Raw genomic sequence first — 57,671 nt, 5'->3', positions numbered from 1 at the left:
CAATAAGAGATTTAAAATTATCCCGCGAGGCAGAAATTGAATATTTAGCCCAGCATGGTGTAGAATACAGTGCTGAAAAAGCAAGATATTCGATTAACAAAGGTTTATGGGGAACATCGGTAGGAGGTAAAGAAACTTTAACCTCAAACGAAACTTTACCAGAAAGTGCATGGCCAACCCAGGTGTCGGAAACAGAATCGCGCAAAGTTGAATTAACATTCGAAAAAGGTGAATTGGTTGCCATTGATGGCGAAACACTAGCACCTGTTCGTGCAATCCAAAAGTTACAGGCCATTGCCCAGCCATTCGGTATTGGTAGAGATATCCACGTTGGTGATACCATTATCGGTATTAAAGGCCGTGTAGGTTTTGAGGCTGCGGGTCCGATTATCATTATCAAAGCACACCATACTTTAGAAAAACATACCTTAACCAAATGGCAGCTGAGCTGGAAAGAGCAACTGTCATCTTTTTATGGTAACTGGCTGCATGAAGGTCAGTTTCACGATCCGATTATGCGGAATATCGAGGCATTTCTGGCAGATACACAAAAATTTGTAAGCGGTAAAGTGTTTGTAGAATTGTTGCCGTACCGTTTTCAGATTATCGGAATTGAATCTAACCATGATTTAATGAGCAATAAATTTGGTAGCTACGGTGAAATGAACAATGCCTGGAGCGGAGAAGATGTGAAAGGTTTCTCTAAAATATTTGGTAACCAGGTGATGATCTGGCACAAGGTAAATAGTGAAGAAGCATAGGCTTTATATAAAAAGGATGATGGAAAAGGCAACATAGAAACTTGCCTTTTTCTGATACTTGATCAATAGAAATGAGTGAAATTCTTTCAAAATATAATTGTTTAAGCCATTATAAATGGGGAGATAACTGTGATGGATGGAATTTTATAAGCAAGCCAGAGGTAGCAATTAAACAAGAGTTAATGCCAGCTAAAACCGCTGAAAAATTACATTTTCATACTTATGCGGAGCAATTTTTCTTCATATTGAAAGGAGAAGCCACATTTTTAATTGAAAGCGAGATTTTTACCGTTGAAGCCAATACAGGTTTACAGATTAAAGCTGGAGATAAGCATAAAATCATGAACAATGGCGTTGATGATTTGGAATTCTTACTTTTTTCATATCCATCAACCCAAAATGACAGAACCGATTGTGAATAGTATAATGATTAACCAGATTGGACCGGAAGAAGCACATTTAGTGGCTGGCCTGTTTAACCAATATCGTATTTTCTATAATCAGTTTTCGGATATCGGAATGGCTAAGGCTTTCTTAGATGAAAGATTGCAAAATAATGAGTCCATCATTTTTGCTGCCATTGATCGTAATACTCAAAAAACAGTAGGTTTTACGCAGTTGTATGCTAAATATTCGTCGGTCAAATTGAGTAAAAACTGGATTTTGAACGATTTGTATGTTGATACAGCTTACCGAAAGCAAGGAATATGTGAAAAGTTGATTAAAAAAGCCATGGATTTTGCTAAAACCAATGGATCTACATTTGTACAATTGAAAACCGCTATTGATAACCACATTGCCCAGCATTTATACGAAAGTATAGGTTTTGTAAAACAGGGAAATGACGAAGAATTTTTTCTTTATAAAATAGCATTAAACTCATAGAGATGAATAAAATTAAAGCAGGAATAATCGGTGGTGCAGGTTATACAGGAGGCGAAATGTTACGCATTCTGGTTAATCACCCAAATGTTGAAATTGCTTTTGTAAACAGTACAAGCAACGCCGGAAACCTGATTTCTGATGTACACACCGATTTGATAGGCGATACAGATTTAAAATTTGTAAGCGATATTCCACAAGATATTGATGTGCTTTTTCTTTGTGTTGGTCATGGCGACGCAAAAAAGTTTTTAGCCGCTAACCCAATCAATGAGAATATTAAAATTATCGATTTATCACAGGATTTCAGGTTACATGAAAAATCGACATTCGAAAACCGCGAATTTGTTTACGGATTGCCAGAATTGAACCGTGATAAAATTAAAACGGCCAAAAATATTGCCAATCCAGGCTGTTTTGCTACTTGTATCCAATTGGGTCTGTTGCCATTGGCCGCAAAGGGTTTGATCCAGAAAGAAGTTCACATTAACGCCACAACAGGTTCAACCGGTGCCGGACAAGGTTTGTCCACCACCTCACACTTCAGCTGGCGAAACAATAATCTTTCCATCTATAAAGCATTTGAACATCAGCACCTGAATGAAATTAGTGAAAGTTTATTGCAATTGCAGCCCTCACTTTCTGAAGCACTAAATTTTATCCCTCAACGTGGTGCATTTACCAGGGGAATTTTAGCTGTCATGTATTTAGAAAGCGATTTAAGTTTGGAAGAAGCGCAAAAGATCTTCGAAGAATATTATAGCAATCATCCTTTCACACATGCAAGCAGGAACAATATCGATTTAAAACAGGTTGTAAATACCAATAAAGCACTTGTTCATGTAGAAAAACATGGCGGTAAATTATTTATCATCAGCATTATCGATAACCTACTTAAAGGTGCCAGCGGACAAGCTGTTCAGAACATGAATTTAATGTTTGGCCTGGATGAAACAGCCGGACTTAGGTTAAAAGCAGCGAATTTTTAATTACGGTAGAGGGTGTAAGGTTTAAGGCGTAAGGTAAAAGCATGAGAGATTATAAAAAACTTGACGTTTGGAAAAAAGCACATGAGCTAAATATGTTCATCAAAAAGAATATTGCAACTCAATTTCCAAAAGAAGAGCGATTTGAATTAACCTCACAACTTACCAGAGCTTCTTTATCAATTCCCTTGAACATAGTTGAAGGATGTGGAAGATTTACTGATAAGGATTTTGCACATTTTCTTGATAATGCTTTAGGTTCTGCAAACGAGATAGATTATTGCTGTTTATGTGCTTCTGAATTAAAGTATATAAGCGAAGATGATTATTTAAAAGTAAACAATTCAATTAACGAAGTTAGGGCAATGCTAATTTCATTTTTAAAATTTTTGAGAAGTGGAGTGAAAAAACCTTAAACCCTACACCTCAAACCTTATACCTTATAAAATGCAACTATTCGACGTTTACCCACTTAACGATATAGAAATAACCAAAGCAGCAGGCAGTAATGTTTGGGATGCTAACGGACAACAATATTTAGATTTATATGGCGGACATGCCGTAATTTCAATCGGCCACACCAACCCTCACTACGTTAGCCGTTTGACTGATCAGTTAAATAAAGTTGGTTTTTATTCAAATTCAGTAAAAATTCCTTTGCAGGTTCAACTTGCAGAAAAGCTTGGTGAAGTGTCTGGCAAAAAGGATTTCCAATTATTTTTGTGTAATTCAGGTGCCGAAGCTAACGAGAATGCTTTAAAATTGGCTTCATTTTACAATGGAAGAAAAAAAGTAATTGCTTTTACCGGTGCTTTCCACGGACGTACATCGTTGGCTGTTGCCGTAACTGATAATCCTAAAATTGTAGCACCAGTTAACCAGACAGAAAATGTTATCTTCTTGCCATTTAACAATGAGGTGGCTTTAGAAGATACTTTTAAAGCACAAGGCGATGAAATTTCGGCAGTAATTATCGAAGGTATCCAGGGCGTTGGGGGCATAAAGGAAGCACCAAAAAGTTTCTTACAAAAAATCCGTTCACTTTGTGATCAATATAATGCTGTATACATTGCCGATTCAGTTCAATGCGGTTATGGCAGAACAGGCCTTTTTTACTCGCATGATTACTCCGGTGTTGAAGCCGATGTATATACCATGGCAAAGGGGATGGGTAACGGCTTTCCGGTAGCGGGAATCTCTATCGCCCCAAAATTTAAACCTTGGCACGGCGAGTTGGGTACAACCTTTGGAGGTAACCATTTAGCCTGTGCGGCCGCTTTGGCAGTGCTCGAAGTAATGGAACAAGATAACTTAATGAAAAACGCTGAAGAAATTGGCGATTATTTGGTTACCGAATTGAAAAAATTTGAGCAGGTTGTAGAGGTTCGTGGCCGTGGCTTAATGATCGGTATCGAATTACCTGCAGAACTCGCACATGTAAAAAAAGAATTATTGTTTACCCATCATATTTTTACAGGTGAGGCAAAACCTAACGTAATCCGTTTACTGCCAGCTTTAAATTTAACAAAAGCACATGCTGATGAATTTTTAGCTGCTTTTAGAAAATTAGTAAAATAGATATTGTGTATTTGGTCGATCGTCATGCTGATCCGATAGTTATCGGATTTATTTCAGCATCTACAGTAGAAAAAGACCCTGAAATAAATTCAGAGTGACGGATCAGGGATAAATTAATTTATATTAAAAATGAAACTTTTCACTTCCGTACATGATGTTCCAAGCATCAAACAATTTGTAAATGATGCTCTTGCATTAAAAGCAAATCCTTACGCGCACCAAGGTTTAGGTAAAAATAAAACCTTGGGCTTAGTATTCATGAATCCAAGTTTACGTACCCGTTTAAGTACGCAAAAAGCTGCTCTAAACCTGGGTATGAATGTTATGGTGATGAACATGGATAAAGAAGGTTGGGCTTTGGAAACGCAGGATGGTGTGGTAATGAACGGCTCAACAGTTGAACATATCCGCGAAGCAGCTGCCGTTATGGGCCAGTATTGTGATATTTTAGGCCTTCGTTCTTTCCCGAAATTAAATAACCGTGAGGAAGATTACAGCGAAGATTTCTTTAATAAATTTGTGAAATATTGTGCTGTACCAGTAGTAAGTTTAGAGAGTGCAACGCGTCACCCTTTACAGAGCTTTGCTGATATTATCACCATCCACGAAACCTGGACAAAGCAACCTGATGGCCGCAAACCTAAGGTAGTTTTAGCTTGGGCACCTCATGTTAAAGCATTACCTCAGGCGGTGCCAAACTCTTTTGCAGAGTGGATGTGTAAAGCCCAGGCCGAGGGGATGATAGATTTTACCATCGCCCAGCCCGAGGGTTATGAACTTTCAGAAGATTTTACACCAAATGCCGATATTCAATACAATTTAGAAGAAGCTTTGGCTGGCGCAGATTATGTTTATGTAAAAAACTGGAGCAGTTACAAAGAATACGGAAAGGTATTAACTTATCCGGATGGCTGGATGATGAATAACGAGAAGTTGAAGTTTACCAACAATGCTAAAGTGATGCATTGCCTGCCAGTGCGCCGTGATCTGGAATTGTCCTCAGAGATATTGGACGGACCAAATTCTTTGGTGATCCACGAAGCCGGGAACCGTTTATGGGCTGCACAGGCGGTGATTAAAGCGATATTGGAGGAATTGAAATAATAACTATTGCCATGTGCCTAGGCTTGTGTTCTCAAGAGCCGAAATTGTTAATATGGTAAAACAAAAGTATTAATGTGTTTGGTGGAGACACGAACCACGATAAGAATAAATTATGAAACAACTCACAATCATAAAAATCGGTGGAAATGTTATCGATAATTCCGAAAACCTGCATCAGTTTTTATTGGATTTTACAGCATTGCCAGGAGATAAAATTCTGGTGCACGGCGGGGGTAAAATTGCAACTGAATTAGGAGAATCGTTAGGCATTGAAGCTAAAATGGTTGAGGGTAGAAGAATTACTGATATCGAAACCCTGCGGATTGTAACCATGGTATATGCCGGATTGATTAATAAAAATATGGTTGCGCAGTTGCAAGCCAAAGGAAGCAATGCCATTGGCTTAACAGGTGCTGATGGAAATATCATCAAAGCAAAAAAACGTCCGGTTAAAGAAATTGATTACGGCTTAGTGGGTGATCTGGATGAAAATTCTGTTTCTGCAACAACTTTAGATTCTTTACTAACTGCCGGTTTGGTGCCTGTATTATGCGCCATAACACACGATGGGGATACTCAGCTTTTAAACACCAATGCCGATACCATTGCATCTTCCGTTGCAGTGGCAATGTCATCATTATACGAAACACGTTTGGTATATTGCTTTGAGAAAAAGGGTGTACTCAAAGATGTAAATGATGACGGTTCTGTTGTAAAAGAAATCAAGGCTGATGAATTTGAAGGTTTAAAAGCCGATGGAACCGTACAAGGTGGTATGATCCCAAAATTACACAATGCCTTTGAAGCAATTAAAAAAGGGGTTTCGGCAGTATATATAGGAAAAGCCGATGAGCTTGCTGAACTTGCAGCAGAAACTTTTGGAACTAAGATGCTGAAATAAGGTTGAAGGCAAAAAGGTTGAAGGAAAAGGTATTAGCGATGTGCCTAGAAATATTTTTTAAGCATTTTGACCACTAAAGCACGAAGCATGCAAAGAATTTTTAGTCTGATGTTCTTAATCGTGTAAAAATAATGGGCTAGCTAGGAAAAGAAACCGATTACTGCTGCTTTTGCAAAATAAACCTGATAGTATTGAAAAGCCCCGATTTTTCATCGGGCTTGTAACGGATAGCAGGACTAAATATCAATAGCATTACTGCAATTACTTTTCCAAAGAAAATTAATCAGTAATCAACTGAAACAATATAAAAACGAACCACATGAAAAAAATAGCCATAATTGGTAGTGGAAACATCGGTTTATCTTTAGCAAAAGGCTTAGTAAAGGCCAACTTTGCTCAAGCTGCCGATATTACGCTTACCCGTAGAAATACCGATCATTTAAAATCTTTCGCAGAAGCTGGTTTTAACGTTAGCAATAACAATAAACAGGCTGTGGTTGATGCTGATGTTGTAATTTTGGCTGTTCTGCCCCAACAATTAAATACCGTTTTAGATGAAATTAACACTTCGATAGATGCCGCAAAACATTTGGTTATTTCGGTTATCTCAGGGGTGAGTTGTGCAGCGGTTAGAGAAAAATTAGGTGAGGAGGTAGAGGTAATCCGTGTAATGCCAAATACGGCAATTGCCATCGGGCAATCCATGACATGTATGGCAAGCGATAATGCTTCATCGGAAAATATTGAAGATGTGACCAGAATGTTCGAAACTGTAGGCTCGGTTGTGAAAATAAATGAGGATTTAATGACTTCTGCTACAGCGCTTTGTGCCTGTGGAATTGCGTTTTTTTTAAGGGCCATCAGGGCTGCATCGCAAGGTGGGGTAGAAATTGGTTTCCATGCCGATGAAGCTTTAAAAATGGCAGTTCAAACGGCAAAAGGAGCAGCAGATTTGCTTTTATTGCACGGAACACACCCAGAATCAGAGATAGATAAAGTAACTTCGCCGAAAGGTTGTACCATTGCCGGATTAAACGAAATGGAACACAATGGTTTTAGTTCTTCATTAATTAAAGGTATTAAGCTTTCGGCTTTAAAAGCAGGGAATTTATACACAAAAGAAGGTTAGGTAATGTAGGGTTTGGTTTTTATTACCAATCTTAAAATTGAAACTGAAAGATAATAAAGGTAAAAGGTTTAAAGACCCAGTCTTGATACCGGATGCCAACTACTTGATAATATGTCATTAGAAAATATACAAAAAGAAAGTCTGGATTTATTGCGACAGTTAATCCGCATCCAATCTTTCAGTAAAGAAGAAGACCGGACAGCGAATTTAATCGCTCAATTTTTGGAAGAGCGAGGGGTTAAAACTCAGCGTAAAATGAATAACATTTGGGCTTACAACAAGCATTTTGATGCAAAAAAGCCCACATTACTTTTAAATTCACATCACGATACGGTTAAGCCAAATTCAGGTTATACCCGCGATCCTTATGATGCTGCAATTGAAGGCGATAAGTTATTTGGTTTGGGCAGTAACGATGCTGGAGGTTGTTTAGTTTCTTTAATAGGTGCCTTTTTATATTATTACGAGCAAGAAAATTTAAAATACAACATCTGTCTGGCCGCAACTGCTGAGGAAGAAATTTCTGGTAATAATGGTTTAGAATTGGTTTTGCCAGATTTAGGCGAATTGAAATTTGGTATAGTTGGCGAACCAACAGAAATGAATTTAGCAATTGCCGAACGGGGTTTATTGGTGCTGGATTGTGTAGCGCAAGGAAAAGCAGGTCATGCTGCCCGCGAAGAAGGAGAGAATGCCATTTACAAAGCCCTAAAAGATATCGAATGGTTTAGAAATTATCAGTTTCCCAAGGTATCAGAAGTTTTTGGTTCTTTAAAAATGACGGTTACCATTATTAATGCAGGTTCTCAACATAACGTTGTTCCTGCTAATTGTACTTTCACCGTAGATGTTCGGGTTACTGATGCTTATACCAATGAAGAGGTTTTAGAAATTATCCGTTCGAACGTGGATTGTGACGTAACTCCGCGTTCTATCCGTTTAAAGCCATCTTCAATTGATAAAAACCATCCCGTTGTGCAGGCTGGTGTTTCGCTTGGAAGAACTACTTATGGTTCACCAACCACGTCGGATCAGGCCTTGCTGGATATTCCATCCGTAAAATGCGGCCCAGGTTTTTCAGGTCGTTCACACATGGCCGATGAGTTTTTGTATGTTAACGAGGTGGCAGAGGGTGTTGAGGGATATGTAAATATGCTAAAACCGGTTGTACAATAAAACGGTCATTGGGAGGTATGTATAGCAAACACTTTATTCGATAAAAAAGAATTAATAGATGGTTTTACAGCACAGGATGGGTTTTCTTGCCTGGAACTGTAATAAATCCTGAACAATGTTCAAAATATTTGCAAAATCCGTAAAACTTTATAATTCCATAGTTAAATAAAATTATAATGAATCTGCTTAGCGGAGTTCATTATCTTTTAAAATGAGATAGAATGAAAATCTGGCAAAAAAATATAGATGTTAATCAATTTGTAGAAAGTTTTACCGTTGGGAAAGACCGTGAACTGGATTTGCAAATGGCAAAGTTTGATGTATTGGGCTCTTTGGCGCATACTCAAATGTTGGAAACCATTAATTTGCTAACCGCCGAAGAATTGCAAACAGTTCAGCAAGAGCTGAAAAATATTTATGCACAAATTGAAGCCGGAAACTTCACCATCGAAGACAGTGTAGAAGATGTACACTCTCAGGTAGAATGGCTGCTAACCCAACGCATTGGAGAAGCCGGTAAGAAAATTCATAGTGGCAGATCACGTAATGATCAGGTTTTGGTAGATTTAAAGTTGTTTTTCAGGGCTTGTATAGAAGATATGGTTGGGCAAACATCAACCTTATTTAATCAGTTAATTGAGTTAAGCAATACGCACAAAGATAAATTGATGCCGGGTTATACGCATTTGCAGATTGCCATGCCATCTTCATTTGGTTTGTGGTTTGGTGCATATGCAGAGAGCCTTGCTGATGATATGGAACTGATGTTGGCTGCGTGGAAAATATGCAATAAAAACCCTCTCGGTTCTGCCGCCGGTTACGGTTCTTCATTCCCTTTAAACAGAACTTTAACAACAAATTTGCTGGGCTTTGAAAGCTTAAACTATAATGTGGTTTATGCTCAGATGGGTCGTGGTAAAACAGAAAGAATTCTAGGTCAGGCCATGTCTGCTGTTGCGGCAACATTGGCTAAAATGGCTATGGATGTGTGTTTATTTATCAATCAAAATTTTGGGTTCATCAGTTTTCCGGCAGAGCTTACCACAGGTTCAAGCATTATGCCACACAAAAAAAATCCTGATGTTTTTGAGTTGATCCGCTCGCGCTGCAATAAAATCCAGGCTTTGCCGAATGAAATAGCCATGATGATTACCAACTTGCCTTCTGGTTATCACCGCGATTTACAATTGTTAAAAGAAAACCTATTTCCAGCCATTACCTCGTTAAACGAATGTTTGGAGATCGCCACTTTTATGTTTCAGAACATCACTATAAAAGATGATATTCTAAAAGATAAAAAATACGACTACCTATTTAGTGTTGAAGTGGTGAATGATCTTGCTTTGCAAGGCGTTCCATTTAGAGAAGCTTACAAAATTGTTGGCGAGCAGATAGAAAATGGTAGTTTTGCACCATCCGGCCAAATACATCACACACATGAAGGCAGCATCGGCAACCTGTGCAACGAGCAAATCGTTACAGCCATGCAGAATGTATTGGATCAATTTGGTTTCGGGAAAGTGAATAAAGCAATAGAAGATTTGGTTAAATAATTTGCTAAATTTGTAGCTATGACGACTTTAACAATAGAAATTAAGGATAAAGATGCAGGTTTTGTGAAAGAATTCCTTAGCAAAATTGGTGCAAAAGTTAAATCAGAACCAACTAACCAGATAACTTCTGAAATTGCCCAGGCTTTAAAAGAAATTAAAGAGATACAGCAAGGTAAACGGAAGTCTTTAAGTTTAAAAGACATTTAATGGTTAATGAGGTTATTTATTCAGCTGTATTTATCAAGAAAGCTAAAATCTATAAAAAGAAATACCTTTCCCTGGTAGAAGATCTTTATCGGCTTGAAGAACAACTTCTTGAAAATCCACACCAAGGCAATGATCTGGGCGCAGGTTTATATAAAATTAGGCTTGCTGTAAAAAGCAAAGGAAAAGGTAAAAGCGGCGGATTTAGAATAATAACTTATTTAGTTTCTAACCGTGCTGATGGTACAATTATTAATATGTTAACACTCTACGATAAATCGGAAGAAAGTAGTATTGATAAAAAGGAACTTCAAATAATAATAAAAGCATTATAAAGCTGCTAACATCAGCATTCAACATACAGGATCACTTCTTTATGATGTTCCATAATGGAATTACTATCAAATCATGATGGCGGATCAACATAACGAAAATATAAACAGATGAAAGTTTCAGTATTAGCCAGTTCATTAATTGGTTCAGAAATTATAAAAATTGGTAACGAGGTTAACGAAATGAAACGCAAGGGTGCTTCAATCGCTAACTTAACCATAGGTGATTTTGATTCAAATATTTACCCGATACCAACTGAGTTAAAGGCTGGAATTGTGGAGGCTTATAACGCCAATCAAACCAATTATCCACCTGCTGATGGTGTTTTACCCCTAAGAGAAACAGTTTCAGAATTGTTAAAGGATAGGTTTGGATTGGAATACAATACCAATAGTATTTTAGTATCTGGAGGTTCCCGTCCGTTAATTTATGCCACATACCTGGCTTTGATCGATCCTGGAGATACCGTGGTTTTCCCTGCACCATCATGGAATAACAACCATTACTCGCACTTAACTTCGGCAAAAACCATTGCAGTAGAAACCGATGCAGCGCATAATTTTATGCCAACAGCTGCTCAGTTAAAACCTCATTTAAAAGGTGCAACTTTATTGGCGTTATGTTCGCCTTTAAACCCTACCGGAACGATGTTCGATGCCGATTCGTTGGCTGAAATATGTGATGCAGTTTTGGAAGAAAATGCTTCACGTGGAGCTGATGAGAAACCATTATATATGATGTATGATCAGATTTATTCACTTTTAACTTTTGGAAAAGAGCATGTAAATCCAGTTTCTTTACGTCCGGAAATGAGGCCGTTCACAGTATTTGTAGATGGTAGTTCTAAATGTTTAGCTGCAACAGGTGTGCGTGTGGGTTGGGGTTTTGGTCCGGAAGATATTATCAATAGGATGAAAGCCCTTGTTGGTCATATGGGTGCCTGGGCACCAAAAGCGGAACAGGTGGCTATGTCTAACTATTTTAATGATGAAGTACATGTTGATGCATTTTTGGACAGCTTTAAGGATAAAATTCAAGACAGTTTAAACGCACTTTATAACGGCTTTAACGATTTAAAAGCTGATGGTTTTAATGTTGACGCAGTAGAGCCAATGGGTGCTATTTATTTAACAATAAAAATCGATTACATTGGAAAGACTACCGAAGATGGACAGATTTTAAAAGATAGTGCTGATGTAAATTTCTATCTTATTAAAGAAGCAGGAGCAGCATTGGTTCCATTTTCTGCTTTCGGAAATGAAGATAGTATGCCTTGGTTCAGAGCATCAGTTGGAGCCTGTACCTTGCAGGATATAAAAGAAATGTTACCGAGGATTAAAGCAGCTTTAAGCAAGCTAAAATAAGCTTGTGATATTGATAAAACCTCTTCAATTAGTATTGAAGAGGTTTTATCAAATGTTAGAACTATGCTAATTTGCAAAGGTTATTATTTAATAATAGTAAATTTGTATATTAGATTTAAATCAAACAATATGGAAACTTATCTTGTTCATCCTGATAAAATACAAGAAAAGGCCTTGAAGGCATTTCTTAAAGCATTGGAAGTGCCGTATGAAATAAGGAAAGAAAATTCTTTGCCAGCCCATGTTTTATCTGGCATAAAAAAAGGACAAGAGGATATCAAAGCCGGTAAAAGTTTTTCTTTAGAGGAATTCAAAAAGAAAATTTCGAATCTCTAATGAGCCTGCCTGTAGTTATATCTGAAACAGCATATTTAACTTTTGAATCTATTTGTGCTCAGATAAACGACACATTAGGAGCGAAAGCCGTAAGTGATTTCAAAAAGAACACAATTAAAACCCTATCATTAATCGGCAATTCGCCATTCCTTTATAAGGAAACTGATTTTGACCCAAATATCCGACAGGGATTGATCAAAAAGATTTCTTCTTTCTTTTATGAAGTTAAGCCCGATCGGATAGAAATACTTTTCTTTTGGGATAACAGACAAGAGCCTATGTTTTTTTAACTTTTTATTTCAAAAAGAATAAAACCCCCTAAGTCTAATATAAAACTTTTGGGGGCATTATTTTAGTGCTAATACAAGATAATTTGATGATATTAATATCATATCAATTTACTCGCTGAACATTGCTTTTGAATATTAAAAAGCTAAAGCTGCTTCGTCTAAACCTTTATACAGTCAGGTTGTAGCCTCGAATAAAGCTCTTTAATCCGAAGCTAGTCAATAAAATCTGCTGGTTTGTAATAATTATCTTTGGTAATAGGAAATTCATTGGCATTGGCTATTTTCTCGTAGTTTCTTGAGCAGGCAACCGTAAATCCATGGCCATTTCTAGGATAGGTCATCGATGAAGAATGTGCATAACCTACTACACGTCCAAGCTCGTGTACTGCAACGGCAGAAATATCTTCTTTTAGGTAAGTTCTCAGAACCCATTCGGCCATTCCAAAGGTACTTCCACCTCCTAAGCCATTAACGCCAACCACTACTCCTGCATTAATTCTGTTGATATTCAGTATATCCTGATAAGTGGATTGTTTTTCATCCAAGGTTAAAAACTCAGCATCATCATTAATGCTTATCGGCTCGGCCAGAAATTCCTTCTTTGTGCCTTCATCTTGCATAAGGTATGCGTAATTGATTAAAAGGCCTGTGAAAAGTCTAACATCTGCGGGGGTAAGATCTTCTTTCCAGCTATCATTTGGATTATTATCCGTGTCGAAGTCTGCAAATCTTACATCCCATTTTAGAACGGATAGCTTTTTCAGTTTTTTTATAAGCGTATTTTCCCCTGAAAAATCAAATTGAACATCTGCTACAGGTATTCCGGTTGTTTTATATTCTGAAAGATCAACTACGTTGCCGTTTATGTCGATAAAATTGCTTTCTCCATCCACAAAAGGGTAATTGATGATTTGGGTACCATGCGCCCTTATTTTTTTAATTTTTAGTAACTGAATAGGTTTTTCCCGTCCTTTTATGGTAATTAATACAATAGCATCTTCAAGATCTACAGGTGCAAAATTTGATATTTCGATTGATTTTTCTGTAGCGGCTTTAATGCTCAATACGCTTGAAATTTTTAAACGGCGCGCCTCTGATGTATATACAGCCAAGCTTTCGCCATCCTGGAACATTAAAGACGAATTTTGGCCGGTGTCAAAACTATAAACTTTTGGTTGAACCAGAACTGTAGGAGGAGTTGTTTTTTTACAACTGAAAAGCAGGGCTAACACTGCTATAAATAGAATTTTTTTCATGATGGTAGATAATTTACAGCAAACTAAATTTGATTAGGTAAGTAAACTGCTTTTAGGTTTTAATTTAAAGAATCTGTTATTTGGTAATACGATTAACTGCCCGAACAATAAGGTATAGAACATACTTTAAAACTGTATTGGCTTTTAAACGCTTTCTGCCAGGCTAAAGGCTTCATTATTTTATTGAAAGGCGTAATTGCAATTGATCCCATTGCAACGATGGAAATCTTTTTGATGTTTCTTTTCATAGGTTTTAGGTTAGGTAGACGATTGCCTGCTGAGCGGGCTGGGTTAACAAATGTAAACGAACACTTGCTATCAATATGCCCCAAAGGAATTATTTTACACGAAAAACTAGTCCTGATAGGATGTATCTTTACTAACTATGTATTGTAAGTTAAATTTTACACAAAAAAGGATCTTAATTAATTTGCTTCAGTTGTGTTGTTTCACTTTGGATCAGTTATAGTCTATGAAAAAAGTATTATCTGCAAGCAAATAAAACCAATATTTGGGTTAGTGCTAAATCGTTGTCTAAATAGTAGGTGCACTAATATCTTGCTCTGATATGCAATAGACTCATATTTGGTGGAAGCATGAATTGATAATTATTCTGTCTAGATCACTATTATAAATGTATTTTTTATTCTAATATTTTGAATGATTTAGTATATATACCTACAATGGCATTTTACTTAATATAGCCTAAACAATTATATATAAAATAGGCCATGCTTATTAATGTGATTTTGACCCCTTATTTGAATGATTTACACCCTATCCAAATTATGTTTGTCGGTAGCTTTAACTCAATGACGTTTAACGCCCTGGTTTCTTAAGCTTAAACCTATGAAAAGAATTATTTTATTAAATGTTTATACATAAAAAAACCTCACAGATTTTAAAGTCTATAAGGTTAATCTTATTTAAAAGTTTTATTCAGAATTCGGCTTAGCTTTTAAATTCGCTTGTTTTATGGAATTCAATATCAGGATAATCTTGTTTTGTTAAGTTAATCATGTACTCACTATCGGCAAGATAAACCGGGTTGGCTTCTTTATCAAAGCCAATATGTTGTTGTTTTCGCTTAACAAATTCATCCAATTTTTTCCGATCAGTAGAAGTTACCCAGCTAGAGCGGGTATAACTCAAAGTACGGAATCGACATTTAGCACCATACTCATGCTCCAACCTGAAGTTGATTACCTCAAACTGAAGTTCGCCAACTGCGCCAATCACTTTCCTGTTTCCTGGCTGCATTACAAATAACTGCGCTACACCTTCATCGGTTAACTGCTCAATTCCTTTTTCCAATTGTTTGGTACGCATTGGATCCATATTTTCTACTTCTTTAAAAATCGAAGGAGAGAAACTCGGAATGCCTTTAAATTGCAGTTTTTCGCCTTCGGTAAGCGTATCGCCAATTTTAAAGTTGCCACTGTCATATAAACCTACTACATCACCTGGCCATGCCTCTTCAACAATACTTTTCTCATTCGCCATAAAATCCATTGGGTTAGAGAATTTTAATTTCTTATCCTGACGGGTATGATAATAAAATTTGTTACGCTCAAATTTGCCAGAGCAAATCCTTAAAAAGGCAATCCTATCACGGTGTTTTGGATCTAAATTGGCATGAATTTTAAAAACAAAACCACTAAAATTCTTTTCTTCTACCAATACATCACGTTCTTCCGCTTCACGATGCCGAGGACTCGGAGCGATATCAATAAACGTATCTAAAAGCTCTTTTATTCCAAAATTATTTATCGCACTCCCAAAAAACACAGGAGCAACCAAACCATCAGTATATAAATCCTTATCAATTTTGCCGTAAATTCCATCAACCAGCTCAACGTCATCTTTTAATGCATTGATCTCGTTTTCTTTAAGATAATTTAGTAGCGATGGATCGTTTAAATCGCTGGCCGCAACCACAGAATCGGTTACTTTGGTTTTATCTGAATTAAATAAATTTAAATGTTTGTTATAAATGCTGTAAACACCCTTAAATGTATGCCCCTGGCCAATTGGCCAAGAAAGTGGGCAAAGGCTGATGTTCAGTTTTTCTTCAATTTCATCGAGTAAATCGTAAGCTTCTTTACCTTCACGGTCCATTTTGTTAATAAAGATAATTACAGGCGTATTCCGCATGCGGCAAACCGACATTAGTTTTTCCGTTTGTTCCTCCACACCTTTTACACAATCTACAACCAAAATAACACTATCTACGGCCGATAAAGTTCTGTAAGTATCTTCGGCAAAATCTTTGTGACCAGGTGTATCTAAAATATTAATGCGTTTACCACTGTACTCGAAACCCATAACCGAAGTTGCCACCGAGATACCACGTTGTTTCTCAATCTCCATAAAATCGGAGGTGTTACTTTGGTTCGCTTTGTTCCTTTTTACCGCTCCTGCAGTATTAATTGCACCACCAAAAAGCAGAAATTTTTCTGTCAGTGTGGTTTTGCCCGCATCGGGGTGACTAATAATGGCAAAGGTTTTACGTTTTTCTATTTCGGGGTTAAGCATAATAAAATTTTGGGTATAAAAAGAGATGAAACCTTGTTAAAGGAATTTAACAGCTATAAGATTTGAATATTGTTGTTTCATCTGGCCGCAAAGATAAGAAAAAGCTTTATCATTAATTGTTAGGTTGTTGTATTGTTTTAGTTTGTGTGTAATAGATTCAATATTAGCAATAATCTGAAATTAATACCCTAGTACTTTCGAAATTATAGTTATGCCATATACTATAGCTCCGATTTAATTCTGATGTGAAATTGCGGAGGAAGCTGCCCTTTGCTTATGCTTCGAAAGATCTTTATTGCAAGAAGGGGATTTGTAGAAAGAAGAATGTGTGATTGCTAAAAATTATCTATTGAAAAATAAATTTTCTCATCAATCATTGTTTAGTTTTGTGCTAAAATGTTTAGCTTTATTCATCCCTCCGTTTATTGTAAACTATAATTTTACTGCCGATGCCCACTTTAGAAGAAACTTCTATGCCCGCAGAAATTGCGGCTAAATTTGTTAATTATACCTCAAAACATGTTTTCTTAACAGGGAAAGCAGGAACAGGTAAAACAACATTTTTAAGGAAACTGATTAAACTAACACATAAAAAAGCACTGATTGTAGCCCCGACAGGCATTGCTGCCATAAATGCATCCGGGGTTACTATCCATTCGCTGTTTCAGATGCCTTTTGGAGCTTTTTTTCCGGATGTTGCAGGAGGGTTGATCAATGAAAATATTAACTTCAATTTCAATACCCCTAAAACGTTAGTAAAACACCTGAATATGCAGGGCAATAAACGGCGTATGTTGCAGGAACTGGAGTTGCTCGTAATCGATGAAGTGAGTATGTTACGGGCTGATATGCTTGATGCGATTGATTTTGCGCTACGTTATGTGCGGAGAAATAGAAATCTTCCGTTCGGAGGGGTACAACTATTATTTATTGGCGATCTGCATCAGCTGCCTCCGGTAGTGAAAAATGATGAGTGGCGCATTATGGCCAAATTTTATAAAAGCATTTATTTTTTTGATGCCTTGGCACTACAGGATAATCCCCCAATATATATTGAACTTGATAAAATTTACCGCCAGGATGATGCTGTTTTTATTGATCTGCTGAACAATTTACGCAACAATAAAATCACGGCCGAGGATACTGCCTTGCTTAAACAGCATTATAAACAGGATTTTAAGCCCTCTGCTGATGAAAATTATATTACTTTAACCACGCATAACAATAAAGCCGATAGCATTAACCGCGAAAGATTAACCCAGCTGAAAACCAAATCTTATTTTTTTGAAGCAAAGGTTCAGGGAGAGTTTAATGAGTACGCTTACCCTAATGATAAAAGTTTGGAACTAAAGGTTGGGGCACAGGTCATGTTTATCAAAAACGATATGACTGCTGAAAAGCGATATTACAATGGCAAAATTGGTGTGGTGCATCATATTGAAAAAGATTTAATTGAGATTGAACTGCCCGAAGATAAAGTAGTGATTCAGATTTCACCTTATACTTGGGAAAACGTTAAATATAAACTGGATGAAGCAACAAACGAGATTAAAGAAAATGTTGCGGGTTCGTTTATTCAATATCCTATAAAACTTGCCTGGGCCATTACGGTACATAAAAGTCAGGGTTTAACCTTCGATAAAGCGATTATTGATGTTGGCGATGCTTTTGCTCCCGGCCAGGCCTATGTGGCATTGTCGCGTTTACGCTCGCTAAAAGGATTGGTGCTAACTTCTCATCTTCGTGATAGTGGTTTGCAACAGGACCAGAATGTGCATTATTTTTCTAAAACGAAACAACCATCTGAGATTTTGAACGAGCAGATCAGTCTGGAGAGTTATAGCTTTATTCGAAGTTACCTGATTGCTGCATTCGACCTAAACCTGATCCGTTACTATTTGAAAGAACACCGCCAGACTTTCGACAAAAGTGAAAAATCAACCAAACAGCGGTATGAAGACTGGACGGATACAATTTATACAGATTTCCAAAAAATCACTGCTACAGCCGATACTTTTGTTAATCAATTGAAAAATTTGTTCGCACAGCAAACCGAGCATACTTTATTCAATGTATCGAAAAGGGTAGAGGCTGCGTTAAAATATTTCAATCCTCTGGTTAAGGAAATTTCCGACCGTTTTCTTGCCCAAATTGAAACCATAAAAGAAGAAAAACAAATTAAAACGTATGTAACCGAGCTGCTCGAACTTGAAATTTTAGTTTATGAGCAATTAAAAAAGATGCATAAAAGTAAAGCGTTGCTTCAGGCACTTATTGCTGGGAAAGAATTTAGCAAAGCCGATACCGATGCGCTATTAAATACCGTTGAAAGAAATAATCAACTTCAAAAAGCAATTCAATTAAAGGGCGAAACGCTTAAGGTAAAATCGGCTGCCGACAAAAAGAAAAAAGAACCAAAAGTTGATACAAAGCTGGTAAGTTTTGAGCTTTACGAACAGGGTAAAACCATTGAGGAAATTGCAAAAGAGCGTGGTTTTTCTTCTGGAACCATCGAAGGGCATCTCGCTTATTATGTTTCTACCCAGCAACTTGATGTAACCAAATTGGTAAAAGCCAATAAAATCAAAAATATAAGTGATGCGATAGAAAGTCAGAAAACAAAATCGATGGCTACAATAAGAGAGTTTTTAGGTAAAGATTATTCATTTGGAGAGATTAAGTTGGTGCTGGCATCGTTGTTTCCATCGGAAGAATAGAACAAAGTTTAACCGCAGAGAAAACCGAGGTAAGGCACAGAGAACACAAAGCGCTATGAAAGAAGATTTATTAACAAGAACCATTATTGGGTTGGCTATAGATGTTCATACAGCTCTCGGGCCTGGTTTGTTAGAGAATGCCTATAAAGAATGTTTGTTTTACAAGATCAATAAGGCAGGTTTTCAAGTTGAAAAGAAAAAATGATGCCTCTGCGATTTGAAGATGTAAGGTTGGATTGTGGTTATCGAATTGATATCTTGGTTGAGAATAGTCTGGTTTTGGAATTAAAAAGTATAGATTCCCTAAATGATATTCATCTTGCACAAACGTTAACCTATATGAAATTGGGTGGATATAGATTTGGCCTATTAATGAATTTTAATGTTTTAAGATTGAAAGATGGAATTAGGCGCGTTGTAAATGGATATTGAAATACTCTGTTTTCTCTGTGCATACTCAGTTTACTCAGTGGTTAAAAAGGGTTATGGTAATACTCTGTTTTGTCGGTGTAAACTTTGTATTCTTTGTGGTTAAACCTTAAAATTATTTATCTTAGCGTCTGTGGAAAAGGTTAAAGTTTTAGCGCAGTACATGCCCGAACAAGCGGCACCGCTAATTGCAAAATGGATAGATTATTTTCAGTGCGAATTTAAGATTACCAAAACCCGTTCTACAAAATTGGGCGATTACCGTCATCCTTATCAAGGTAAAGGTCATCGCATTTCCGTAAACTTCAATCTCAATCATTTCGCTTTTCTGGTTACCACCGTGCATGAATTTGCCCATTTACTTACCTGGAACGACTTTAAGAATAAAGTGAAGCCACACGGTTCAGAATGGAAGAAAAACTTTCAGCGGATGATGGTGCCTTTTTTTGAATTGAATATTTTCCCTGATGATATTCATAAAGCGATTAATAATTACATGTCTAACCCGGCGGCATCCAGCTGTTCTGATTTACATTTATCGCGTGCTTTAAAAAAATACGATAGCAATAAAACCGAAACTTTACATTTAGAGCAATTGCCGATTAATACCACCTTTAAAATTAAGGATGGCAGGCGTTTTACCAAGGGCGAAAGAATCAGGAAACGCTATCGATGTGTTTGCTTAGATGATAAAAGGTTATATTTGTTTAATCCTTTGGCCGAGGTTTTTGTGATAGAATAATTTTTTATCAGGATCGTCATACTGAACTTGTTTCAGTATCTTTCTTTAATGAAGACCCTGAAATAAATTCAGGGTGACGAAAGCCTTATTATAAAAACTTAAACTCATTTCCATCAAACAAACCTTTATCGCTCAATTTTAAATGCGGTATTACCAATAAAGCCATGAAAGAAAGTGTCATAAATGGAGCTAGAAGTGTAGCACCTAAATCTTTCGCAAATTGATCAATTGAAGTATAACTTTCTGCTACTTTATAACCATTTTGATTACTCATTAACCCTGCTACAGGTAAAGCTAAAACTTCTTTTTTTCCATTACCTATTGCAACCACGCCACCGGTTTCTTTAATTACAAGATTTACCGCTTCGCATATACTTTTATCATCAACGCCAACTGCGATAATATTATGACTGTCGTGCGCAACACTTGATGCAATAGCACCTTGTTTCAGTCCAAAATTCTTTACAAAAGATATTGCAACAGGTGCATCAAGGTAACGGTTTACCACAACCATTTTCAAAATATCGTTTTCAGTATCACTTACGATATTACTATTTAAAACTTTTGGTGTAGCTAATAATCTGTTGGTGATCAATTGTCCATCCAAAGCTTCAATAACAAGAATTTCTTCTTGTCCGTTAAAGGGATAAATAAAATCCGCTTCCTTTTTTAGGCTGCAATTGAAATGATTTACCGATTCGCGATCTTCCAAATGTATTACCCAATTGCCCACTGTTTTACCGTTTTCGGCAAGTAGTAATCCATCAATATAGGTTTGTTTAACCTTGAAGTTTTTTAAATCTTCGAGTACAATAAAATCTGCATCATCATTGATCCGGAGTGAGCCTACATCTAATTTATAGTGAAGAATGGGATTTATGCAGGCAGCTTGAAGTATATTAAATAGATCAATTCCTTTTTCTATCGCTCTTGCACAAAGCTCGTTAATATGGTTTTCTACTAAACTATCGGGGTGTTTATCATCGCTGCAAAACATCATCATTTCAGGCCAATCGTTCAGCAGATCAATTAATGCGTCGAAATTTTTAGCAGCACTTCCTTCGCGGATGAGGATTTTCATGCCACGCTGTAACTTATCCAATGCTTCATCAGCAGTAAAACATTCATGATCGGTAGAAATTCCGGCGTTAATGTATTGTTGAACAGCTTCTCCCCGCAAACCCGGTGCATGGCCATCTACTGGTTTGCCTAAATGGTGCGCAGCTGAAATCTTTTTTAAAACTTCTTCATCTTTATTTAGTACCCCAGGAAAATTCATCATTTCACTCAGGTATTTTATTTCCGGGCGTTCTAAAAGCGACTTTACATCATCATGATTTAATTCAGCACCGGCAGTTTCAAAAATAGTAGCCGGAACACAGCTTGGCGCACCAAAATTGAATTTAAAAGGAACAGTATTGCCATTTTCTATCATAAATTCTACACCTTCCATTCCACATACGTTAGCAATTTCATGTGGATCGCTAATGGTAGCAACTGTACCATGCACAACTGCCAAACGTGCAAATTCACTTGGAATCAACATGCTGCTTTCAATGTGTACATGACTATCAATAAACCCGGGCGAAATGTAATGCACCCCATCTTTCTGTTCAGAAATTTTATTGATTGATTTTATTTTTCCATCCTCAACTTCAACTTCGCCAAAGAAAATATTTCGCTCTCTGATGTTAATTATATTTCCTTCAACTTTAAAAGTGCTCATGCTGTTTATATAAATTAGCCACGGAAACTAGGATTGCAACGGAATTAAATGATTAATGTTCTCCGTGATTTTCTGCGTCTCTGTGGCAAAACCATTTAATATTTCAATAATTTATCAATTGTTTCTGCTAATCTTGCTTTAGCTAAAAAATCGTCTTCTAATATTTTACTCATTGGAATTGCAGTATCTAAACTCGCACAACGCATTACCGGCGCATCGAGGTAAGAGAAACAGTGTTCTCCAATCCATGCAGATAATTCGGCACCAAAACCATTTGTTAAGGTATCTTCGTGCAGAATTAACACTCTGCCGGTTGCCTTAACGGCTTTTTTAACAGCTTCTTTATTCCAAGGCTGTAGTGTACGCAAATCAATTAGTGTAGCCCCGCATTCGGGATATTCTTTCAGGTAATCCAAAGCCCAATGTACGCCCAATCCATAAGTAATGATCGAAAATTTACTTCCTTTTGCAAGTATAACTGCTTTGCCAATTTCAGTTGTGTAATACCCTTGGGGTACTGAACCGATTAAACTTCTGTAGAGATATTTGTGCTCAAAATATAACACTGGATTAGGGTCTTCAATTGCAGCCAATAATAGGCCTTTTGCATCTTCAGGAAAAGCTGGATAAACTATTTTTAAACCTGGTGTTTTAGTAAACCATGCTTCATTACTTTGTGAGTGGAACGGGCCTGCACCGGATCCTGCACCTGTAGGCATGCGAACCACCACATCAGCCTTTTCGCCCCAGCGATAATGCGTTTTGGCCAGGTTATTCACAATCTGATTAAACCCTACCGTTACAAAATCGGCAAACTGCATTTCTACCACAGCTTTAAAGCCATTTATAGATAAGCCTAACCCTGCTCCCACAATGGCCGATTCGCAAATTGGAGTATTGCGAACTCTGCCCTTGCCATATTTAGTGGTAAAACCATCTGTGATTTTAAAAGCACCACCATAATCAGCAATATCCTGCCCCATTAAAACCAGGTTAGGGTATTTTTGCATGGCCAGATCCAATCCATCGGTTATGGCATCTAAATATCTTTTTTCTGTAGAGGCTTCTACAGGCAGCGTTACTTGTTGCTCATAAGGAAAATACATATCGTTTTCTTCCAGAGCAGCATCTGCAATAGGTTCTTCTTCATTAAAAGCTTCTTCAACTTCCAATTCTATAGCTCTTTTTACCTGGATTTTGATGTCAATAATGCTATCAGGTGATAAAATACCCTGTTCAACTAAGTAGGCTTCGTAATTGTTTAACGGATCTTTCTTTTCCCACGCATCAAACATTTCTTGCGGAACATATTTAGTACCTGATGCTTCTTCATGGCCCCGCATTCTGAAAGTCATGCATTCTACCAAAACAGGTCTGGGATCTTTTCTGATTTCATTGGCCAGCTGATTGATGGTATCGTAAACTTCCAGCACATTATTTCCATCTATCTGAACACCTTCTATCCCATAACCAATGGCCTTATCAACCAGGTTTTTGCACCTAAATTGTTCTGATTTTGGAGTGGAAAGACCATATCCATTATTTTCGATGAGAAAAATAACAGGAAGCCCCCAAACTGCGGCAACGTTTAATGCTTCATGAAAATCACCTTCGCTGGTGGCACCTTCTCCTGTATAAACAAGGGTTGCATGTTGCCTATTGGCTAGCAAATCTGCCAATGCAATACCATCTGCCAAGGCCATTTGTGGGCCAAGATGCGATATCATCCCAATGATTTTATAATCTTGTGTGCCGAAATGAAAGGATCGATCACGACCTTTAGTAAACCCGGTAATTTTGCCCTGCCATTGGGCCATTAATTTCTTTAAAGGAATATTGCGCGAAGTGAAGACACCCAAATTACGGTGCATCGGTAAAATGTATTCGTTGCTATGCATCGCTAAAGTACTGCCTACTGCAATGGCTTCCTGACCGATTCCTGAAAACCATTTTCCAATTCTCCCCTGGCGTAGAAGTTTGAGCATTTTCTCTTCAACCATTCGGGGATAAAGCAATCTTTTATATAAATTCAGCAGGAATTTGTTGTCTTTATCGCCTCGATTGAAATGCATATGGGTTATTTAACTGATTACCTCTTATTAAGACTCCTTACTTTTTTTCAGCTCTTCCCATTGTTTGGCAAAAGATTTATCGGCAACTTTTGGCATTTCGCGATATTTGCCCCAACTCCTTTTGAAAAATCTTTTGAGCATGAAGTTTTTAAAATTTCCACCAAAAAAATCCATCCATTTGCGTTTTAGCATCATTTTGCTAAACATAGTCCAGCCAATTTCCTCTTTCTTTCCATTTTCATGTCCTGCTGCGGCATCTCTTCGATTAAGTAAAAGCATTTTGTGGATGTCTATTTTAACGGGGCATACTTCTGAGCATTTTCCGCAAAGACTTGATGCATAGCTTAAATGTTTAAATTCCTCCATGCCCTTTAAATGAGGAGTAATTACAGAGCCAATCGGACCACTATAGGTTGTATTATAGGTATGTCCACCAATATTTTTATAAACAGGACATGCATTTAAACATGCACCACAACGGATGCAGTACAAACCCTGTCTTTGGTCTTTTTGTGCCAATAAATTGGTGCGGCCATTATCCAGAAGGATTACATACATTTCCTCAGGGCCATCTGTTTCATTTGGTTGGCGGGGGCCACTTAAAATAGTATTGTAAACCGTTAAATTTTGTCCGGTTCCATGTGAGGCAAGTAGCGGCCAAAACAGATCCAAATCTGCCATAGAAGGAATTACCTTTTCGATGCCTACAATAGCAATGTGGATTTTAGGAAATGTAGTGCTTAAACGGGCATTACCTTCATTTTCTGTTAGGGCAATACTTCCTGTATCGGCGATTAAAAAATTTCCACCACTGATGCCAATATCGGCTTTCAGGTATTTATCGCGAAGTAATTCTCTTGCTTTTTGTACCAGTTGAGGAGGAGTGGCATCGATAGGTGTGCCAAATTTATCGTGAAATAGCTGTGCAATATCTGTTGCACTGAGGTGCATCGCCGGTGTTACAATATGGTACGGAGCCTGACCAAGCAATTGAACAATGTATTCGCCCAAATCGCTTTCTAACGATTCTATATTATTTTTTTCCAGGAAATCGTTTATGTGGATTTCCTCTGTGGTCATCGATTTTGATTTGATAACCGTTTTGCCATTGTTTCTTTTAATGATATTGAGGATTTCCTGCTGGGCTTCTTCTGCATCGTTCGCCCAAATTACTTTGCCGCCTCGCCGTTGGAAATTTGATTCGAACTCAGGTAAAAATTTATCAAGGTTTTCCATTACACGCCACTTGATTACGTGTGCTTTCTTTTTGGATGCCTCTAAATTTTCGAATTTTGACAAGCCGCGCTCAACAGCTGCATTGTATTTTCCAATATTATAATTTATGGTTTTACGATGCGGTAAATCGAAAGCTTTCTCGTCAGACTTTTCTAAAAATTCTTCAGCAATATTCATCAATAGTTATTTTGTAATAGGTTAACGAATATTAACTGATTTTAGTTTTTCGTTACAACATCAAAGATAGGAAACCCTGTTGAGTTTATTTTTAGAAATTAACACAAAGAAGTAGTTGTGATTTTGGGAGAATATTACCAGGTAACTTTAGTCATGTATTTTTTCACTATTTCATCATTCGAAATGAGATTTAAATCTAATTCCATACTTGTTGCTATAATGATTCTGTCAAAAGGATCTCGATGTAAAAACGGTAGCACTTTAAGTATTTTCAGCGTTCCGTAATCTATTGGAAGTATGGTAATGTTGCTGCTGTTGCAGGAATCTATCAGTTCGTCTAATGAATATTCTAATTGTAACTTGCCTAGGGATTGCTTTATGGTAATCTCCCATAAACTCACAATGCTTAGATAGATTTGAGTAGTAGAATCTTCTAAAATTTTTCTTGCTGTTTCAGATAGTGCAATATTATCATCTTGCATCCAAAGTAGAACATGGGTATCAAGCAAAAATTTTTTCACTACATGTAATCTCTAAAATCATCCAGTGGAGCGTTAAAATCCTCGCTCATTTTCATTTTTCCTTTAAGTAGGCCAAGTTTTCTTTGTTGCTTTTCTTCATTTTTTTTATTTACTTTTTTTTGCAAAATAAAATCGATAAAGTCTTCCACCTCTTGCTGATAGGCAATAGGCATCATGTTAATTTTTTCTAAAATATGCAACTGATTCATATACTTACTTTTATCAAAAATACCATTTTAATCTTGAAATAAAAAGATTCGCCTTTAGGCATAAAAAAGCCCCGACATTTTATCGAGGCTTAATATTTTATTTTTTTGGATTCCCTTTTCCGTCCATATCTACTGCCGGTCTTTTAGCTCTGTTGGCCAATTCCCATGCGGTAAAGTAGGTTAGTTTTGCTCTTTTTGCCAAAAGCGGGAAATTTATTTTGCTTACTTCATCACCTGGTTTATGGTAGTCTTGCTGTAACATCCCATCATAATAGAAAATAATCGGAATACCTAATTTAGCAAAGTTATAGTGATCAGAACGGTAGTAAATTTGTTCAGGATCTTTTGGATCATCGTATTTATAATCCAGTTTCATTTTGGTATAAGTTGCATTAACCTGCTCGCTTAACTTACCTAAATCGCTGCTTAACATGTTCGATCCTACAGAGTAAATGTAGTTTGCAGAATCTGGTTTACCTAAATATTCCTCACCTGTACGGCCAATCATATCTGTGTTTAAATCAGCAATTGTGTTTTCGACAGAAAAAACCGGATGCTCCGAATACCATTCAGAACCCCATAATCCTTTTTCCTCACCAACAACAGTCATAAATAAAATACTGCGTTTAGAACCTTTACCAGCCTTTTTAGCATCTGTAAATGCTTTTGCCATTAATAAAACGCCAGTAGTTCCAGATCCATCATCATCAGCTCCATTATTCACTTTATCTTTTGCATTTGGATCAGTTTCAAGTCCAATATGGTCATAATGACCTGTAAGAATTAATACTTCTTTTTTAAGTACTGGATCTGAGCCTTCTAAATAACCAAGTACATTTTCACATCTTACTGGAGTTTCAGTTTTTGCTGCGCTCGCTGAAAATGGTACATTTAATACTTGCGAAGCTGGGGCCTGGCTATCTACAATTTTCTTTTGTAAATCTGCAACAGTAGTATTAGATGCCTTAAACAATTCATTGGCCAACGCAACTGAAATAGATACACGAGGGATATCATTCTGTTTTTGAGCCTCCATAGCAGCATTGGTTTTAACCATTACTCTGCCATTTTTAAGCGTTTGTTTTGTGTTTTCAGTTATTCTGTCAACAGCTGGATCGATCAGAATAATCGCTTTCACGTTGTTTTCTGCAAAATATTTTGCTCTGGCCTCAAGGGTAGCGCGATAAGCAGCTCTGTCTATTCTTGTTCCCGGTTTCAAAGTTGGGTCGCCGCCATTGAACATGATTACTACTTTACCTTTAATATCGGTACCGGAGAAATCGTTGTAAGTATCTTTTTTTATACCGTAACCGATAAATACAAGTTCATTGGCTGAAAATGTAAAACCTTTGTCGCTGATTAAACTTGGCGAAACCAGGTAATCTTTTTGGTATTCTTTTGGCTGTCCGTTTACGGTAACATGACTTTCTTTAAGCGTTACGTTAACAAGGTCGATTTTCTGAAAATAACTGCCATTTACAGGTGCTTTTAAACCTAATGATTTAAAATAATCGCGGATATAATCAGCAGCCATCCAAGCTCCTTTTGTGCCTGTTTCGCGACCTTCATATTCATCAGATGCTAAAACAGAAAGGTGTTTAAAAGCATTTTCGGGATTGATTGCCTTGCTAAATTTTATTGCATCCTGATTAGGTGTAAGGGGCTTAATTTGACTAAAGCAACTCGCCGAAACCAGCGAGGCCAAGCCAAGAGTTAAAAACTTTTTGTTCATTATGATAATAGTTAGTTAAGTTCTTGTTAACACGAAATTTTTTCAACCCTGTTTTGGTGGCGACCGCCTTCAAATTCAGTGGTTAAAAAAGTTGTCGCTATTTCTTTTGCCAGTTCTTCCGAAACAAATCTTGCCGGAATACATAAAACATTTGCATTATTGTGTTTACGTACTAAAGAAGCAACTTCGTTTTCCCAGCATAAACCAGCCCTGATGTGCTGATGTTTGTTTGCAGTTATAGCCACACCATTTGCCGATCCGCAAAGTAAAATTCCGTAGGTAAAATCTCCATTTTCAACTGCAGCAGCAACTGGATGAGCGAAATCTGGATAATCCACAGAATTTTCAGAATAAGTACCAAAATCTTTTATTTCGTAATGCTGTAAAAAATCTTTTAGTAACTCTTTGTACTCAAAGCCCGCGTGATCCGCTCCAATAGCAATTTTAATTTTTGTATCAGACATGGTCAAATTTATAGAGAATTATGAAATCCGTTCGTAATGTTTTTGTTAGTTAGCATAGAAGGCCGCTTCTGCTTTTTTCTTCTTCTTTTCAATGTATGCCGAAACAAAGATGCTTGCCTCATACAATAAAAATAAAGGAGCTGCTACAGTCAACATAGTTAATATATCAGGCGTTGGTGTAACAATTGCAGCAATAATCAAAATGATTACAGTTGCGTATCTTCTGCTCGATCTCATCAGTTTTGGAGTCATTAACCCCAGTTTTGATAGGATAAAAATAATGATCGGAAGTTCAAAAATAATACCTGTTCCTAAGGTTAACGTAGCTATGGAAGATACATATGAATCAATTGTAAAGGTGTTTTTGATTTCAGAACTTACTGTGTAACCTGTTAAAAAATTAATAGATAGTGCACAAATAATGAAGTACCCAAATATGATTCCGATAATAAAAAGTAACGATGCAAAGAAAACAAAACCGCTGGCCGATTTACGTTCTTTTTCATGTAATGCCGGCTTAACAAAGCGCCATATTTCCCACAATAAGTAAGGGAAGCCAAGGATAATACCACACATCACACAAACGTTCAGTTGTAAATTAAACTGACCAGCCATTTCGGTATTTATAATTTCTCCATTGATTTTGGTGATACACATATCCTTTCCTAAAGAAGGGAAGTGTTCAACCAGTTTACACATCATGCGATAGGTCCAGAAATCTGGTTTTTTTGGCCCGAAAATGATTTTATCCAGGATTTCTTCATTGAAGTAAAATGCGATACCCGTAAAAACGGCAATGGCAATTACCGCTCTGATTAAATGTTTACGGAGAACATCCAGGTGATCGAAAAAAGACATTTCTGCCTCTAATGTGGTGCTCTTTTGCCCGATAGCTTTTGTAAGTAGATTTTTTTTAGTGTCGCTCATGTTGAAAACAAAAATACCATTCTATTTGAATAGAATGGTATTTACGTGTTAAATATAGAAATAGTTTATATTATTCTGAGAAATGCTTTAATATATTAATGAAATCATCACTTAATTAATTGTAGTGGCCTCTTAATGAATGAACTTTGATCATTTGATCTATTTCTAAAACTTCGTAAATAATTCGATGTTCTGAATTTATCCTTCTGGACCATTTACCTGTAAGGTTATACTTTAATGCCTCGGGTTTCCCTATTCCTGCGAAAGGAGTGTCCCTAATAGAACTTAAGAGGCTATGAATCTTCTTTTGTATAGTTGTATTTCCTGATTTCTTCCAAAAATCTAAATCAATATTAGCGTTTGGAAGAAAAACTATTTCCATAGATTTTCCAAATCAATTTTGGTGAATTTTCCTTCTTTAAAATCTCTATCCCCATCTAAAATTTTTTCTACAAATTCTGGATTATAGGGTTTTTCTCTTTTTTCAAAAGAAATTTTCATTGCTTTCAACACCTGTTTTACTGCATTTAATTGAGCCTTATTTTCTGGGTGTACAATTAATGTTTCCATATTCAAATTTAATGAAATAATTCTAAAGTTTTAATAAAGAAAAATCCCATTCTGTTTTATCAAAATAGGATCTAAATTTATAATAGTTTATATTATTCTGAAAATTCAAACGTTTCCATAAACTTTGTGGTGAAATTTCCTGCCCTAAAGTTAGGATCTTTCATCAACTGCAGATGGAAAGGGATTGTTGTTTTCACTCCTTCAATTACAAATTCGCCTAGAGCACGCTCCATTGTACAGATTGCTTCTTCACGTGTTTGTGCAACACAGATTAATTTGGCAATCATTGAATCGTAATTAGAAGGAATAGAATATCCAGCGTAAACGTGCGTATCTACACGAACACCATGACCGCCTGGAGAGTGGAAATTGGTGATTTTACCTGGTGAAGGACGAAAATTGTTCGCTGGATCTTCTGCATTGATACGGCACTCAATGGCATGCATATCAGGGAAGTAGTTTTTACCCGAAATCGGAATTCCGGCAGCAACTTTAATCTGTTCTTTAATCAAGTCGAAATTGATTACTTCTTCGGTAACCGGGTGCTCTACCTGGATACGGGTATTCATTTCCATGAAATAAAAGTTACGGTGTTTATCAACCAAAAATTCGATTGTACCGGCACCTTCGTAACTAACAGCCATTGCTCCTTTAATTGCAGCCTCGCCCATTCTTACGCGGAGTTCGTCGGTCATAAATGGGGAAGGAGATTCTTCAACCAACTTTTGGTGACGGCGTTGGATAGAACAATCGCGTTCTGATAAGTGACAGGCTTTGCCAAACTGATCGCCGATTATCTGGATTTCAATGTGGCGTGGATCTTCAATGTATTTCTCTAAATATAAACCATCGTTACCAAATGCTGCACCTGATTCCTGGCGGGCACTATCCCATGCATTTTCAAAATCTTCATCTTTCCAAACAACACGCATACCACGGCCACCGCCACCAGCAGTTGCTTTTAGTATAACCGGGTAACCCATTTCGTTAGCAATTGCAATACCTTCTTTAACGCTGGTAAGCAAACCTTCCGATCCTGGAATGGTAGGCACACCAGCAATTTTCATGGTTTCTTTTGCAGAGGCTTTATCGCCCATGCCGTTAATCTGCTCTGGAGTTGCACCAATAAATTTGATATTGTACTCGCGGCAAATGTTAGAAAACTTAGCATTTTCTGATAAGAAACCATAACCTGGGTGTATGGCATCGGCATTGGTTAATTCTGCAGCCGAAATAATATTTGGAATATTTAAATAAGAATCTTTACTAGGTGGGGGGCCAATACAAACAGCCTCATCAGCAAAACGTACGTGTAAACTTTCCCGATCTGCGGTAGAGTAAACAGCAACCGTTTTGATGCCCATTTCCTTACAGGTACGGATAATACGCAAAGCGATTTCACCCCTGTTGGCAATTAGTATTTTTTTAAACATAATTTTTTAATTGATGATTTCACAGATATTATGATTATACCGACTATTTTGGCACCATCATCAATCTGTGAAATCAGCTTCTAAATAGGTTCTACTAAAAATAACGGTTGATCGTATTCTACTGGTGATGCGTTATCAACCAAAATTTTAACGATACGGCCAGAAACTTCACTTTCAATTTCGTTGAAAAGTTTCATTGCCTCAATAATACAAACTACTTTACCTGTGCTAACTTCGTCACCAACATTTACAAACATTGGTTTTTCCGGGCTAGCTGAACGGTAGAAAGTACCGATCATTGGCGATTTAATTGTTAAGTATTTTGAAGTGTCTTCTGCAGCTGGTACAGCAGGTGTTGCTGCAACTGGAGCAGTAGGAGCTGTGGCAACAGGGGCAGCAGCCTGTACAAGCGGAGCCTGTGGTACGGTAGCATGCACAACTGTTGGTGCTTGGTTTGTTTTGATCGTGATTTTGAAGTTTTCCTGCTCAATAGCAACTTCATTTACTCCAGAACGAGAAACAAATTTAATCAGTTCCTGTATTTGTTTGATATCCATTTTTTAGGCTAGTTATGTAAAAAATAGTGTTTATTGAATTAACTAAGTTATACTTTTTTTGTTTTATTTTTATCTGCAACCACTTAAGGTTGACGGTTTAATAGTTGATAGTTAATGGCTATGATGCTTTATCAAGCAGCTAATTAACTCCAAACTCCAAGCTCTCTACTCAATTACTTGGTATCGTAAGCCCATTTAAGGTAAATCGAACCCCAGGTAAAACCACCGCCGAATGCAGCTAAAACGATGTTATCGCCTTTTTTTAATCTGCTTTCCCATTCCCATAAACATAAAGGTATGGTTCCGTTGGTTGTATTTCCGAAACGTTCAATGTTGATCATTACCTTATCGGTAGTAACGCCCATGCGGTTTGCAGTAGCATCAATAATGCGTTTATTGGCTTGGTGAGGCACTAACCACGCAACATCATCAGCAGTTAAGCTGTTACGTTCCATAATTTCAGCAGCTACATCAGCCATATTGGTTACCGCAAATTTAAACACTGTAGGGCCTTCCTGATGCGCGAAATGTAACCTTGCATCAATGGTTTCGTGGGTTGCCGGCATAACCGATCCACCTGCTTTCATGCCTAAGAAATCTCTTCCAGAACCATCTGTTCTTAAAATAGAATCCTGTATTCCTAAACCTTCTTCGTTTGGCTCTAACAAGGCACAGCCACAGCCATCACCAAAAATAATACAGGTGGTGCGGTCTTCATAATTAATGATCGATGACATTTTATCGCCACCAACTACTAAAACTTTTTTGTGCCTTCCTGATTCTACAAATGATGCACCAGTTGAAAGGCCGAATATAAAGCCAGAACAAGCTGCCTGTAAATCATAACCCCAAGCATTGGTAGCACCAATTTTATCTGCTAAAACGTTTGCAGTTGCGGGGAAAGTAAAATCTGGTGTAGTGGTGCAAAAGATAATCAATTCAATTTCTTTTGCATCAATACCTCTTTTTTTAAGCAAACCATTTACAGCATGTACAGCCATATCGGATGTGCCTAAACCTTCTCCTTTTAAAATTCTGCGTTCTTTAATTCCCGTTCTGCTGGTTATCCATTCATCCGAAGTGTCAACAATGGTTTCTAATTCTGCGTTTGTAAGCACATAATCGGGAACGTAACCATTTACTGCTGTAATAGCAGCGTGAATTTTACTCATTTTAAGAATTTTAATAAATTATTTAAATGCAATTCTAATTTTTTCTACCAATCCAGTGGTAATCATTTCTCTTGATTGTAGAACCATATTTTTAACCGCTAAAGGACTTGAAATTCCATGTCCGATAACAACAGGAGCGTTAACGCCTAAAACCGGACTTCCACCGTACTGTTCGTAATTAAAACGATCGAAGAACTCATCTTTAAGTCCTTTTTTGATGGTAAGCACATAAAATGATTCTGCTAGTTTTAGCATTACATTTCCGGTAAAACCATCGCAAACAATTACATCAGCCTTATCATTAAACAAATCTCTTCCTTCAACATTGCCTACAAAGTTAAATAGGTTGGTATCTTTCATCAACGGGAAAGTAGCCATGCTAAGCATATTACCTTTTTCATCTTCTTCGCCAATATTCATCAGCGCAACTTTTGGCTCATTTATCTGCAATAAATTTTCTGCATATAAGCTGCCCAAAACGCCAAATTGTAATAAAATATCGGGTTTGCAATCGGCATTTGCACCTACATCTAATAATAAGCCAGTGCCACCTTTAATTTTCGGAAGAATTGTACATAAACAAGGGCGAATAATGCCCGGAATGGTTTTAACGCTAAAAACAGCGCCAACCAACATTGCTCCAGAGTTACCTGCACTTGCAAATGAATCGAGTTTCCCTTCTTTTAAAAGGTTAAATCCAACTGCTATGCTCGAATTCGGTTTCTGAACGATTGCTTTGGTGGGATGTTCGCCCATACCAATTACTTCATCAGTATGAACGTATTCAAAGTGATCTGGATTAAAGCCCTCTTCTGCAAGAATGGGTTTAATCTGTTCGGTATCGCCAATAAGAACTAAATGCTCTCCAGCGTTAAGCGATTGATGAGCAGCTATTGCTCCCAAAACAATTGCTTTGGGAGCATAGTCTCCGCCCATTATGTCGAGGCCTATTTTCATAGAAAAAATCTGTTTGTGTTAAGTCAGGTGTAATCCTGAATTTTTCAGTTGACTAAGGTATGACTAAAGCCGCTGAAAACACAAACAATTTTTTAAGAAAATTACCCAATCTGAGTATTTTCGATAACCAGTTTGCCGTTGTAGTATAAGTTACCATCAACGTTGTAAGCACGGTGAGGTACGTGGATAGCACCTGTTGTCGAGCATGTTGCTAAAGAAGGAGTAACAGCTTTATAGTGTGTTCTTCTTTTATTTTTTCTCTGTTTCGAGATTTTCCGTTTTGGATGTGCCATTGGTGTATAATCTAATTATTTTTTTAACTTATTAAGGGCTTCCCAACGTGGGTCGCTTGTTTGTTCATTTTCTTCTGCCTGCTTCTCGATCGATAATTGGTTTAAACGATCAATCATTTCCTGATCGCAATCCTGATCTGCCTGCTCGCAGTTTTTGATATAAGGTACCGCTACGTTAATCATTTCGTATAAAGGGCCCGATATATCAATCTCGGTATCTTTGCGGCTCAGCGAGATAATTTCTTCATCATCACTTTCCAGTTCATCTTCAGCAAACTTTACAATCTGACGTTCGTAAAGATTTATAGGTAAAGAAAACTCAGATAAACATTTATCGCAATCCAAATTAACTGTACCAATAACTTTGAATTTTAGCAGTAACATGGTCTCTTGTTTCTCAAGTTCCAGGTCTACCTTCAAATTTCCGCTTTTGATTAACGAATACTCAAATGCATTAAAAAAGGTATCATCAAGCTCATAATCAAACTGATGAGTTCCCAATTTTAATCCGGTAAACGGTAATGAAAATTGTTTTAGTGGGTTCAAAGTACTGTAAAATTTTAGCCTGCAAATGTAGGGATAAAATAATTAGATTAAAAATGTTTTTTAAAAATTGTTGGCGTTAATCGGACAGGTTTTCAGAATGTTAATTGAATTGGTAATTTTTTGAAAATGAGTTTCAATACATTCATTGGTATTCTTCTTAGTCATGATTTGTAATCCCCGACTTAGAATAAAAAATTTTTATTCGTTTAGTGGAATGTAAAATCAACAGTTTATTGAAGCGAAATTGTAAACCCAACCAACAAAAATTACTGATCAGCCAATACCATTTCCTTGTTATTTCTGCTCCATTCGCTCCATGAGCCAACATAAAGCTTAGGAATTGATAAGCCTGCGTAATCCATAGCCAATAGCGTATGGCAGGCTGTAATGCCTGAGCCACAATGTACAATTACGTTTTCTGGTTTAACCAGAGCCAAAGCCTCAGCGTATTTCTCTTTCAAAATTTCAGGGTCAAGGAAAGCGCCATTAGCATCTAAATTTTCGGTGTAAGGAATGTTAGCTGCGCCGGGGATATGCCCTGCAATTAAATCGATAGGCTCTGTAAGCCCTGCAAAACGGTTAGCATCCCGCACATCAATTACAATGTAATCGTCGGTTTTAGCCACTCTTTCAACTTCATCTATATCCGATAATGGTAAGTGCCAGGCTGTGATGTCATATTTATCGACAGATTTTGGAATTTCCACTTTATCGGTTGTCGGAAAACCAGCTTTAACAGCCGCCTGGAAGCCTCCGTCAATTACCTGTACTTTTTCATGACCAATAGATTTTAGCATCCACCAAAGCCTCGCAGCCGCATTGCCACCATTTTTATCGTCGTACACAATTACACGACTGCCTTTTGTAATACCCAGCTGCTGTAAAACAGTAGAAAATTGCTCGAAAGTTGGTAAGGGGTGTCTGCCACCAGAAGCATAATCACCAATATTTGCTAAATCTTCATTTACATCGGCAAAAAGTGCACCCGCCAAATGTTGTTGGTCATATCTCGCTTTTGAGCCGGCGCTTGCATCTATAATCACGATTTCATCGTCTTGATTTAACCAGGTTAATTCTTCTGGTTTTATGATAGGTGATAATTTCATTCTTGAATCTTTAAATCAAAGATAAATAAATTTGAAGTTAAGGTTAAATAAAGTACAGCTAGCTAATAATTGAAGGTTATTAATTCCTTTTAAAATCTCTTAATAGTGCCCATAGCCCCAAAACTGGTCCAACAGCCAAAACCATATAAAGATAATGCGGATTCATTTCTTTTGCCAAAAGATTAATGACCTGGATGCTAATAATTGTGATGGCAAAACCGATACAGTTTACCAATGTTAATGAAGTTCCTCTTAAACTTGCCGGTGCATGTTTCGCAATCAACGAAGAAAACAAAGGAGAATCTGCTGTGCCCGCTAAACCCCAGCAAAATAAAAAAATAATGAAAGGGTATAAAGTGCTGCTGAAAAGTAAAACAGGCGTAAGCAGGCAGCATAATCCGGATATTGCCAAAGCAATGGTGGCGATGAGTTTAGCGCCGAATTTTTGGGATAATAAGCCGCCAATCATGCATGATAAACCGCCCGAAGCAATAACCAAAAATGAAAAAAGCGGAATATTTAGTGTAGTATTTGGGTGTTTGCTATTAAAAAGTAACAACATACCTGGTAAAAAAGCCCAAAAGGTATACAGTTCCCACATGTGCCCAAAATAACCAAAAGCTGCCGAGCGGAAACCTTGATTTTTGAAACCATCAAAGCAGGAGCGGAAATTAAATTTTTGTCCAACCGTTCTGAAAGGGCCATTAGGAACCAAAATGAATATCGCTAATGCACCGGTTACCGATAGGGCTGAAGTAGCAAAAATAACATAGTGCCAAGGGAAACTTGCGGTAAAAGTTTTCAGCAGATGTGGAAAAGCGGTTCCGAAAACTAAGGCGCCAACTAAAAAGCCTAGTGATTTTCCTAATCCGTCTTTATAATAATCTGAAGCAATTTTCATCCCAACGGGGTAAATGCCTGCAAGCATAAATCCTGTTAAAAATCGGAAAAGCAATAGTAAGCGTACATCTGCTAATTCTAAACAGATACCCAGGTTAAACAATGCTGCAGCAATTCCACATATGAAGAACACTTTTGAGGGTGAAAATTGATCGGATATAGCAAAAATTGCAAAAACTAAGGTTCCACTGATAAAGCCAAATTGTACCATGCTGGTAAGATTGGCCAACAGGTTAGTTTCTGCAGGAAAATTTTTAATGATATCGGGTAGTACTGCATTTCCAGCAAACCACAAAGATGTACACAGAAACTGCGCGATAACTATTGTTGGGAGAATGTGGTTGTTTTTTTTAGTGCTGCTCATTTTGATTTGATGCACAATTTTAACTAAAATAAAACTGATAGTAGTGGAAATACTTTTTGATATGGTGCTTCAACATGCCAGCATAAAAAGACTGAAACGATAGGAGGTCTTTCAGAACGATGGAACACAAAAACTTGCTTTACAAAAAAAGAGTTCACCCACCTAAACCCTTTAGTTTATTGGGGCTGTGGTGGATTGTATGAGGTCGGACGTGGTTATTGCATCCTATCGTCCATCTCCTTTGGTCTTTCAGCTTTAATCTTTCTACTCTTTACAAACTTTCTACCTTAAGAAGCATCATCTTTAATATCGAACTGAGTTTCTACAACCTTACCGCCCGAACGCAACTGATTGGCCAACATTTCTTCCTGCTCTCTACGGTTTTTTACAATGTGGATGGCGGCAAATAATGCCTCTGTAAATGAAGTTGAATCAGCGAGGTCTTTACCTGCAATATCGTAACCTGTTCCATGATCGGGAGAGGTACGCACAAAGTTTAAGCCTGCAGTATAATTTACACCATTATGAAAAGCCAAAGTTTTAAAAGGAATTAATCCCTGATCGTGGTACATGGCCAAAACCGCATCAAATTGTTTATAGCTGCCATTGCCAAAAAATCCATCAGCAGGGTATGGCCCGAAACATACAATCCCTTTATCGTAAGCCTCCTGTATGGCGGGAGTTATAATTTCAGCTTCTTCTGTGCCTAATAATCCGTTATCGCTGGCATGAGGATTTAAACCCAGTACAGCAATTTTTGGCTTTTCAATCCAGAAATCTTTTTTCAAACTTTCGTTTATCAGCTTTAATTTACTAATGATTTTATCTTTTGTAATGGCTGTTGGAACATCTTTTACAGGGATATGTCCGGTAACTACACCAACTCTTAAATTTTCACTAATGAGGAACATCAGCACATCTTTACTGCCACTTTTTTCCTGTAAGTATTCGGTGTGGCCCGGAAAAGCAAAAGTATCTGATTGAATGTTATGTTTATTAATAGGAGCGGTAACCAAGGCATCAATATCTCCGTTTACCAGATCGGCAGTTGCACGCTCTAACGATAAAAGTGCGTATTTACCTCCTGTTGGCGTAATCTGACCCAACTCAATTTTAACATCTTCTTCCCAGCAATTTATCATATTGGCTTTTTTAGGCTGCGCCTGGTTGGCCTGATTGATTACATTAAAACTAAAATCGCCCAGATTGTTTGCTTTTCTATGGAAAGATGAAACCTTGGTATGGCCATAAACAATTGGTGTGCAATAATTTAAAATAGCAGGGTTGGATAATGTTTTAATGATTACTTCTAAACCAATGCCGTTCACATCGCCTATACTAATGCCAATTTTAAGTTTATCGCTCATAATTACTGGAAAATTTTAGCGCAAATTACTGATTTTCGATTAAACAGGTGCTTACCGGATAAAAATTAGTTATTTTGTATAAAATAGAGTAGCCACGGAAACACCGTTTATACGGAAAGGAAATGGGGTTATCCTACCTTTCATTGCATTTTTTCTGTGCCTCAGTGGCAAAATAAAGCATAAAGATGAGTTTAGTTAAAGCGAAAAAACACTTAGGTCAACATTTTTTAACCGATAAAGGCATTGCCAACCGTATTGTAGAGGCTCTGGTGAACACGGATAAATATAACCAGGTTCTAGAAGTTGGCCCTGGTATGGGAATCCTGTCTGATTTTTTGCTGCAACGTAAAGATTTAGAAACTTATTTAATCGATATTGATACCGAATCTTTCCATTTTCTGAATGAAAAATATCCTCAGTTGGGCGATCGCCTGATTAACGGTGATTTTTTAAAGCTCGATTTTGATGCTATATTCCCTGGTCAGTTTGCCATTATAGGTAATTTTCCATACAACATATCTTCTCAAATTCTATTTAAGATTTTAGATAACCGCAACAAGGTGGTAGAAATGGTTGGTATGTTTCAAAAAGAGGTTGCACAACGTTGCGCGGCACCTGCGGGCAATAAAGAGTATGGCATTTTGAGCGTATTTCTTCAGGCTTATTATAAAATCGAATATCTTTTTACGGTTAAACCGGGTACATTTAATCCACCACCAAAGGTACATTCGGCCGTAATCCGTTTAACCAGAAATGAGGTGGAGACTTTAGATTGTGACGAAAAATTATTCTGGCGTGTGGTTAAGGCAGGTTTTAACCAACGAAGAAAAACTTTGCGCAATGCGGTTTCGGCAGTGATGCCAAAAGATAAAATGGACGATCATATTTACTTCGAGAAACGTGCCGAGCAATTGACCGTGGCTGATTTTGTGGCCTTAACGCAGCATGTGAGTAAGTTGATGGAAACTTAAACCCTAATTTTTCGTCTACCTTGAATAAATTAAAAAATGATATGAAAAATCAAATTACCGTCTCTTTTAGTATCCTTTTGTTATCTATAATAATGCTTGGTTGCTCAGCGTTACATATGGACCCCAAGTCGTTATATATCATGAAACCTTTAGCTCCAAGTACAAAATTATCAATATATCTGGAGGATAGATCTGCATTTGATATGGATATCCAGAATACTTCAAAAGATACTTTAATACTCAAAAGGGCAAATCATAAAGATCAGATAATAGTCAAGGGCAAGATTTCGATATCGGTAGATCCTAAAATTGATATTGAAATATTAAATGTTTCTAGGAAAGGGATTAAGCCTATAGTTCGGATATATAATCATAAGTCAAAAGTTGTAGATGAGGTAAGTGACATTAAATAACTAGTAAAAAGCTGATTTTTCTACTACATGTTGTTACATCAAATTGCAAAGTAATGATCATTCTTATCTAATTTCTCCTTTCCTTTGCGTTGTATTATTAAGGATATCTTATGATAAATTATCGCGAAATTTTTGAGGAACAAGGCATTGACTATTTAACCTATCGTGCATTGGTCGATCAACTTTTGTTGGAAGGAAAGGCAACTGGAGAAGTAAGTTACGATTTGCACTACACTAAAATGAATGTGCAAAGGATGAGCCGTGTGGATAAAACGATTAGCTTAAATGATGAACTAACATCAACAATTAATCAGCTTAAAGAAAAGTATAAATTTTTAGTCATTACAGAGGGGTGGTGCGGCGATGCTGCGCAGATTATTCCAATTTTTAATAAAATTGCTACTGCATCATTAGGTAAGATTGATCTGAAATTTGTGCTTAGAGATAAAAACCTTCCATTAATTGATGCGCATTTAACAAATGGAGGAAGAGCTATTCCGGTTTTAATTGTATTAAATGAATCGGCAGATCAAGTTTTGGCAACTTGGGGTCCAAGACCACAAATTTTGCAGGAGCTTTTAAAAGAGTGGAGAAAAGAAAGTACTGATATGCCTATTTTGGCAGAAAAACTTCATGGCTGGTATGCAAAAGATAAAACGCAAACTACACAAACCGCATTAAACGTGCTTTTAAAAGGGCTTGAGGTTTAATTAATCTTCAATTGATTTTAAAACAGCTTCAAGTTCTTTCTCTGAGATAGAATCCTGGTCTGATTTATCATAAATAGATAAAAGATAAATTCTTTTATTAACGATACGTATTTTAGTGATTAACCTAGCGCCACCGGATTTGCCTTTTCCTTTACTGGAAATGGCTATTCTAATCTAATAACAATCGCTACCGATAGGACTGCCCTGTGTTGGGTTTAACTTTAGACTTTCTACAAAAGCAATGATATCACTTTTGGCCGACTTGTGTTTCTTACAGAGTTTCTTGAATTCTTTATTGAACAGGGATGATGTAAATACATCAAATTTCATTTATTAAATCCTCAAACCTTTTTAATTTAATCTTTCCTTGTTCAGCTAATTCTGTTTCTTTATAAGCATTTGCTAAATCATTGAGGTATTCATCATTTGATTGCTCAATGTTCTTAATTTTAATTCCCTTAATGTTCTTCAATGTTTCCAAAATTGAAAAAGCATTATCATCTTTTATTTCTAATGTAACTTGCATAGCTTTAATTACTTATCTAAAGATAGCGATTTATTTCAACAAAAATTCATGTTTAATCAACAGAAACAGTTAATCCTTCTTGCTGTAAAATTTTGCGGTAAACTTCCATTTCCGTAAATGATCCTTCTAAAACGGGGCATTTTCCATCATTATGCACTTTCCATGCAATTTTTTCGGCCTGCGATTCGTTATAATCCAAATATTTCATCATACAATAAATCACGTGATCGAAAGTATTGATATCATCATTCCACAAAATAAGGCGATGTACAGTTTTTAGGGAAGTTAAAATTTCTTCGAGCGTAAAGGTCTCTTCTTTGGTTTCTGTAGACATGGTGCAAAAATAAACAATAATTTATAAGATTTGACCTATTGGATATTAGATTTTAGGATATTATATTGGATCTCATCTCTCAAATCTCGCCGCTCATATCTTTTTTAATTAACTAACTTTGTTTAACCAAAATATAAATACTCAACATGCACCAGTCTAAAATTGCCGGAATAGGTTACTATGTTCCGAAAAATATATATACCAACGATGATTTAAGCCGTTTTATGGATACCAACGATGCGTGGATCCAGGAGCGTACCGGTATAAAAGAACGTCGTTTTGCCGACCGCAATGAAGAAACCACCACAACAATGGGCATTGAGGCTGCTAAAATTGCCATTGAAAGGGCTGGAATTACCGCAAAAGATGTCGATTTTATAGTTTTTGCTACCTTAAGTCCTGATTATTATTTCCCTGGATGTGGGGTATTGTTGCAACGCGAAATGGGGATGGGTGAGATTGGTGCTTTGGATATCAGAAACCAATGTTCGGGCTTTGTTTATGCACTTTCGGTAGCAGATCAGTTTGTTAAAACGGGTATGTACAAGAATGTTTTGGTAGTGGGGAGCGAGAAACATTCGTTTGCAATGGATTTTGAAACAAGAAGCCGGAATGTATCAGTAATTTTTGGTGATGGTGCAGGGGCTGTGGTGCTACAACCTACTAATGAAGCTGGAAAAGGAATTTTAAGTACACATCTCCATAGCGATGGTGCCGATGCCGAAATTTTGGCCATGTATTACCCAGGTTCTCATGCCAATAAATGGCTCAAAGATAAACCAGCTTATCCGGAGCAAGAATTGGGTGGATTATTTATGACACAAGAGATTTTAGAAAGTGGCGCCGCTTTACCTTATATGGATGGGCCATCAGTTTTTAAAAAAGCAGTTGTAAAGTTCCCTGAAGTAATTAAAGAGGCCTTAGCGGCTAACAATTTAACAGAAAAAGACATAGATCTGCTCGTGCCACACCAGGCAAATTTGCGTATTAGCCAGTATGTACAGCAGTTGTTGGGCTTAAATGATGATCAGGTATTTAATAATATTCAAAAATACGGCAATACCACAGCGGCTTCTGTTCCAATTGCTTTATGCGAGGCTTGGGAAGCAGGAAAAATTAAAGATGGCGATTTGGTTTGTCTAGCTGCTTTTGGTTCGGGCTTTACCTGGGCCAGTGCATTAATTAGGTGGTAACCATAGGTTCGTTATTTAGGGCAAAGTGCAACGAAGTTGAGAATTAATATCGATTCGTGATTTCGATAGATAATTTATTGTTTAAACTTTGCATGTTAAAGGTTCTTAATGAATTGATAGGCTGCGAGAAATCGTCATTTCCGCCTGCGCGGAAATGACGACATATTCTATTCTGATGTTTGTTTACTTGAGCGTAGTGGAAGGCCCTAGTTTTGCGTTTTTGGCTTAATAAAATCAGCCAGGTAACTGCACTCTCCTGCTGCAACAGCATAGTAAGGGGTTTTGGCATAATTAAACCTTAGCTCTTTTAAATAAGGATTATTATAATTCGCCTTAATAAAGTTTCTCCATTTCACATCTTTTTTATCGTAATAGTAAAATGATAGTGGATTAGCATTCATAATAATCTGTTTTTGCAAACATTTGGCCAACATAAACGTGCATTTCGCTTTAAAATCGGCATTTGTGCTTAAAGCCCTCGCTTTTAAATACCAGGCCTTTGCAGTTTGAGCTTTTTTATAATCTCCGTCATATACATACCTGGCCGGGTTACCATTGTCGTAAGATGACCAATCATAGCTGATTAAAAACCAACTGTTGCCGAAATATCCTGTTTGATATACAGCATTGGCCATTTTATAATAATAAAGCGCAGCATTTTTTTTGTCGCTAACGGCTAATTTCTGTAAACGGAGCATCTCAGCAGCAAAAGTCTTTTTACTAACAGAAGCCTTGGCGGTTACATATTTCTTAGGGTAATCGTTTATCGTTTCGATAAAAGGATTGGCATACAATTTTGAATTTGATTCAGATCCATACCAGTTTTCAGGGCTGAAATATTTGTAGGCAGGCGAAACTTTTGCAAACATTTGAACGGCCTTGTCATATTGGTGCGTACGCAGGTATGTAGTGCCAAATAATTCGTAAAAATCGTCATTTTTAAGCTGGTTTAAGGCCGTTGCCAATACAGCCGTTACATCATTTCCGGCTGATTTGGTTTTATAAACGGCCAATCCCTGCATGCTTTTCGGACTTAAGTTTTTCTGCCAGAAAGCAATACTTTGGTAACTCATATTCTGAAAAAGCGAATTCTCTTTTAATGTTTTATATACTAAATCACCTTTAACCATAGCCAGGGCCGCTTTAGCCGTATCGCCCATGTTTAAATATGCCGGTGCTAGTATTTGTTGGTAAAAATTTCTGGTTGTTCTGCTAAAACGCTTTTCTGCCTCATCGGTATCATAATCGTATTGCCCTTTAGGTTGGGTGTTGTTTTCTGCAAAACGCTTTTCATCAAGCCATTTCAATGTTGGCAATAAATCATTTTCGTTAAAGGGATTTCCTTTTTTGATGTTTTTAGCCTTAATCAGTAAATCTGTAATGCGGTATTGATCGCGTAATCTTTCTGGTAATTTATCTGGTTTTAAAATGGCAAGATAATTTGAAGCCATAAAATCTTTATTCTCTATCCATGATAAATATGCTGCAGTTAATGTACCCAATTCTGGTTGCGGATATTTTTTTTCGGTGGCCAGTTTTACTGCAAAATTTCTGATTTCATTTAGCCGTTTTAAGTTTACCGTTTTTAAACTGTCTTTATATTTAGGATTACCATTATCCGAAAAATAGTAATTGTAACCAACTTTGGCAATATCGTTCGCCTCAATTAAATCTTGCTCCAGTTTATTTACCTCGCGTACCAGCAAAGTGCCGTTTAATATACTTTTTGGTTCGTACTGATAAACCTTATTTAAACTTTCCAAACCCGAATCGGTATTGCCAAACCCGTTTATGGCCCAAATATTGGCTTTTTCATTATTCGTTTTGGCATATTTTAATGCACCGTTAACTGGCGAACTGGTATAATAATAATTTTTATAAGCCTGTACCCTGCGCTCCGGATTGCTTGCAAAAACCTTAGAGAATAAAAATGCAGATTCTTCAGGATTTCCCAATCTTCGGGTAGATCCTGCGTAAAGTGCTAGTGCCCAGCCTTTAACCGCACTATTAACCTTACTGGTTTTAATGTATTTATCGTATGTAGATTTACTTTCAGTATGATAACCAGCAAAATGAAACATTCGCTCAGCCTGGTAGGCATAACGTAATTTCAGGAAGTCATCTTTTTCATCTTCCGTCAATTTTAGTCCTTCTTTAGCCTTTGATTCCATTGTAATGGTATCACGTGGTTTTGCATCCCAAAGGCTAAATTCAACATCGGCCAAAGGCTCACAGCTTTTGGCAAACAGATAATACTTTAAAGATTCTTTACGTTTGCCTAGGGCCTGGATAAAACTGTTTTGTTGTAAACTATCTGGTAGTTGAGAAACATTGCCATTAAAGCTGATCAATTTTACATTGGTTGCGCTATCTGTTTTATACATAACTTTTAGCACATCATCTTTTTTTACACTCAGGTATCTGGCCCATTCGCGGCTGTTAATATCTGACTCACTTTCTACATCCGTTTCACTGTTCAGGTAAACCATCTGGTTATAAGCAAATGGAGCATATTCATCACCCTCAACATTATTGTGAAAGTAAGTAATGTAATAATCATAGGGATCTATCTCGCCACCACAGGCAAGATTTACGGCAATTTCGCCGAAAAATGTAAGCAAGAAGATACTAAAAATTAGCGATAATTTTTTGAAGGTTTTCATTGGTAAAATGTTTTAATAGGTCGGTGTCTAAATGGTAGAAAACAAGATTCCGGTCTTTAGGGGTTAAATATCGGGATAAAAATTTGGAGGTAACAAGTAAATCTTCCGCAGAAATTTGTTCCCATCTTACTACATCTCCCTGTTTTAATCCGGCGGTTGGATAGTCAACCAATAAATCATAAAAAATGGAATTTCCTCTTTGCTTAAAAAGTTTTTTATCTTCAATTTGTGTTTTGCCTATCCGTTTGGAGATACCAGCGTACTGCTCTTTCCTAAATACTACTGCCCACTCAAAAACCGGTAGGGCAACATCAAGTGGCAAAGGATAATGCTCAAGAAAATCTTTTAGGTAAAGATCCATTTCATGCTGATCCAATATCGAATTTTGTTCGCCATACTTACGCAGATTACCCATGTTGTAGCACATTAAAATGGCTTTTTCTACTGGAGGTACGCCACTTGATACCAAATTTTTAACCTGATGCAGGCGAAGGGTAACCGAAATGTTTTTATCTTTTAGCAGCGCATTGGCCTTTAACTGCTCAAGAAATTTGAAATACCGGTTTCTTGTGCCTTTTGTCCAGTCGCAATCAATCTGCAGTTCCTGGTAGTTTTGTTTACCTGCCTGATTTACTTTAGCAGCTACAAATTTTGCAATACGATCGGCCATTACAGCAGTTTGTATCGTATCAATCTTATTAAAAACGTTGTTAACAATAAAAACAACAGGTATAATATTAACCGTTTTGGGTAGCGGATCAGAAAATTTAATTGGCGAAACGGGTACCGGCAATTGTAAATCAGGATTAAAATCTACATCCATAATCCGCACATATAAAGATTGTGCTTTAAAATGATCGAGATAGGTAGTTTCTGCTTTTCTGTTATGATAATCTGTTTTCCAATAATAAAATGTAGGGTGCACTGTTGATTTTTGCTTACATCCAAAGATGAGAAATACAGAAATCACTAAAATACTTATCTTGCGCATATCAATTTTATTGAGGCAAAAGTAGTATAAAATGCGAGCAGTTTTACAAAGAGTTACACATGCAAGTTGCACGGTTAACGACCAGATAACAGGGGCAATTGGAACCGGGTTTTTGGTATTATTAGGTATTGAAGATGCCGATACCTTGGAAGATCTGGATTGGCTGGCACAGAAAATTATCGGTATGCGTGTTTTTGGCGATGAAAACGGATTAATGAATAAGGCCCTTGCCGATGTAGGTGGTGATATTTTACTCATCTCTCAGTTTACATTATTCGCCGCAACCAAAAAAGGAAACCGACCAGGTTTTATAAGGGCGGCCAAACCAGATGTGGCCATTCCACTTTATGAAAAAATGATCGCAAAACTTTCTGATTTGTTGGGCAAGCAAATTAAAACAGGTGTTTTTGGTGCAGATATGAAAATTGCGTTACTAAATGATGGCCCGGTTACAATTATCATTGATACGAAAAACAAAGAGTAGCGCATTATTTATTTTAACAACCCAATTGCTAGTAGATAATACAGTTATGAAAAATAATATGAATTTTGGAAAGTTAAAATCCAACGCTTTGGATTTAGGTGTACTTGTGTTATTTGTTATTTTAAAACTGGTTTTACCCTTTCTCCTTGTTAATGCGGCGTACAGTTTGCATCGCGATGAGTTTTTGCATTTAGATCAGGCAAATCATTTGGCTTGGGGTTTTCAGAGTGTACCTCCGGTAACCTCCATATTTGCGTTGATTATTAAATTTTTGGGTGGGAGCGAGGTGGCCGTCCGTTTGGTTTCTGCCTGTATCGGAGCGGCGACCCTGGTATTCAGCTGGAAAATTGTAGATGCGCTAAACGGTAATTTATATGCGAAAGTGTCGCTAGCAATTGCTTTAATATGCAGTGCAATTGGACGGTTAGATTTACTTTTTCAACCAAATGCGTTCGATATTTTAAGCTGGACGGCTGTTTATTACTTTTTAATCAGGTTTTTTAATACAAAAGAAAACAAATTCCTCTATTTTACAGGTATTGCACTTGGGCTTGGCTTTTTAAATAAATATAGTATTCTATTTTTAGTTGCAGGTTTAATTCCCGCTTTGTTAATTTCGAAACAAAGGCAGGTTTTCAGCAATAAAAACCTCTATTTGGCTACTGTGCTGGCTTTACTAATAATGCTACCCAATATTATTTGGCAATATTCACATCATTTTCCGGTTGTGGGACACATGAAAGAATTGGCGGCAACCCAATTGGATAAAATTAACCGGATTGATTTTTTGAAAGAGCAGTTACTCTACTATTTCAATGTTATTTTTATTGTTTTAGGCGGAATAATTGCGCTATTGTTTTATAAACCCTTTGCTGCTTACCGGTGGATAATTTTTAGCTTTATAATTTCAATTTTCTTGTTTACTTGGTTTAGGGCAAAAGGGTATTATGCTGCGGGATTGTATCCTGTAATTATTGCGGCTGGCTGTACTTGTTTCAGTTATATTTTTAACAATGGCTGGAAAAAATATCTTAAAGCATTAATTGTCGTTTTACCCATTATACTGTTTAGCCTCACCATGAAATTCGCTTATCCGGTATTAAGCCCACAACAGATTATAGCCCAACACGGTAAATTTGCCAAAATTGGCATGTTGCGTTGGGAAGATGGTTTACAGCACGATCTGCCTCAGGATTTTGCCGATATGCAAGGCTGGAAAGAACTGGCCGCACTTGTTGATATTGCTTACGGAAAAGTTAAAGATAAATCTACCGTATTGGTACGTGCCGATAATTATGGACAGGCCGGCGCAATCAATTATTATTCAAAATATAAAAACATCAATGCGGTATCATACAATGCAGATTACCTGTACTGGTTTAAAATGGATAAACCGATCAAAGATTTAATTATGATCACCTGGTGGAAAGATGAAGATCCGCAACGTAAGCGGGAGCAGCCTTATTTTGCCAGGATTACGAAAATTGGGGAAATAAAAACACCTTATGCACGTGAAAAAGGGGCAGGTGTGTTTTTGCTTGAAGGTGCTAAACCCGAAGTTAGCAGTATTATAAAATCAGAAATAGAGGAAGAAAAAAATGACCATTAACGAAGCACAGGAAACGGTAGACCGTTGGATTAAAACCACAGGAATCCGTTATTTTAACGAACTTACCAATACCGCAATCCTTATGGAAGAAGTTGGGGAAGTAGCCCGCATTATGGCCCGGAAATATGGCGAACAATCTTTTAAGAAAAGTGATGAAGAAGTGAACCTTGCCGATGAAATGGCCGATGTAATGTTTGTTCTAATCTGTTTGGCCAACCAAACCGGTATCAATTTAACGGATGCGCTGGAAAAAAATTTAGAGAAAAAAAGTATCCGCGATGCTGACCGGCATAAGAATAACAAGAAGATAAACCCCTAAATTACCTAAGGTGACTTTATATTTTTGTGGTTGAGGCCCTTTTAGGAGGTTGGAGGTACAAATTCCATCAAGGTACGATAAGCTACAAATTGGTTTTTGTATCTTTCGTTTAACTCTGCCTGCAAAGCAGGAGCAAATATTTCTTGGTATTGGTTGTAATTATCAAGTGTTTCTGCAACGTATTGTGCACAATACGTTACCCCTTCGTTTGGTGAATCTACCACCTTTAATAAACGGTGAGAAACAAATAATTCTGTAGCCATAACCTTCGGGATATGAATATCCTGCATCCATTGTAACCAATCTTCAGCAGCTGCTTCATCAAGTATCAGCGTAACATTATATAAAAACATATGCAAAGATAATTAATAAATAACCGTTAAAAAATCAATGTTAGCTGTTTTTATTCTTTTAAGTGCTAATAATCAACTAAATTTGCAGGCCCTATTGTTGAAGCATGATACGAAGTAACGACTCTCAAAAAATTGATAATTCGACGCGAAATTACATTTACACAGGTTACCTAACGGCAATTTTTGGTGGGATTCTTGGCCTTGTTATTGGCTGGGATCTGATGAAAAAGAAAAGGACGGTAAGTACCGGAGAAAAAGTTTTCTCTTATTCGCTATCTGATCGGCAACATGGTGCCAGGATATTAATTTTGGCCGGAATCTGCTTCATTTTGTTGTTAACACTAACTATTATCGCATTAGATGCATAGTTAACATTTGTATCTAAATGATAACCATTACCACATCATCCACAATAAATGACCTTGAAGGAATTCTTAAACTTCAAAAACAAAATCTAAAACAAGATTTAACGCTGATCAAATAAAGGAACAAGGTTTTGTTACCGTTTCGCATTCAATTGATGATCTGGAGAAAATGCATAAATACGAGCCTAATATCATTGCAAAAGATGGAGATTTGGTTGCTGCTTATGTACTTGGAATGACGGAACAATCAAAAAACGATATCCCGAGACTGGTTGAAATGTACGAAAGCTTTGATCATATTTTATATGAGGAAAAATCCGTAGCAACATATCAATATATCGTAGTTGGCCAGGTTTGTGTAGGGCAGGGCTACCGGGGTAAGGGATTATTTGATCAATGTTATAACGCTTACAAAGATTATTTTAAGCCAAAATACGATTTTGCGATAACTGAAATTGCCAGCATAAATTTACGATCGATGAATGCCCACAAACGCATCGGATTTAAAGTAATTCATACCTATACCGATAATAGCGAAGTAGAATGGAATGTTGTAGTTTGGGATTGGAGGAAGTAATTAGTTTTGCGGTGGGCGTATGGCGTAATTTAATTTGTTATAAACAATTAGCCGCATAAAAACCACCAATCAACTAGTGGCTAATGAACCAAGGCACTATACCCCATCACCGCGTAAATTTCTAAATCTTTTTCTGGCTTCTGCGCTAAACATGCTTCCCGGATAATCAGTGATCAGTTTCTGAAAATAGATTTTTGCCTGAGCAACATCGTTAAGTTTCTTTTCGTAAATATCGCCCAGCGTAAAAAGTGCATCATCCGTCCAAATGCCGTCTTTAAAATCTTCAGTAACTTTTTTTAGGATGTCGGCTGCTTTTTGAAAATCATTTGCCTTAATAAAAATCCTTGCTTTGCTCATTAAAATGGCATCAGCCAAACTGTTCTGAGGATAAGCAATTGCAATGCTATCCATTTTTTTTACCGCCCGCTCAGGCAGGTTCCTGAATAAAAGCATTTCTGCATCGGCGTACATTTTTAGTGCATTGCTATCCGCAGGTGTTTGAATGTTATCGTTAATCAATAAACTCAGGTTCAGGGCATCATTTGCAATCAGTTGCGAGGTAGCGGCTTTTAAAACCAGGCATTGGCCATTGCTATATTCAAAATTACCTTGATAAAATGAAAGCTTTGCACTTCTAAAACGTGCTTCATTGCCTACCGTTTGTCCTTCAAACTGTTTACTTACTTGTTCGTATACCAAAAAGGCTTCCCAGGGCTGGTTGGTTAAAATGTAAATGTCGCCAAGATCCAATTTCAACTGGCCAAGTTCCTGATCATTTATCCCGGGCATTTTTATTGCTTCTTCCAGTTCTTTCTCTGCCTTGACGGGTTGGTTTAAATAATATGCTTGCAGGTTGGCCAGTTTTTTAATCGCAAAAAGGGTGTTCCTGTTCTTCCCACTCTCATCTAATAAAGCCTGGTAATCTTTTGCAAGCAGGTCAAGATCGGCCACGGTATATTTCCCATTTGTGCGCAGGTTGTACCTGGTATTTAGCATTTCAATTTTCGATGGCAGATAATATTGGCTATCCTTTCCTTTCGTTAACAGGTAATCATAAGCTTTAATGGCTGTTTCATAAGCACCATTATCAACAAAAGTATAAATGGCATTAAATAATGTACCACCGTCAGCTTTTGTGCGTTTATCAAAAGCAATCAACTGGCGAAGTGCCATATCAAATTCCTGTTGCTGAATGTAATTCCATGTAAGGAGCTGAATATAAATTTCGGCATCCGGCTCTTTCTGGATTTTTTTTAAAATCGCCGACTGGAAAGTCTGATAATCATTTTTATCTTCAAAAATAGAAGAAAGAACAGCTTCTGCCTGTGGTAAAAGCTGCGGCATGGTGCTCAATGCATCAAGATATTCCTGCATGAGCATGGGCTTATCCTTTTTAAAACGATAAATATTCAGCAGCTCAAAAGTAAAAAGCTGATCATTTCCCATCAGTTTTCTGCCCTGTTTAAAGGTTTGGATGGCAAAATCATAATTTTCAAAACGGTAAAAGCTATTGGCTAAATTCCTGATCTTAAACTCATCTTTGGTAAGCTTGCCAATTACTTCGGTAAAAATTTTATTTGCCGCTTGTACATCTCCCTTTTCTTGGTAAAGCTTGCCCAATGCTATGGGATAAAGTTCACTCTGCTGATTTTTTTTAATCTCTTTTTTTACGAGTTTTTCGGCCACATCATAACGCTTCAATTTTACTAGCGTATTGAAATAAATATCAAAATAAGCTTCATTATTTGGAATGGCATATAATTTTTCGAGTAGAACAACCGCTTTTTCATAATCTCCATCCTGATAGTATTGAATGGCTAAAGTACTTTCATCGGGTGCAACCTGTTGTTTGGGACGGAAAATCTGTGCATTTGCCCCAAGTGTTAACAATAAGAATAGGATGAAAAGCAAACGGTTCATAAACCCTAAATTATAAGTTTTAAATGTAACATTTTAATACATCTTTAGCTAAAGCACCAATTGATATTAAACGTATTTTAAATGTTACCTGTATTTTATTTTGTAGGTATTTTATAAATACTAAATTGACCCACAACTTATTATTGTATGCATAAGTAACATTGTTGGTGTAAATCGCAGTTAAGTTGTTATGATACTTATTTTTGTCGTCCCGTAAAGGATTTATTTATGCTTAAAAGAGTTTTTCTATTGTTAATGGTTGCATTGATCTGGGCTTGTAAAGGTTCCAATAATGAGATTATTCCTGTAGATGATTTTTTTAAAACGCAGGATAAAGCCTATTACCGCATCTCGCCAGATGGCAAAAGCCTTTCTTACCTAAAACTTCAGGATAAAAAACTCGATCTTTTTGTTGAAGACCTGGCAACCGGAAACAGTGTGCAGCTTACTCATTTAAACGGAAAAAGTATCAGTTTTCATTTCTGGACAAGCAATAACGAACTCATTTATTATACCGAAGATGAATCTAAAGAACGTAAGTCGGATATTTTTGTGATCAATAAAGATGGCAGCAAACAGGTGCAGTTAAGTGCTAATGAAAAAAGCCGTTTAAGGGTTATTGAAGATCAGCTTATTGATGATAAATACATTATTGTGGCCTCTAATAAACGTGATTCGACCGTTTTTGATGTTTATCGCCTCAACGTGCGGAATGGTAAGATGGATATTGCAGCAAAAAATCCAGGAAATATTACCGAATGGATGACGGATAACAGGGGAGTGTTAAAAATTGCTGTTGCAAGCGATGGTGTAAATGAAACGCTGATGTACCGCGAAAACGAAAACCAGCCCTTTGCGCCTGTTATTACCAATAATTTTGAAACCACTTTACAGCCCATCGCGTTTTCAGAGGATCAACCGAATATACTTTATGCCATTTCCAATGTTAACCGCGATAAGAATGCACTGGTTGCACTCGATTTAAAAACCGGGAAGGAAAAACAGGTTCTTTTTGCCAATGATACCCTAAATGTAGTTGATGCTAAATATTCCCGTCCACAAAGGAAAATGCTTTTTGTAACCTGCGAAACCTGGAAAAAGGAAAAGTATTACCTGGATGACAGTACCAGGCTTACTTATTCGAAAATAAATCAACTTCTGCCAGGCACAGAATGGAAAATTATGGATAAGGATAAGATGGATAAGTTTTTTGTGGTAAGAACATTTACCGATAAAAATCCGGGATCTTATTATTTATATACCGCCAGCGAAAACAAATTAAAAAAGCTTACTGATATTAGTCCTTCCATTAATCAGGAAGACATGAGCAGCATGAAACCCATTTCTTTCAAAAGCCGCGATAGTTTAAATATTAATGGTTATTTAACCCTGCCAAAAAACAGAAAATCAGTCAATTTACCTGTTGTGGTATTGCCACATAACGGGCCCGGTGGAAGAAATAGCTGGGGTTACAATGCCGAGGTACAATTTTTAGCTAACCGTGGTTATGCCGTATTGCAAGTAAATTACCGGGGTTCTACAGGTTATGGAAAATCATTTTACGCTGCTGGCTTTAAACAATGGAGTGATAAAATACAAGATGACGTTAATGATGGCGTAAAATGGTTAATTGCGCAAAAAATTGCAAACCCAAAAAAAATTGCCATTTATGGTAATGGTTTTGGCGGTTATATTGCATTAAATTGTTTGTATAAAAATCCCGATCTTTATAAATGCGGTGGATCTAATTCAGGTGTAATTAACCTGTTTAGTTACCTAAAAACCATCCCTCCGTTTTTAAAGGCGAATTTGCAGATGTATTACGAAATTGTGGGCAATCCGGTAACTGATACCGATTATATGCGTTTTGCATCACCGGTTTTTCATGCCGATCGGTTTAAATCTCCTGTTTTTATTGCACAAAACCCAAAAGATCCCCGTGTAAATGTAGCAGAAGGCGTTCAGTTTATTAAAGAGTTAAAAAAACGTAATGTTCAGGTTACTTATATCGAAAAAGAAGAAGGACCCAACCCGGTAATGCGTCAACAAGGGCGAACAGCTTTGTACAAAGCTTTAGAAGAATTTTTACAAGAAAACCTAGGTAAGAAATAGGGTATGGCCTTAGATAAAAAAAGTGGTTACCGCAAAAATTTCTCTCTTGGTGTAACCTTTATTGTACTCATTTCCATCCTTTTTATCCTTTCGCTTTTCCTGGCCTTCAACTATAGTAAAAAATCGATTGAGAATGATTTTGTGTCCGAAAAGGTAAATGTACTGGAGCAAAGTATAAAGCCCTATAACGACTTTTTTCAGAATAAAATGCCTGAAATTTCTTACTATAGTGGCTACCTCGATTCTTCCACAGCATCGAAGTTTGTAGATACAGTAATGTTAAAATATCCTTTTATCTCAAAGGTTACTTTTTACGATACAGAAGTGAAAAATATGCCCGTTAAAGATGGGATAAATGCAAACCACCTGGGTATTGGCCCGAAATCAATTTTCCAGTTTGGAAAAGGGGTAAAGCCCGATTCTGTAAAACTTTACTCAGAAGATGATACCCGATCTTTTAATGTAGGGAGTGATTTTAACGCAATCGCCATCAAACTCGCAACATTTGTTGAGGATTTAGATACCGCATCAGTACCCACACAGGAAAAATTATTTACAAATTTTTCAATCGTTAATTCCAATGAGAATAAAATTACCTACCTCAATATTCCCAGTCGTGAAGATTTAAGGGTATATAAGGATATGATCAGGCATAAATTAAATCCAAGCCCTGTTTATCAGCAGGATGTGATGGTATTTAATCTTGATGCATATAAAATTAAAATTATAAATACCAGGCCCTTATTGTATCAAACCATCAGAATAGAGCCATTAACTTACGATCCGATTGATACCTCCGACGAAAATATAAACACCGAAATTGCGCTGCCAGGTGCATTTTCTGATTTTAAGCTGTACCTTATATCCTCGAAATCTTACATCAAAAAGGAAATTTTTATTTACTTCATGCCAATTGCCCTAGTGCTTCTTTTAGTGTATGGCGTGCTTTTATTGGTGGCTTTTTTAATTTACCGTAACCTGAACATCAATAGTAAAATGTTTAAGTTGCAGTACGATTTTGTGAATAACCTTACCCATGAGTTTAAAACACCTGTTAGCGTAATTAAAATTGCAGGGAACAACATTAAAAGTGCTACCGCATTAAGCCAGAAAGAGCAGCAGCTTTATGGTAAAATACTGGATGAAGAAGCCGACAAGCTGAATGGTTTGATGAATAAGTTGCTGGCTTTTACACAAATTGAAAATAAGGCAATTAAGCTTAATCAGGAAGAAGTTAATATTGTTGATTTTATAGAAAGCACCATTGAATCGCATACGCTTAAACATCCCGATTTTAAGATGACTTATGAGGTGGTGGGTTTTAAAACCTTTATTACCGATCCGGTATTAATGGGAAGTTTGTTTGATAACCTGGCAGAGAATGCTTACAAATATTCCAAGCCTGAACAGAAGAAACTGCATATTAGTGCAAAACTGATTAAAGGTGTGCTCGTTTTCCGTTTTACGGATAAGGGAATAGGTATAGCAGCGTCAGAATTAAACAATATATTTAAGAAGTTTTTCAGAATTCAGAATGAATATAATCAAATGGGAAGCGTGGGCTTAGGTTTGGCATTCTGCAAAGAACTGGTTAACTTTATGGAGGGAGAAATCTCTGTAAAAAGCAAAGTAGGAAGTGGCACTGAATTTAAAATTGTATTGCCGTATAACAGTTAAAAAATTTAAAAAATTGAAAGGTTTTAATGCGGTAAGTTAAATTTCCAACATTACAACCTGCATATAACACACATACAAATGTCTAAAGAAGTAAAAATATTAATTGTAGAAGATGATGAAAATCTTCGCTTTCTTGTAGCTCACCGTTTAAAAGCAGAAGGATATATCGTGCTTGAAGCAAATGATGGCGAAGCTGGTGAAAGAATGATTGTTGCCGATCAGCCTGATATTGTTTTATTGGATTGGATGATGCCTGGTAAACAGGGTGCCGAAGTTTGTGAGAATGTGCGCAAGCAGGGTTTCGAAAACCTGATCATTATGATGACTGCCAAGGCACAGGATGTAGATAAAATTGATGCTTATAATTTTGGTGCATCTGATTATATCACCAAACCATTTAACATGGATGTTTTAGTGGCCATGTTAGAGAGTAAGGTGAAATTTATTGTAAATAAAGATACTGCCGAAATTCACCGTTTTGGCAACATGGAACACCATCCAAATATCCATACCTTATTTAGAGATGGAAAGAAAATCGAATTAACGATACTGGAAAACCGTATCCTGCTTTATTTCTTACGTAATCCGGGTAAAGTAATTAACCGTGATGAACTGATGCTGGTCGTTTGGGGCTATAACTCTGATGTAAACACCAGAACGCTCGATATGCATATTGTGCGCTTACGTAAGAAGATAGAGTTGAATCCGGATAATCCACAGTTGTTGCAAACTGTTAGGGGCGTAGGGTACCGTTTTAACGCGGGATAATTACAATGTGCCATCAAATAGTACAGGCGTTTTGAGCCGACGAAGCAATCTTATAACAATCGCTACTAGCATGTGCTTTAGGATTGCTTCGTACCCAACATTGACGATCGCTTTACTGAAGCCTGTAAATGGTAGCCGCTGAAGAACCATTAAAGCATTTCAACAGGCTTAATCTTACATTTTACTTAATATATTCACAATTATGCCCTTTTCAATGTGAAAATTGTGATTTCAGGTAAAACACCAACCCTGCCTGGGTAGCCTAAAAAGCCATAGCCAACATTTACATAAAGCTGTTGTTTCTGCTCCTGGTACAAACCCGCCCATTCTTTATAAATATATTGCACTGGGCTCCATTGAAATTCTTTTAAGCGAACTCCAAACTGCATTCCGTGGGTGTGCCCGCTGAACATGGCATCTATCTGAGGATATTTTTGCAAAACTTCTCCACGCCAATGCGAAGGATCATGACTTAGCAAAAGTTTAACTGGTAAATCATCGGTATCTTTAACCGCCAGTTCCATCTTGCCATATTTAGGGAAACGGCCCATGCCCCAGTTTTCAATTCCTAAAATACCAATCTCTTCGCCATCAACTTTTAACCTGCGGTTTTCGTTCATTAACAAATCATAACCCATTATTTTATGCACATCAACCATATCCTTCAGGTTTTTTACCTTAGCAGGCGATGATTCTTTACCAAAATAATAATCACCATAATCATGGTTTCCCAGTGATGAAAATACGCCTAATGGAGCCTTCACTTTAGCAAAAATATCCTGGTAATCTCTTACTTCATTGGTGAGGTTGTTCACCAAATCGCCTGTAAAAAAGATAAAATCTGGTTTTTCGCCCAATAGCATTTCCACGCCACCCTTTACGGCCGTTTTGTTGTAAAAACTTCCCGAGTGGATATCCGAAATTTGACCCATTGTTATGCCATCAAAAGCCTTAGGCAGGTTCGGGAGGATTAAATTTACCCGTCGCACCTGATAATCGTATGCGCCTGAAATAATTCCCCAACTTAATGAGGTTAAAGGAACAGCCGCCGCTACTAGGCCAGCTTTAACCAGAAACTGAG

60 protein-coding genes and 1 pseudogene (2 of these 61 cut by a window edge) are annotated in these 57,671 nt (G+C 37.0%); 31 read left to right on the top strand and 30 right to left on the bottom strand.

The annotated features are described in order from the left end of the window. From argG to ASE74_RS20195, 16 genes are all read left to right on the top strand, one after another. On the top strand, nt 1–761 hold the 3' portion of the coding sequence (gene argG / locus ASE74_RS20270; protein ID WP_055913120.1) for an argininosuccinate synthase. It extends 430 nt beyond the left edge of the window; only the last 761 of its 1,191 coding nucleotides appear in the window; the start codon falls outside the window, past its left edge; its stop codon occupies nt 759–761. 71 nt (nt 762–832) lie between these two features. Then, nucleotides 833–1,183 carry a cupin domain-containing protein gene (locus ASE74_RS20265; RefSeq protein ID WP_055913117.1) on the top strand — a complete coding sequence of 117 codons (351 nt, stop codon included), beginning with the start codon at nt 833–835 and terminating at the stop codon, nt 1,181–1,183. Between the two features lie 4 nt (nt 1,184–1,187). Beyond that, entirely contained in the window at nt 1,188–1,646 is a 459-nt protein-coding gene (locus tag ASE74_RS20260; protein ID WP_082458878.1) for an N-acetyltransferase, read from the top strand. Between the two features lie 2 nt (nt 1,647–1,648). Then, nucleotides 1,649–2,632, top strand: a complete 984-nt coding sequence (argC, locus tag ASE74_RS20255; protein ID WP_055913114.1) for an N-acetyl-gamma-glutamyl-phosphate reductase — start codon at nt 1,649–1,651, stop codon at nt 2,630–2,632. A 41-nt stretch (nt 2,633–2,673) separates the two neighbouring features. Beyond that, nucleotides 2,674–3,045: a four helix bundle protein gene (locus ASE74_RS20250; protein WP_055913111.1), complete on the top strand. Its 372-nt coding sequence runs from the start codon at nt 2,674–2,676 to the stop codon at nt 3,043–3,045. A 31-nt stretch (nt 3,046–3,076) separates the two neighbouring features. Then, complete coding sequence (locus ASE74_RS20245) at nt 3,077–4,207, top strand: aspartate aminotransferase family protein (RefSeq protein WP_055913108.1); 1,131 nt, start codon at nt 3,077–3,079, stop codon at nt 4,205–4,207. A gap of 129 nt (nt 4,208–4,336) precedes the next feature. Then, entirely contained in the window at nt 4,337–5,311 is a 975-nt protein-coding gene (locus ASE74_RS20240; RefSeq protein WP_055913105.1) for an acetylornithine carbamoyltransferase, read from the top strand. Nucleotides 5,312–5,423: 112 nt separating this feature from the next. Then, on the top strand, nt 5,424–6,212 hold the full coding sequence (argB, locus tag ASE74_RS20235) for an acetylglutamate kinase (RefSeq protein WP_055913102.1): 789 nt from the start codon (nt 5,424–5,426) through the stop codon (nt 6,210–6,212). Nucleotides 6,213–6,531: 319 nt separating this feature from the next. Then, on the top strand, nt 6,532–7,341 hold the full coding sequence (proC, locus tag ASE74_RS20230; protein ID WP_055913100.1) for a pyrroline-5-carboxylate reductase: 810 nt from the start codon (nt 6,532–6,534) through the stop codon (nt 7,339–7,341). 111 nt (nt 7,342–7,452) lie between these two features. Next, nucleotides 7,453–8,517, top strand: coding sequence for a M20 family metallo-hydrolase (locus ASE74_RS20225; RefSeq protein WP_055913097.1), 1,065 nt, complete (start codon nt 7,453–7,455; stop codon nt 8,515–8,517). A gap of 221 nt (nt 8,518–8,738) precedes the next feature. Continuing rightward, nucleotides 8,739–10,070, top strand: a complete 1,332-nt coding sequence (argH, locus tag ASE74_RS20220) for an argininosuccinate lyase (protein ID WP_055913094.1) — start codon at nt 8,739–8,741, stop codon at nt 10,068–10,070. A gap of 18 nt (nt 10,071–10,088) precedes the next feature. Continuing rightward, complete coding sequence (locus ASE74_RS20215; protein WP_055913091.1) at nt 10,089–10,277, top strand: hypothetical protein; 189 nt, start codon at nt 10,089–10,091, stop codon at nt 10,275–10,277. After that, nucleotides 10,277–10,609 (top strand): type II toxin-antitoxin system RelE/ParE family toxin, encoded by a 333-nt coding sequence (locus ASE74_RS20210; protein WP_055913088.1) that lies wholly within the window; start codon nt 10,277–10,279, stop codon nt 10,607–10,609. The genes ASE74_RS20215 and ASE74_RS20210 overlap by 1 nt, the downstream gene beginning before the upstream one ends. A gap of 108 nt (nt 10,610–10,717) precedes the next feature. After that, nucleotides 10,718–11,971 (top strand): pyridoxal phosphate-dependent aminotransferase, encoded by a 1,254-nt coding sequence (locus ASE74_RS20205; protein WP_055913085.1) that lies wholly within the window; start codon nt 10,718–10,720, stop codon nt 11,969–11,971. Between the two features lie 129 nt (nt 11,972–12,100). Next, a complete protein-coding gene (locus tag ASE74_RS20200) occupies nt 12,101–12,307 on the top strand; it encodes a DUF2683 family protein (RefSeq protein WP_055913082.1) in 207 nt (68 codons plus the stop codon). Next, complete coding sequence (locus tag ASE74_RS20195; protein ID WP_055913079.1) at nt 12,307–12,597, top strand: type II toxin-antitoxin system RelE/ParE family toxin; 291 nt, start codon at nt 12,307–12,309, stop codon at nt 12,595–12,597. The genes ASE74_RS20200 and ASE74_RS20195 overlap by 1 nt, the downstream gene beginning before the upstream one ends. A gap of 212 nt (nt 12,598–12,809) precedes the next feature. Here the strand turns inward: ASE74_RS20195 and ASE74_RS20190 are convergent, their stop codons facing one another. The 3 genes from ASE74_RS20190 to ASE74_RS20185 all read right to left on the bottom strand — a co-directional run bounded on the left by ASE74_RS20190 (nt 12,810) and on the right by ASE74_RS20185 (nt 16,388). Continuing rightward, entirely contained in the window at nt 12,810–13,853 is a 1,044-nt protein-coding gene (locus ASE74_RS20190; protein WP_055913076.1) for a hypothetical protein, read from the bottom strand. Nucleotides 13,854–13,945: 92 nt separating this feature from the next. Further along, a complete protein-coding gene (locus ASE74_RS24830; RefSeq protein ID WP_157255491.1) occupies nt 13,946–14,101 on the bottom strand; it encodes a hypothetical protein in 156 nt (51 codons plus the stop codon). 703 nt (nt 14,102–14,804) lie between these two features. Next, entirely contained in the window at nt 14,805–16,388 is a 1,584-nt protein-coding gene (locus ASE74_RS20185; protein ID WP_055913073.1) for a peptide chain release factor 3, read from the bottom strand. 449 nt (nt 16,389–16,837) lie between these two features. Between ASE74_RS20185 and ASE74_RS25410 the strand changes: the two genes are divergently transcribed. The 3 genes and pseudogenes from ASE74_RS25410 (at nt 16,838) to ASE74_RS20170 (ending at nt 20,276) form a co-directional block, all read left to right on the top strand. After that, on the top strand, nt 16,838–19,105 hold the full coding sequence (locus ASE74_RS25410; RefSeq protein ID WP_055913070.1) for a helix-turn-helix domain-containing protein: 2,268 nt from the start codon (nt 16,838–16,840) through the stop codon (nt 19,103–19,105). A 55-nt stretch (nt 19,106–19,160) separates the two neighbouring features. Further along, nucleotides 19,161–19,537 (top strand): annotated as a pseudogene (locus tag ASE74_RS25555) (GxxExxY protein). 130 nt (nt 19,538–19,667) lie between these two features. Further along, nucleotides 19,668–20,276, top strand: a complete 609-nt coding sequence (locus tag ASE74_RS20170) for a SprT-like domain-containing protein (protein ID WP_200912336.1) — start codon at nt 19,668–19,670, stop codon at nt 20,274–20,276. A gap of 88 nt (nt 20,277–20,364) precedes the next feature. Here ASE74_RS20170 and ade read toward each other — a convergent pair whose 3' ends face one another. The 19 genes from ade to pdxA form a co-directional block, all read right to left on the bottom strand. Further along, complete coding sequence (ade, locus tag ASE74_RS20165; RefSeq protein WP_055913067.1) at nt 20,365–22,002, bottom strand: adenine deaminase; 1,638 nt, start codon at nt 22,000–22,002, stop codon at nt 20,365–20,367. 95 nt (nt 22,003–22,097) lie between these two features. Next, a complete protein-coding gene (locus tag ASE74_RS20160) occupies nt 22,098–24,074 on the bottom strand; it encodes a thiamine pyrophosphate-dependent enzyme (RefSeq protein ID WP_055913065.1) in 1,977 nt (658 codons plus the stop codon). 27 nt (nt 24,075–24,101) lie between these two features. Beyond that, on the bottom strand, nt 24,102–25,487 hold the full coding sequence (locus ASE74_RS20155; RefSeq protein ID WP_055913062.1) for a LutB/LldF family L-lactate oxidation iron-sulfur protein: 1,386 nt from the start codon (nt 25,485–25,487) through the stop codon (nt 24,102–24,104). A 134-nt stretch (nt 25,488–25,621) separates the two neighbouring features. Further along, nucleotides 25,622–26,008 carry a type II toxin-antitoxin system VapC family toxin gene (locus tag ASE74_RS20150; protein WP_157255490.1) on the bottom strand — a complete coding sequence of 129 codons (387 nt, stop codon included), beginning with the start codon at nt 26,006–26,008 and terminating at the stop codon, nt 25,622–25,624. Beyond that, a complete protein-coding gene (locus ASE74_RS20145; protein WP_055913060.1) occupies nt 26,008–26,217 on the bottom strand; it encodes a DUF2281 domain-containing protein in 210 nt (69 codons plus the stop codon). The genes ASE74_RS20150 and ASE74_RS20145 overlap by 1 nt, the downstream gene beginning before the upstream one ends. Nucleotides 26,218–26,314: 97 nt before the next feature. After that, nucleotides 26,315–27,949 carry a M28 family peptidase gene (locus ASE74_RS20140; protein WP_055913059.1) on the bottom strand — a complete coding sequence of 545 codons (1,635 nt, stop codon included), beginning with the start codon at nt 27,947–27,949 and terminating at the stop codon, nt 26,315–26,317. Nucleotides 27,950–27,975: 26 nt separating this feature from the next. Next, the gene (gene rpiB, locus ASE74_RS20135) at nt 27,976–28,413 is read right to left on the bottom strand and encodes a ribose 5-phosphate isomerase B (protein WP_055913055.1); all 438 of its coding nucleotides are present in this window, start codon (nt 28,411–28,413) and stop codon (nt 27,976–27,978) included. A gap of 45 nt (nt 28,414–28,458) precedes the next feature. Next, a complete protein-coding gene (tatC, locus tag ASE74_RS20130; protein ID WP_055913052.1) occupies nt 28,459–29,340 on the bottom strand; it encodes a twin-arginine translocase subunit TatC in 882 nt (293 codons plus the stop codon). 115 nt (nt 29,341–29,455) lie between these two features. Then, nucleotides 29,456–29,722, bottom strand: coding sequence for a Txe/YoeB family addiction module toxin (locus tag ASE74_RS20125; protein WP_055913049.1), 267 nt, complete (start codon nt 29,720–29,722; stop codon nt 29,456–29,458). After that, entirely contained in the window at nt 29,713–29,910 is a 198-nt protein-coding gene (locus ASE74_RS20120) for a DUF2683 family protein (RefSeq protein WP_055913046.1), read from the bottom strand. The genes ASE74_RS20125 and ASE74_RS20120 overlap by 10 nt, the downstream gene beginning before the upstream one ends. Nucleotides 29,911–30,002: 92 nt before the next feature. Then, nucleotides 30,003–31,343 carry an acetyl-CoA carboxylase biotin carboxylase subunit gene (accC, locus tag ASE74_RS20115; protein ID WP_055913043.1) on the bottom strand — a complete coding sequence of 447 codons (1,341 nt, stop codon included), beginning with the start codon at nt 31,341–31,343 and terminating at the stop codon, nt 30,003–30,005. An 80-nt stretch (nt 31,344–31,423) separates the two neighbouring features. After that, nucleotides 31,424–31,900: an acetyl-CoA carboxylase biotin carboxyl carrier protein gene (gene accB / locus ASE74_RS20110; protein WP_055913040.1), complete on the bottom strand. Its 477-nt coding sequence runs from the start codon at nt 31,898–31,900 to the stop codon at nt 31,424–31,426. A 173-nt stretch (nt 31,901–32,073) separates the two neighbouring features. Further along, entirely contained in the window at nt 32,074–33,072 is a 999-nt protein-coding gene (locus tag ASE74_RS20105) for a beta-ketoacyl-ACP synthase III (protein ID WP_055913038.1), read from the bottom strand. An 18-nt stretch (nt 33,073–33,090) separates the two neighbouring features. Next, nucleotides 33,091–34,029, bottom strand: coding sequence for a phosphate acyltransferase PlsX (gene plsX, locus ASE74_RS20100; RefSeq protein WP_055913035.1), 939 nt, complete (start codon nt 34,027–34,029; stop codon nt 33,091–33,093). Nucleotides 34,030–34,130: 101 nt separating this feature from the next. Beyond that, nucleotides 34,131–34,322: a 50S ribosomal protein L32 gene (rpmF, locus tag ASE74_RS24585; RefSeq protein WP_082458872.1), complete on the bottom strand. Its 192-nt coding sequence runs from the start codon at nt 34,320–34,322 to the stop codon at nt 34,131–34,133. Nucleotides 34,323–34,337: 15 nt separating this feature from the next. After that, the gene (locus ASE74_RS20095; protein WP_055913032.1) at nt 34,338–34,868 is read right to left on the bottom strand and encodes a DUF177 domain-containing protein; all 531 of its coding nucleotides are present in this window, start codon (nt 34,866–34,868) and stop codon (nt 34,338–34,340) included. 266 nt (nt 34,869–35,134) lie between these two features. Beyond that, nucleotides 35,135–35,974 carry a sulfurtransferase gene (locus ASE74_RS20090; protein WP_055913030.1) on the bottom strand — a complete coding sequence of 280 codons (840 nt, stop codon included), beginning with the start codon at nt 35,972–35,974 and terminating at the stop codon, nt 35,135–35,137. Nucleotides 35,975–36,053: 79 nt separating this feature from the next. Beyond that, nucleotides 36,054–37,238, bottom strand: a complete 1,185-nt coding sequence (locus ASE74_RS20085; RefSeq protein ID WP_055913027.1) for a nitrate/nitrite transporter — start codon at nt 37,236–37,238, stop codon at nt 36,054–36,056. A gap of 287 nt (nt 37,239–37,525) precedes the next feature. Then, a complete protein-coding gene (gene pdxA, locus ASE74_RS20080; protein ID WP_055913025.1) occupies nt 37,526–38,605 on the bottom strand; it encodes a 4-hydroxythreonine-4-phosphate dehydrogenase PdxA in 1,080 nt (359 codons plus the stop codon). A 185-nt stretch (nt 38,606–38,790) separates the two neighbouring features. Between pdxA and rsmA the strand changes: the two genes are divergently transcribed. The 3 genes from rsmA to ASE74_RS20065 all read left to right on the top strand — a co-directional run bounded on the left by rsmA (nt 38,791) and on the right by ASE74_RS20065 (nt 40,699). Next, nucleotides 38,791–39,576: a 16S rRNA (adenine(1518)-N(6)/adenine(1519)-N(6))-dimethyltransferase RsmA gene (gene rsmA / locus ASE74_RS20075; RefSeq protein WP_055913022.1), complete on the top strand. Its 786-nt coding sequence runs from the start codon at nt 38,791–38,793 to the stop codon at nt 39,574–39,576. A gap of 140 nt (nt 39,577–39,716) precedes the next feature. Further along, nucleotides 39,717–39,989 (top strand): hypothetical protein, encoded by a 273-nt coding sequence (locus ASE74_RS20070; RefSeq protein ID WP_157255489.1) that lies wholly within the window; start codon nt 39,717–39,719, stop codon nt 39,987–39,989. Nucleotides 39,990–40,099: 110 nt separating this feature from the next. Next, a complete protein-coding gene (locus ASE74_RS20065) occupies nt 40,100–40,699 on the top strand; it encodes a thioredoxin family protein (protein ID WP_055913017.1) in 600 nt (199 codons plus the stop codon). Here the strand turns inward: ASE74_RS20065 and ASE74_RS25380 are convergent, their stop codons facing one another. From ASE74_RS25380 to ASE74_RS20050, 3 genes are all read right to left on the bottom strand, one after another. Next, nucleotides 40,700–40,861: a type II toxin-antitoxin system RelE/ParE family toxin gene (locus ASE74_RS25380; RefSeq protein ID WP_255352066.1), complete on the bottom strand. Its 162-nt coding sequence runs from the start codon at nt 40,859–40,861 to the stop codon at nt 40,700–40,702. 157 nt (nt 40,862–41,018) lie between these two features. Beyond that, nucleotides 41,019–41,225, bottom strand: coding sequence for a hypothetical protein (locus ASE74_RS20055; protein WP_055913015.1), 207 nt, complete (start codon nt 41,223–41,225; stop codon nt 41,019–41,021). Nucleotides 41,226–41,277: 52 nt separating this feature from the next. Next, nucleotides 41,278–41,559, bottom strand: a complete 282-nt coding sequence (locus ASE74_RS20050; RefSeq protein WP_029274160.1) for an ATP-dependent Clp protease adaptor ClpS — start codon at nt 41,557–41,559, stop codon at nt 41,278–41,280. A gap of 146 nt (nt 41,560–41,705) precedes the next feature. On the opposite strand from ASE74_RS20050, the gene ASE74_RS20045 reads away from it, so the two are divergent. Further along, nucleotides 41,706–42,752: a 3-oxoacyl-ACP synthase III family protein gene (locus ASE74_RS20045; RefSeq protein ID WP_055913010.1), complete on the top strand. Its 1,047-nt coding sequence runs from the start codon at nt 41,706–41,708 to the stop codon at nt 42,750–42,752. Between the two features lie 206 nt (nt 42,753–42,958). Here the strand turns inward: ASE74_RS20045 and ASE74_RS20040 are convergent, their stop codons facing one another. Continuing rightward, entirely contained in the window at nt 42,959–45,415 is a 2,457-nt protein-coding gene (locus tag ASE74_RS20040) for a hypothetical protein (RefSeq protein WP_055913007.1), read from the bottom strand. Further along, nucleotides 45,381–46,406 carry a hypothetical protein gene (locus tag ASE74_RS20035; protein ID WP_055913003.1) on the bottom strand — a complete coding sequence of 342 codons (1,026 nt, stop codon included), beginning with the start codon at nt 46,404–46,406 and terminating at the stop codon, nt 45,381–45,383. Before ASE74_RS20035 ends, ASE74_RS20040 begins: the two co-directional genes overlap by 35 nt. Nucleotides 46,407–46,437: 31 nt before the next feature. Between ASE74_RS20035 and dtd the strand changes: the two genes are divergently transcribed. From dtd to ASE74_RS20020, 3 genes are read left to right on the top strand one after another with little or no spacing between them, the layout of a single operon-like run. After that, nucleotides 46,438–46,890, top strand: a complete 453-nt coding sequence (gene dtd / locus ASE74_RS20030) for a D-aminoacyl-tRNA deacylase (RefSeq protein WP_055912999.1) — start codon at nt 46,438–46,440, stop codon at nt 46,888–46,890. 46 nt (nt 46,891–46,936) lie between these two features. Continuing rightward, nucleotides 46,937–48,499, top strand: coding sequence for a glycosyltransferase family 39 protein (locus ASE74_RS20025; RefSeq protein WP_162235828.1), 1,563 nt, complete (start codon nt 46,937–46,939; stop codon nt 48,497–48,499). Further along, on the top strand, nt 48,489–48,818 hold the full coding sequence (locus ASE74_RS20020) for a nucleotide pyrophosphohydrolase (protein WP_055912997.1): 330 nt from the start codon (nt 48,489–48,491) through the stop codon (nt 48,816–48,818). The genes ASE74_RS20025 and ASE74_RS20020 overlap by 11 nt, the downstream gene beginning before the upstream one ends. Nucleotides 48,819–48,859: 41 nt before the next feature. On the opposite strand, the gene ASE74_RS20015 is transcribed toward ASE74_RS20020, so the two are convergent. Further along, nucleotides 48,860–49,171 (bottom strand): DUF4286 family protein, encoded by a 312-nt coding sequence (locus tag ASE74_RS20015; RefSeq protein ID WP_055912995.1) that lies wholly within the window; start codon nt 49,169–49,171, stop codon nt 48,860–48,862. Nucleotides 49,172–49,275: 104 nt separating this feature from the next. Between ASE74_RS20015 and ASE74_RS20010 the strand changes: the two genes are divergently transcribed. Both ASE74_RS20010 and ASE74_RS20005 read left to right on the top strand, forming a co-directional pair. Then, a complete protein-coding gene (locus ASE74_RS20010; RefSeq protein ID WP_055912993.1) occupies nt 49,276–49,539 on the top strand; it encodes a hypothetical protein in 264 nt (87 codons plus the stop codon). Nucleotides 49,540–49,705: 166 nt separating this feature from the next. Continuing rightward, on the top strand, nt 49,706–50,113 hold the full coding sequence (locus ASE74_RS20005) for a GNAT family N-acetyltransferase (RefSeq protein ID WP_200912334.1): 408 nt from the start codon (nt 49,706–49,708) through the stop codon (nt 50,111–50,113). 96 nt (nt 50,114–50,209) lie between these two features. On the opposite strand, the gene ASE74_RS20000 is transcribed toward ASE74_RS20005, so the two are convergent. Beyond that, nucleotides 50,210–52,033 carry a tetratricopeptide repeat protein gene (locus tag ASE74_RS20000; RefSeq protein WP_055912990.1) on the bottom strand — a complete coding sequence of 608 codons (1,824 nt, stop codon included), beginning with the start codon at nt 52,031–52,033 and terminating at the stop codon, nt 50,210–50,212. Nucleotides 52,034–52,261: 228 nt separating this feature from the next. Here ASE74_RS20000 and ASE74_RS19995 point away from each other — a divergent pair, with 228 nt between their 5' ends. The 3 genes from ASE74_RS19995 (at nt 52,262) to ASE74_RS19985 (ending at nt 56,590) form a co-directional block, all read left to right on the top strand. Next, the gene (locus ASE74_RS19995; protein WP_055912986.1) at nt 52,262–54,145 is read left to right on the top strand and encodes a prolyl oligopeptidase family serine peptidase; all 1,884 of its coding nucleotides are present in this window, start codon (nt 52,262–52,264) and stop codon (nt 54,143–54,145) included. 3 nt (nt 54,146–54,148) lie between these two features. Further along, complete coding sequence (locus ASE74_RS19990; RefSeq protein ID WP_055912983.1) at nt 54,149–55,822, top strand: sensor histidine kinase KdpD; 1,674 nt, start codon at nt 54,149–54,151, stop codon at nt 55,820–55,822. Between the two features lie 78 nt (nt 55,823–55,900). Then, nucleotides 55,901–56,590 carry a response regulator transcription factor gene (locus tag ASE74_RS19985; RefSeq protein WP_055912981.1) on the top strand — a complete coding sequence of 230 codons (690 nt, stop codon included), beginning with the start codon at nt 55,901–55,903 and terminating at the stop codon, nt 56,588–56,590. A 200-nt stretch (nt 56,591–56,790) separates the two neighbouring features. Here ASE74_RS19985 and ASE74_RS19980 read toward each other — a convergent pair whose 3' ends face one another. After that, on the bottom strand, nt 56,791–57,671 hold the 3' portion of the coding sequence (locus tag ASE74_RS19980; protein ID WP_055912978.1) for a metallophosphoesterase. It continues 370 nt past the right edge of the window; the window shows 881 of its 1,251 coding nt (coding positions 371–1,251); its start codon lies off the right edge, out of view; it ends in the stop codon at nt 56,791–56,793.

Source organism: Pedobacter sp. Leaf216 (genome assembly GCF_001421515.1).
GTDB lineage: Bacteria > Bacteroidota > Bacteroidia > Sphingobacteriales > Sphingobacteriaceae > Pedobacter.
This window is presented reverse-complemented; position numbering and strand designations above follow the sequence as displayed.

Bases quoted from the DNA above. Each gene is read 5' to 3' on its own strand.
- ASE74_RS20265 (WP_055913117.1), top strand. From the start codon at position 833: ATGAGTGAAATTCTTTCAAAATATAATTGTTTAAGCCATTATAAATGG.
- ASE74_RS20260 (WP_082458878.1), top strand. From the start codon at position 1,188: ATGATTAACCAGATTGGACCGGAAGAAGCACATTTAGTGGCTGGCCTG.
- argC (WP_055913114.1), top strand. From the start codon at position 1,649: ATGAATAAAATTAAAGCAGGAATAATCGGTGGTGCAGGTTATACAGGA.
- ASE74_RS20250 (WP_055913111.1), top strand. From the start codon at position 2,674: ATGAGAGATTATAAAAAACTTGACGTTTGGAAAAAAGCACATGAGCTA.
- ASE74_RS20245 (WP_055913108.1), top strand. From the start codon at position 3,077: ATGCAACTATTCGACGTTTACCCACTTAACGATATAGAAATAACCAAA.
- ASE74_RS20240 (WP_055913105.1), top strand. From the start codon at position 4,337: ATGAAACTTTTCACTTCCGTACATGATGTTCCAAGCATCAAACAATTT.
- argB (WP_055913102.1), top strand. From the start codon at position 5,424: ATGAAACAACTCACAATCATAAAAATCGGTGGAAATGTTATCGATAAT.
- proC (WP_055913100.1), top strand. From the start codon at position 6,532: ATGAAAAAAATAGCCATAATTGGTAGTGGAAACATCGGTTTATCTTTA.
- ASE74_RS20225 (WP_055913097.1), top strand. From the start codon at position 7,453: ATGTCATTAGAAAATATACAAAAAGAAAGTCTGGATTTATTGCGACAG.
- argH (WP_055913094.1), top strand. From the start codon at position 8,739: ATGAAAATCTGGCAAAAAAATATAGATGTTAATCAATTTGTAGAAAGT.
- ASE74_RS20215 (WP_055913091.1), top strand. From the start codon at position 10,089: ATGACGACTTTAACAATAGAAATTAAGGATAAAGATGCAGGTTTTGTG.
- ASE74_RS20210 (WP_055913088.1), top strand. From the start codon at position 10,277: ATGGTTAATGAGGTTATTTATTCAGCTGTATTTATCAAGAAAGCTAAA.
- ASE74_RS20205 (WP_055913085.1), top strand. From the start codon at position 10,718: ATGAAAGTTTCAGTATTAGCCAGTTCATTAATTGGTTCAGAAATTATA.
- ASE74_RS20200 (WP_055913082.1), top strand. From the start codon at position 12,101: ATGGAAACTTATCTTGTTCATCCTGATAAAATACAAGAAAAGGCCTTG.
- ASE74_RS20195 (WP_055913079.1), top strand. From the start codon at position 12,307: ATGAGCCTGCCTGTAGTTATATCTGAAACAGCATATTTAACTTTTGAA.
- ASE74_RS20190 (WP_055913076.1), bottom strand. From the start codon at position 13,853: ATGAAAAAAATTCTATTTATAGCAGTGTTAGCCCTGCTTTTCAGTTGT.
- ASE74_RS24830 (WP_157255491.1), bottom strand. From the start codon at position 14,101: ATGAAAAGAAACATCAAAAAGATTTCCATCGTTGCAATGGGATCAATT.
- ASE74_RS20185 (WP_055913073.1), bottom strand. From the start codon at position 16,388: ATGCTTAACCCCGAAATAGAAAAACGTAAAACCTTTGCCATTATTAGT.
- ASE74_RS25410 (WP_055913070.1), top strand. From the start codon at position 16,838: ATGCCCACTTTAGAAGAAACTTCTATGCCCGCAGAAATTGCGGCTAAA.
- ade (WP_055913067.1), bottom strand. From the start codon at position 22,002: ATGAGCACTTTTAAAGTTGAAGGAAATATAATTAACATCAGAGAGCGA.
- ASE74_RS20160 (WP_055913065.1), bottom strand. From the start codon at position 24,074: ATGCATTTCAATCGAGGCGATAAAGACAACAAATTCCTGCTGAATTTA.
- ASE74_RS20155 (WP_055913062.1), bottom strand. From the start codon at position 25,487: ATGAATATTGCTGAAGAATTTTTAGAAAAGTCTGACGAGAAAGCTTTC.
- ASE74_RS20145 (WP_055913060.1), bottom strand. From the start codon at position 26,217: ATGAATCAGTTGCATATTTTAGAAAAAATTAACATGATGCCTATTGCC.
- ASE74_RS20140 (WP_055913059.1), bottom strand. From the start codon at position 27,949: ATGAACAAAAAGTTTTTAACTCTTGGCTTGGCCTCGCTGGTTTCGGCG.
- rpiB (WP_055913055.1), bottom strand. From the start codon at position 28,413: ATGTCTGATACAAAAATTAAAATTGCTATTGGAGCGGATCACGCGGGC.
- tatC (WP_055913052.1), bottom strand. From the start codon at position 29,340: ATGAGCGACACTAAAAAAAATCTACTTACAAAAGCTATCGGGCAAAAG.
- ASE74_RS20125 (WP_055913049.1), bottom strand. From the start codon at position 29,722: ATGGAAATAGTTTTTCTTCCAAACGCTAATATTGATTTAGATTTTTGG.
- ASE74_RS20120 (WP_055913046.1), bottom strand. From the start codon at position 29,910: ATGGAAACATTAATTGTACACCCAGAAAATAAGGCTCAATTAAATGCA.
- accC (WP_055913043.1), bottom strand. From the start codon at position 31,343: ATGTTTAAAAAAATACTAATTGCCAACAGGGGTGAAATCGCTTTGCGT.
- accB (WP_055913040.1), bottom strand. From the start codon at position 31,900: ATGGATATCAAACAAATACAGGAACTGATTAAATTTGTTTCTCGTTCT.
- ASE74_RS20105 (WP_055913038.1), bottom strand. From the start codon at position 33,072: ATGAGTAAAATTCACGCTGCTATTACAGCAGTAAATGGTTACGTTCCC.
- plsX (WP_055913035.1), bottom strand. From the start codon at position 34,029: ATGAAAATAGGCCTCGACATAATGGGCGGAGACTATGCTCCCAAAGCA.
- rpmF (WP_082458872.1), bottom strand. From the start codon at position 34,322: ATGGCACATCCAAAACGGAAAATCTCGAAACAGAGAAAAAATAAAAGA.
- ASE74_RS20090 (WP_055913030.1), bottom strand. From the start codon at position 35,974: ATGAAATTATCACCTATCATAAAACCAGAAGAATTAACCTGGTTAAAT.
- ASE74_RS20085 (WP_055913027.1), bottom strand. From the start codon at position 37,238: ATGAGCAGCACTAAAAAAAACAACCACATTCTCCCAACAATAGTTATC.
- pdxA (WP_055913025.1), bottom strand. From the start codon at position 38,605: ATGAGCGATAAACTTAAAATTGGCATTAGTATAGGCGATGTGAACGGC.
- rsmA (WP_055913022.1), top strand. From the start codon at position 38,791: ATGAGTTTAGTTAAAGCGAAAAAACACTTAGGTCAACATTTTTTAACC.
- ASE74_RS20070 (WP_157255489.1), top strand. From the start codon at position 39,717: ATGAAACCTTTAGCTCCAAGTACAAAATTATCAATATATCTGGAGGAT.
- ASE74_RS20065 (WP_055913017.1), top strand. From the start codon at position 40,100: ATGATAAATTATCGCGAAATTTTTGAGGAACAAGGCATTGACTATTTA.
- ASE74_RS20055 (WP_055913015.1), bottom strand. From the start codon at position 41,225: ATGCAAGTTACATTAGAAATAAAAGATGATAATGCTTTTTCAATTTTG.
- ASE74_RS20050 (WP_029274160.1), bottom strand. From the start codon at position 41,559: ATGTCTACAGAAACCAAAGAAGAGACCTTTACGCTCGAAGAAATTTTA.
- ASE74_RS20045 (WP_055913010.1), top strand. From the start codon at position 41,706: ATGCACCAGTCTAAAATTGCCGGAATAGGTTACTATGTTCCGAAAAAT.
- ASE74_RS20040 (WP_055913007.1), bottom strand. From the start codon at position 45,415: ATGAAAACCTTCAAAAAATTATCGCTAATTTTTAGTATCTTCTTGCTT.
- ASE74_RS20035 (WP_055913003.1), bottom strand. From the start codon at position 46,406: ATGCGCAAGATAAGTATTTTAGTGATTTCTGTATTTCTCATCTTTGGA.
- dtd (WP_055912999.1), top strand. From the start codon at position 46,438: ATGCGAGCAGTTTTACAAAGAGTTACACATGCAAGTTGCACGGTTAAC.
- ASE74_RS20025 (WP_162235828.1), top strand. From the start codon at position 46,937: ATGAAAAATAATATGAATTTTGGAAAGTTAAAATCCAACGCTTTGGAT.
- ASE74_RS20020 (WP_055912997.1), top strand. From the start codon at position 48,489: ATGACCATTAACGAAGCACAGGAAACGGTAGACCGTTGGATTAAAACC.
- ASE74_RS20015 (WP_055912995.1), bottom strand. From the start codon at position 49,171: ATGTTTTTATATAATGTTACGCTGATACTTGATGAAGCAGCTGCTGAA.
- ASE74_RS20010 (WP_055912993.1), top strand. From the start codon at position 49,276: ATGATACGAAGTAACGACTCTCAAAAAATTGATAATTCGACGCGAAAT.
- ASE74_RS20005 (WP_200912334.1), top strand. From the start codon at position 49,706: ATGCATAAATACGAGCCTAATATCATTGCAAAAGATGGAGATTTGGTT.
- ASE74_RS20000 (WP_055912990.1), bottom strand. From the start codon at position 52,033: ATGAACCGTTTGCTTTTCATCCTATTCTTATTGTTAACACTTGGGGCA.
- ASE74_RS19995 (WP_055912986.1), top strand. From the start codon at position 52,262: ATGCTTAAAAGAGTTTTTCTATTGTTAATGGTTGCATTGATCTGGGCT.
- ASE74_RS19990 (WP_055912983.1), top strand. From the start codon at position 54,149: ATGGCCTTAGATAAAAAAAGTGGTTACCGCAAAAATTTCTCTCTTGGT.
- ASE74_RS19985 (WP_055912981.1), top strand. From the start codon at position 55,901: ATGTCTAAAGAAGTAAAAATATTAATTGTAGAAGATGATGAAAATCTT.